Genomic DNA, 54,310 nt, shown 5'->3' with positions numbered 1-54,310 from the left:
TCCTCCGGGGACGCGCCCAGCCCCTCGTACCCCGCGCAACAGCACTCGCAGAAGCACAGCGACATCAGATACTGCGCCTCCTCCCCCAGCCCCACCCCACCGATCTTGTCGTGGGCGTGCAGATGGGCGAGCCCGTACCAACCGCACGACTCAAGCTCGACCCCGGCCACCCCCGGCCGCACGGCCGCCTCGACCGCCAGGTCGACCAGGTACTCCCGTACCTCGGGCCGCCCGATGCACGGCGCCCACGGGTACCGATCCCCGTACACATTCCGCACGGACGTGCCCGGATGGTCGTCCCCCAGCCGGGAGTTATGGGCGAGCACGACCCACGCGTGCACCTCCAGCCCGGCCCCGGCCAACGCCTCCGCCGCCTCCCCGAAGGGATCGGCCCCGGCGACCCACGCCTGCTCGTAGGGCCGGAGCGCACGCCCGGCCCACCGCTCCTCATCCACCGGATACAGCACCGCCGAATGCCGCGCCGTCACGATCCGGTGCTGCGGATGCCGGGGGGTCAGGGCCCGCGTCGAGTGGTACGCGGAGGCCAGGGTGACCTGCTGTACGCCCAGGTCGGCGATGCGCGCCGCCGCGTCCGGGTCGCCCACCACGTCCCACGGGTACACAAAGGCGGAGGACTTCACCTCACACCACCCTCCCCCACCAGCTCCAGGCCCCACTCGATCAGCTCGGTCAGCGCCTTCACATGCTCCGCGCTCGGCTCGCTCAGCGGCGCCCGCACCTCGCCCACGTCCAGCCCGCGCAACCGAACCCCGGCCTTCACCAGGGATACGGCGTATCCCCGCCCCTGGTTGCGCAGTTCGACGAGCGGCCGGAAGAAGCCGTCCAGCAGCCGGTTGACGACATCGTCCTCACCGGCCGTCAACGCCCGGTGGAACGCCAGCGCGACCTCCGGTACGAAGCAGAAGACGGCGGACGAGTAGAGGGTCACCCCGATCGCCCGGTACGCCAGCCCGGTCAGCTCGGCCGTCGGCAGCCCGTTGAAGTACCGGAACCCCTCCTCCGCTCCGGCCTCCCGCACCGCGCTCACGATGCGCTGCATCAGGTCCAGGTCGCCGAGCCCGTCCTTCAGCCCGATGATCCCGGGCACCTGCGCGAGCCGCGCCACGGTCTCGGGCACGAAGACGGCGTTGTCGCGCTGATAGACGATGATGTCCAGCCCCGTCGCCCCCGCCAGCGCGGTGTAGTGCCGGACCAGTCCCTCCTGGTCCGCCACCACCAGATACGGCGGCATGGCGAGCAGCCCGTCGGCCCCCGCCCGCTCCGCGAGCTCGGCGTACTGGATGGCGAGCGCCGTCCCGTAGCCGGCGCCCGCGACGACCGGCACCCGCACCCCGCCCGCGGCCTCGACCGCCGCGGCCTCTTCCACCGCCACGGTGACGCAGTCGTGGAATTCCCCGGGGGTCAGCGCATGGAACTCCCCCGTCCCACAGCACGCGAAAACGGCCCCCGCGCCCGCCTCGATGCCCCGGCGCACATGGGTGCGATACACGTCAAGGTCCAGGGCGCCATCGGGCCCATAGGCGGTCACGGGGAAGAACAGCAGTCCGTCTAGGCGCTCGGCAAGCGATGCCGAGGCTGAGGGGGCTGTGGTCACGGGCTCTCCCTGTCGCGTGCACGTTTCTGACCGACATCTATATTTATGAACGCGCTCACCGTAGGGCAGCCGTCGCGTACCGGTCAAGGGTCGGCGCGCGCATCGATCACCCTTGACGCCCCCACTCGCAATCCCTACGTTGTCCATGCATCTGAACCACATGCACATATACGCCCGGCGTCCGTGTACGTACCGTACGGAGGAGATCCGCCCATGTCCGCGCCCGCTCCCCGCACCATCCTCCTCACCGGCGCCGCCGGCGGCATGGGCACCCTGATGCGCGAGCTGCTGCCGCCGTACGGCTACGAGCTGCGCCTGTTCGACGTCGCCCCCATTCCCGACGCCCCGGACGCGATCATCGCCGACCTCGCCGACAAGGACGCGCTGCGGCGGGCCGTGGAGGGCGTCGACGCGATCATCCACCTGGCGGGCATCTCCCTGGAAGCCCCGTTCGACAAGATCCTCGCCGCCAACATCCAGGGCACGTACAACCTCTACGAGGCGGCCCGCGAGGCGGGCGTCCGCCGGATCGTCTTCGCGTCCAGCAACCACGCGGTGGGCTTCACGCCCCGCCCCGTCGGCGACGACGCCCCGCTGATCCCGATCGACACCCCGCGTCGCCCGGACACCTACTACGGCATCTCCAAGTCCTTCGGCGAGGACCTGGGCTCGTACTACTGGGACAAGTACGGCATCGAGTCCGTCGCCATCCGCATCGGCTCCTGCTTCCCCGAGCCGACGAACGTCCGGATGCTGTCGATCTGGATGAGCCCCGCCGACGGCGCCCGCCTCCTGCACGCCGCCCTCACCGCCGAGGACGTCGGCTACACCGTCGTGTACGGCAGCTCGAACAACACCCGCCTGTGGTGGGACCTCTCCTCCGCCCGGGCACTGGGCTACGACCCCCAGGACGACTCGGAGCCGTACGCCGCGAAGCTCATCGCCGAACACGGCGACCTGGACCCGGCCAACCCCGATCACGCCAACCTCGGCGGCGCGTTCTGCACCAACCCCCCGATCTGGCCCCACTGACCAACGGGTTCAGGTCAGGGCGAGGAGGCTGACGGCTACGGCGGCGGTACCCAGGCCGACGAGTTGGCCGCGGTGGATGCGTTCGGCGAGGACGCCGCGGGCGAGGAGGACCGTACCGGCCGGGTAGAGGGCGGTGATCACGGCGACGACGGCGAGGTCGCCGCTGCGGGAGGCGAGCAGGAAGAGGAGGTTCGCCAGGGAGTCGAGCATGCCCGCGGCGGCCGACATCGCGTACGCGGGCCGCTCGGGGCCCAGTGTGCGGCGCAGCAGTCCGGCCGCGGTCAGGGTGATGACCGAGGAGACCGCCCGGCCGACGAGCAGGGGGGCCACGCCGCTGTCGGACGGCGCCTGGTGCAGGAAGACGAGTTGGAGGGCGATGGCGGCGCCCGCGCCGAAGGCCAGCAGCAGGGCCGTACGGGAGGGGCGCGCCGCGCCCGCGCCGTGGCCGGCGCTGACCAGGACCACCGCCAGCAGGGCGAGCGGCAGGCCCACGAGCCCGGCGGCGCCCAGGCGTTCGCCCTGGAGCAGGCCGACGGCGACGGGCAGCGCGGCGGAGACGAGGGCGGTCAGGGGCGAGAGCACATTCATGGGCCCGATGGCCAGGGTGCGGTAGAGCAGGGCGAACACGGCGGCCGAGGCGACGCCCGACGCGGCGCCCCAGCCGAGGGCGCCGGGACTGAACGAGGCACCGAGCAGCGGCCACAGCAGCAGCTCGATCGCGAGGCTCGCCGGGGCCGCGATCATCACGGTGCGCAGTACGTGGGCCTTACGGGCGCCGAGGCCGCCGAGGAAGTCGGCGCAGCCGTAGGCGAGTGAGCTGCCCAGAGCCAGCAGCAGAGCGATCACAGCACATCCCCCCTGGTGATTGGAACGCCCAGACCGTAAGCCGAACCACCCGGCCAGTGTCAAATAATCAACCACGCGGTGCATTTCATTGGCCTCAGGGAATGCCGGGCCGACCCCGCCGGTTGATCGCGGCATGACTCAGACTCCGGCACCACGCCCGCTGTCCGACGCCGCCGCTTCCGCGCTGCTCGCCGCCCAGCAGTTCGGCACGCTCGCCACCGTCAAGCGCAGCGGCCACCCCCACCTCACCACCATGGTGTACGGCTGGGACCCCGAGGCCCGCATCGTGCGGTTCTCCACCACGGCGGACCGCGTCAAGGTCACGCACCTGCGGCGCAATCCGCGGACGGCGCTGCACGTGCAGGGCGGCGACCCGTGGTCGTTCGCCGTGGCCGAGGGGGACGCCTCGGTCTCCGAGGTGACGACGGTGCCGGGGGACGCGATCGGGCGGGAGCTGCTCGCGATGCTGCCGGAGGCCGCGAAGCCGCAGGACCCGGAGGCCGAGGACGCGTTCCTGGAGCAGCTGGTCGCCGAGCGGCGGGTGGTCATCCGGCTGAAGGTGGATCGGTTGTACGGGACGGCGTTGGACTTCGGAAACGACTAGGGCGTCGTGATCGTGGCGGGCATCGGGCCCTCCGGACGGACCGTGATGCCGAAGACGGTCGACGTCGGGGTGGCCCGGAACGCGGGCACGAAGGCGGGCAGCAGGTGCTTCAGCAGCTCGACCATCTCGCGCATCGCGAACTGCGCCCCCAGGCAGGCCCGGGCGCCGAGGCCGAAGGGGAAGTACGCGCCGTGCCGGGAGGAGCGGTCCGGCACGGCGAACCGCGAGGGGTCGAACCGCTCCGGGTCGGGCCACAGGGCCGGGTCGCGGTGGGTGAGGTAGGGGCAGACGAAGATGTCGGTGCCCGCCTCGACGCGGTACCCGGCGAGGGTATCGTCCTCGGCGGCGTGGCGCGGCAGCAGCCACGCCGACGGGTAGAGCCGCAGGGTTTCGGAGGCGAGGGCCCGGAGGGCGTTTTCGCGCTCGGGTGAGTCCGCCGGGCCCGCGTCGAGGGCCCGGCGACGGGCTTCGGGGTGGCGGTCGAGCAGCAGGTACAGCCAGGCCAGGGTGGTGGCGGTGGTCTCGTGTCCGGCGGTCAGCAGCGTGACCAGCTCGTCGCGGATCAATCGATCGGTGTATTCGGGACGGGTCTCTCCCGCGTCCACCAGGACGCGCAGCAGGCCGGGGCCCTCGGGCCCCGCCTCTCCCCGGCGGGCGGCCGCGATCGCGTGTTCGGCGACGGCGTCGATGCGCGCGAGGTCGGCGGCCACGGTGGCGCGCAGCGCGTCCAGGTCGGTCGACGCGGAGGGCGTCGTGGGGAGGGCGGCGCCCACCGCCTCGACGGCGGCGAGTTCGCGGTTGGTGGTCTCGTCGAGGGGGTGGCCGGTGAGGGAGCGCCAGATGGTGTCGAGGGCGAAGAAGCGCATGTCCTCGCGGACGTCGGTCGGGGCGCCGGTGCGGGCGGCGGCCGCCCAGCGGTCGGCGGTCCGGCGCGCGGCGGCGGCGATGCGCTGCTCGTAGCGGCGGATGCCCCCACCGGTGAACTGGGCCTGGAGCAGGCGGCGTTGCCGCTTCCACGGCTCCCCGGTGGCCGAGAGCACCCCGTCCCCGACGAGCACGCGCGCCCGGTGGGAGCGCTTGACGTAGCGGTCGGGGTGGAGGGCGAGGACGTGCCGTACCGCTCCCGGGTCGGTGACCAGCACCGTGGGGCGCGGGCCGAGCCGTACGGCGCTGACCCCGCCGAGTTCGCGCGCCTGGGTCAGCAGGTCGACCACCGCACCGGAGGAGGTACGCCACCGCTCGACGGCGGCCGGGTCGAGGAGCGGGACGGGGACGCCCTGCGGGGCTGCGGTGGCCAATGCGCTCTCCTGCTCACTCGTCGGACGCCCGGAACAACGACGCTCGGGACAACAACGCTCGTAACAACCCGCCCCGTACGATACGCCGTGTCAGGCGCCGCGCGCCGCCGCGAGGTCCACCACCAACCGCTCCTCGACCGGGACACTGGGGTCGGAGTCTCGGCCCCCGCATCCCTGGGTAGCCGTACCTGACGGCTGAAGTCGGCTATCGCCGGGGCGTGACGGCTCGCCGTACGGGCCACAGGTGCACGACGACCGCCCCCGCCGCGCTGGCGGCGATGGCCAGGGCCATCGGCAGGGCCGCCCCGTTGCCGCCGAGGCCCGTCAGGGGGGCGGCGAGGCCGCCCAGGGCGTACTGGAGCAGGCCCAGCAGCGCGGACGCGGTACCGGCCATCTCGGGGTGGCCGGACATCGACAGCGCCGTGGAGTTCGGCATGATCAGCCCGATGCTGGAGACCAGCGCGAAGAGCGAGACGAGCACGGCGGCCACGCCGAGGTCGGCGAGTACGGACAGCAGCAGCGCGCCACCACCGGCCGCGCACAGCGCGAGTCCGGCGCGGAGCAGCGCGGACGGCGAACGGCCGCGCAGCAGGCGGGCGTTGCCCTGGCCGAGCAGCACGATGCCCAGCGCGTTGACCGCGAAGGCGATGCTGAACTGCTGCGGGTCCAGGCCGTACGTCTTCTGGAGCACGAAGGACGACGCCGAGATGTACGCGAACATCGCGGCGAACGCGAAACCGCCCGCGAGGGCGGGCCGCAGGAAGCCCGGGTCGCGCAGCAGCACACCGAAGCTGCGGACCGTCTGCCCGAGTCCGCCGCGGCGCCGCCGCGCGGACGGCAGGGTCTCCCCCACGACGAGCACGGTGGCCGCGAGCAATACCGCGCCGATGACGGCGAGGACGAGGAAGACCCCGCGCCAGGACGTGAAGCGCAGCAGCTGACCGCCGACGACCGGGGCGAGGATCGGTGCCAGGCCGTTGACCAGCATGAGGAGGGAGAAGAAGCGGGCGGCGGCGGTGCCCTCGTAGAGGTCGCGGACGATGGCCCGGCTGATCACGATCCCCGCCGCGCCCGCTATGCCCTGGACGGCGCGCAGCCCGGTCAGGGCACCCACGTTCGGCGCGACGGCGCACAGCACGGACGCCACGAGGTACCCGGCGAGGCCGACCAGGAGCGGCACCCTCCGCCCCCACCGGTCGCTGAGCGGCCCGGCGATCAGCTGCCCGACGGCGAGGCCGATGAGGCAGCTGGTCAGGCTCAGCTGGACGGCCGCGTCCGGGACGGCGAAGTCCCGCGCGAGGGCGGGCAGCGCGGGCAGGTACATGTCCAGCGACAGCGGACCGAACGCCGACAGCGCCCCCAGGACGATGAGCAGCCGCAGCGCACGCGGGGGTGCGGGCGAGGTGGAAACGGGGGGTGCGGTAGCGACGTCCATGAGCAGTAGGGTAACCATATTGCTGACTGCTCAGCAATTGACGAGTCAGTGACTTATGCGGCACTAGACTGCCCGCAAGATCCATAGGGGAAGGCAGACACGCCATGGGGGCACGGAAGCGCACCGCCGCGGAGGCTGCCCGCGGGCCGCTCGTCCACGAATTCGGCCTGCTGCTGAAGACGGCGACCCACCTGGAACAGCGCATCAACGCCGCCATGCGGGCGGAGTCCGGGATCAGCCATGTGATGTTCGAGGTGCTGATCCGGCTGTGCAAGGACCCCGAGGAACAGGTCTCCCAGCGCGCCCTGGCCCAGGACCTCATCCTGACCAGCGGCGGGGTCACGCGGCTGATCGACCGCATGGAGGAAGCGGGCCTGGTCCGCCGCGTTCCGTCACCCGACGACCGCCGGGTCACGCTGGTGGAGACGACCGCGGAGGGCGAGCGGACGTTCGTGCACGCGGTGGACGTCCACGCCCGTATCATGGAGCGCTATTACGTCGCCCCCGTGACGGCCGACGACCGCAGCCGCCTCGCCGCCTCCCTGGAACGGATCACCACGGCACTCCTGGACGACGCCGCCGGAGAGCACCCCTAGAGCCTGCTGAGGGCCCGCATCGCCTCGCGTTCGACGCGCGAGAGCTCGTGGAGGAGCGAACCCGCCTGCGTGAGGTTCTGCGCGTCGCCGGTTGCGCCCGCTGTCGCGATGAGCGCGGCCACCTGTGTCCAGAAGGTGGCGGCCTCGGCGTACAGGCGGTGGCCGGTGCGCAGGTGGCCGCTGTCGATCAGCTCGGCACACTCGGCGAGGAAGTCCCGGTAGAGATTGCGGAACAGGGCACCGCCGGTCCCGGCCCTCTCCATGAGGTCGGCGGCCCGTGGCAGGTCCTCCCCCGGATTGTCCCTGCGCTGGAGCCACTTCGGCACCTGCTGGGCGGTCTTCTCGATGCCCCGGTGGCCCAGGTTCGCGATGGGCGGGTTCAGGAAGGCGTCGGCGCAGGTCTTGATCGCGGGGATGATCCGGTCCCGCGGTGACATCAGCGGTGACGTCGGGCCGCTGGGCGCCGTGAGGGTGAACGAGCGGTGCTTGGCGGTCATGGGGCCGCGCTCGGCCCTGGCCCTGGCCAGGCCGGAGAGGCTGGTCGAGACGGCTCCGCCCTGCGGGGCGGTGTCCACCAGGTAGGCGTCCCGTTCGTCGTAGCCGTACATCGCCACGACGTGCCCGCCGAAGTGCACCTTGGTGCTGAAGTAGTCCAGGTGGTAGCTGTCGAGCTGAAGGCCGACCGGTCGACCGGCGTCGATGGGTGCCGCCACGTTCTGCCACGCCTTGCGCGGGGACGTGGTCTCCCCGACCAGCAGCTCGAGCCCGAGCGCGGCGGCCAGGTTCCTGGTGAGCTCGAACGGCTTGACCCGGCCTCCCAGGAAGGGAAAGCCCATGGCTTTGCTGTCCCAGTAGATGAAGGACAGCCCGGAGCCGAGCCCGAACAGCATGGGTTCGGACAGGTCGAGTCCCTCATGCCGCAACAGCACGCCCAGCGCGGTCGTCTCGCAGTGCTGCATACCGCGGACGTCGATGTCCTTCACCATGGTCATGCTGGCCATTCTCCTGCCTCGTGGCCGGTGAACAGGTTGATCAGGCTGTGCGGTGCGCCCGCTCCGTAGAACATCTCGTGGACCTGGGTGCCTTCGGTGGCGGCCGCGGCGCTGCGGGGGAACATGGCCTGCTCGTACGCGGTGAGCGCGGCCTCGATGTCGTCCGGGTGCGCGGCGAGGGCCTGGCCCAGTTCGGCGCCGTCGTACATGGCCAGGTTGGCGCCCTCGCCGTTCGGGAGCGAGAGGTGGGCGGCGTCGCCGAGCAGGGTGACGCCCGGCGCCCGGGTCCATCGGTGCTCGACGGGCAGGGCGTGGAGGGGCCGCAGGACCGGTGCGGTGTCACCGTCGGCGATCAGCGCGGTGAGTTCCGGGGCCCAGCCGTCGAACTCCCGCGTGATCCGCGCGGTGGCCGCGGCGGGATCGGTGAAGTCGAGGTTCGCGAACCAGTCCCGCGGCCGGGCGAGCATCACGTAGGTGTGCAGGGTGCCGCCGCGCTCCCGGTGCGCCAGGATCCCCTTGCCCGGCGCGAGGGCGAACAGCGACCCGCCGCCGACCGCTTTCGCACTGGCCGGGTGCCGGGTGTCGGCGTCGAACAGGCAGGTCTCGACGGCCGACATGCCGATGTACTCGGGTGCCGCGGGAGAGAGCAGTGGCCGGACCCGGGACCACGCGCCGTCCGCGCCGACCAGAAGGCCCGTGGTGACGGTGGTGCCGTCGGCGAACGTCACCTCGTGGCGGCCCTCACCGAGGGCACGGGTACCGCTGACCTTGTGGCCCCACCGGACGGTGTCGGCCGGGAGCGAGTCGAGGAGCATCTGCCGCAGCTCGCCGCGCAGCACCTCGGGGTTGCCACCCGTACCGTCGTCGGCATGCTCGAACAGGACGGTCCCGTCCCGGTCGAGAACCCGTATCGCCTGGCGGCTCTCCAGGATGAGGCCGCGTAACGCGTCCATGAGGCCCGCCGCGCGCAGAGCAGGCTGTCCGCTGTCCTCATGGATGTCGAGCATTCCGCCCTGCGCACGCGCCGCCGGAGAGACCTCCGCCTCGTAGACCGTGGCCGGGATGCCGTGGACGTGCAGGACGCGGGCGAAGGTCAGTCCGCCGAGTCCGGCACCGATGATCGTGACGTCTGTGGTCATGGTGGGGAAAGGTTCCAGGCCCCACCGACACGCCACCTACAACGCACCGACAGCCGGGCACCCGCCCAGGTCGGCCCGTCGCCGGTCGAAGGCGTCACTTCTCGGCCGGGCCGGGTTCCCCGCTCATGGATTTCTGGTAGACGTCCGCATACGTGGGAGAGTCCTTGATCAGGTCGTCGCAGAACGCGGCGACGTCGGTGCCAATGAGTTCCAGAACTCCCTTGCCCGCGGCGACGCCCTCCTCGAAGAAGTCGACGATTCCGGGGAGGAGGGTTCCGTCGGACAGGCTGACCGGTCCGACCTTGAACAGGTACTTCTGCATCTCCTTGTAGACGATCTGGTAGTCCGGCGGGAGTGCCTTGACCCGGGCCATGTGCGCCCGCCACTGTTTCTTGCCTTCGATGATGTCTTGGATGCTCACGTCAGCCTCCCAGCCGGCTCAATTTCCGTGCGACGTTCCTGTTCAACTGCTCGCGCCACCGGTCGCGATAAGTCCGGGCCCCTGATCCGCCAGCCAGCGCCGTGCAGAAGCCCTGGACGTCGTCACCGAGCACCTCGTGGATGCTCTGCCCGTCCGCTGCCGACACTTCGAGCAGCCCCAGGGCGGAGTCGAGGATCGGCGTGAGGTTGCGGCCGGTGAAGTCCCCGTAGGGGAAGAGATGGGCGACGATCTGTCCCCACGCCTCCCGGTAGTCGTCGGGCAGGGCCTCGACCCGGGCTTCGAACGCCTTCCAATCCCTGGTGAGATCGCTGCCTGTGACCTTCTCCCAGAAGTTCATCTCCCGCCCTCCTTGAGCCTGTTGATGCGCGATGAGAGGTACTGCCATTTCGCCCAGAACTTCGCGAGTTCCTCGCGTCCGGCATCGTTGAGCGTGTAGAACTTGCGCGGCGGACCGACCCCGGATGGCCGTTTCGTCACCTGGACGAGCCCGTTCCTCTCCAGCCGCAGCAGGATGGTGTACACCGTCCCCTCGATGACGTCGGCGAAGCCGAGCTCGTTCAGCTGACGGGTGATGGCGTACCCGTAGGTTTCCTCGCTGCCGATGATTTCGAGCACGCACCCTTCGAGCGTGCCCTTCAGCATCTCCGTCAGGTCCTCCATCGCGGGTCCTCCTCAGCCCCATCGGTACTGAGTGCTACCGAGTACCGCTATACGGTACCACCGAGTAGCGGAGGTGCGACACGCTCAGGAACTTCCCGTATCCACCGCAAATGGACGGAACTCATCCGACTGCGAGCCGCATCCTCCCCCGTGGAACGTCCGCAACGACCAAGGGGGAACGGATGAACCGCAAGAGCAGGATGATCGGGCGCACGCTCACCGCCGTCGTCGCCGTCGGCGCGTTAGGGGCCATCAGCGCCTCACCGGCGAGCGCCGCCGCGCACTGGGCGAACGGGGCGTACACGGGGCAGCACAACTGGAAGAGTGACCTGTATCTGAGGGGCGGCCTGGAGGCCGGGTCGGGCGAGATCCGCGTCGACTGGACCGGCGGCAAGGTGGGCATCCGCGGATACGCCTTCGACGCCTCGGGGGACAACCGAGGCGTACTGGTGCGGGTCAGCTACGACTACTACAGCGGCGGTGCGTGGCACCACGCATCGAAGAAGACCGCGGCCAAGGCGGCTGGCGCGTACAAGATGACGAACTTCGCCAAGCACTCCACGCTGTCGGTCAAGAACCTGCACGCGCAGTTGTGCCTGTACAACAGCCGGGGCCAGACCTCCTGGTGCGGACCGGTGAGCTAGGCGGCCGCACCGACCCAGCGGCGGTAGGCGTCCACGTCGACGTTGCTGCCGCACACGATGGTCACGACGTGTCGGCCCGCGAAGCGGTCGCGGTCTTCGAGGATCGCCGCGATGCCGAGCGCGGCCGACGGTTCGACGACGAGACCGGCCTGGTCCAGGAGCATCCGCATACCGGCGATGATCGACGCCTCCTGCACCAGAACGGCGTCGTCGGCGACCACGAGCAGGTCGTCCAGGACGGCCGGGATGGGACGCCGACCGGCCACGCCGTCGGCGATGGTGTCGGTCGAGTCGGTGGTGACGACGCGCCGCCCGCGCCATGAGCGCGTCATCGCCGGTGCGCCCAGCGGCTGGACGCAGATCACCTCGACATCGGGGGCCAGCGCCTTCACCACATGGCCCACGCCGGTGGCCAGCGCCCCGCCGCCGAGGGCGATCAGGACGGTGTCGAACGACGGCGCGGTGGCCACCAGCTCCAGGCCGATGGTCGCCGCGCCCTCGCAGGTCTCGATGTCCAGGCTGTCTTCGACCAGCCGGATGGACTCGTACCGCGCGATGGCCGCCGACCGCTCGCGCGCCATCTCGTGGTCGCCGTCCACCAGCTCCAACCGGGCACCCAACGCACGGATGCGATCCAGCTTGGCCACCGTCGCGAAGCGGGATGCCACAACGGTCACGTCGAGCGCCCGGTCGCGACCGGACCACGCCAGGGCTTGACCGAGATTGCCCGCGCTGGCGCATACCACGGCGGCGCGCGAGGCACCGTCGGCGAGCGCGCTCGCGACGACCTCCGTGCCACGGGCCTTGAAGCTGCGGACCGGGTTCGCCGTTTCGAGCTTGATGCTCACCGCGCACCCGAGGCCAGGCTCCAACGCCTCGCAGCGGTACAGCGGAGTGTCGAGAAAAACCGGGTCGATGACCCGGCGGGCCGCCCGGATCCGATCCGTGTCAAGGCGCGTCTCCTGCACGACACAGCAGCCTAGCTAGCGCCACCCGGTCAGCCGACCGCCTTCGTCCACTCCTCGACGCTCGTCACCTCGGCCTGCCGCGGGAACACCTTCTCGGTGAGCACCCGGTGCACCTCCTCGTCCGCGTCGGCGCAGCCGTCGGCCAGCACGGTGAGCCGGTAGTCGAGGTCGGCGGCCTGGCGGCAGGTGGACAGGACGACGCCGCTGGTCGCGACGCCCGCCAGGACGAGATGCGTGAAGCCGCCGGAACGCAGCACCATCTCCAGGTCGCTCCCGGCGAAGGCGCTCACCCGCCGCTTGGTGATCACGACCTCATCGGGCCGGGGCGCGAGGTCCGGGTGGATGGCGGCGCCCGGGTCCTCGGGCGTGAAGGCGCCCTCCGGCAGGGCACCGAACATCTTGTTGCGGCCGGACGCCTCCGGGTGGCCGGACCGGAAGCCGACGACCACGTGCAGCACGGGGATTCCGGCGGTACGGGCCGCCTCCACCGCCCGAGTCAGCCGCGGCAGGTAATCGGGGGTGGCGATGTGGTCCACGATGCTCTTCTGGATGTCCATCACGAGCAGTGCGGTGTTCGACATGGCAGTCAGGTCTTTCGTCAGGAAGCGGAGGAGGACGAGCCGACGCGGCGCAGCGAGCGGTCCGCGACTGTGATCGCCAGAAACAGACCGGCGACGGCGAGCATGAACCAGGCCAGCCCGTGCAGCCCGCCGGTGTCCGCGCGGGCGCCGAAGAAGACGCCGTTGGCGCCCGAGGCAACCATCGCGCCGAGGTAGAGGAAGGTACGCAGCAGACCGGCCGACGACCCCATCCGCTCGGGGTCGGCCTGGTGGTACACCGCGTTCTGCAAGGCCAGGTTGTTCAGTCCCTGCGGTACACCGGCGACGACCGCGATGACGATCAGCAGCCACACCGGGCTGTGCGGGCTGAGCGTCAGCAGCAGGAGGCATACGGCGATCTGCCCGACCGCGCCGACCAGCAGCTTGCCGCGCACCTGGGCCCGCTTACCGGTGGCGGTGGACACCGCGATCCCCGCCAGGAACAACGGCAGTTGCACGAGCCCCGCCTGCGACGCCGACAGCCCCCGCCCCTCCTGGAGCCACTGGGTGTACCCGTACAGCAGGACGTACGACACGACGGCGACGAGGAGCATACGGGCGTACGTGAGCAGCAGCGGTACGTTGCCGCCGAGCACCCGCAGATCGATGAACGGCTCCGCCATCCGCAGCTCCCGCACCGCGAACCCGGCCGCCGCCACCACCATCAGCACCGGCAGATACCAGCGGTCGGCCCCCGGCTCCATCAGGAACAGCAGCAGCGATATGAGCATCCCGGCGAACAGCGCCATGCCGGGAAGGTCCAGCCCGGCCGCCGCTTCGCGCTCCCGGCGCGGGTCGGTCTTCGGCAGGCGGAGGAAGCCGAGGATCAGACCGGCGGCGGCCAGCGGAAGGTTGACGGCGAAGGTCGTACGCCAGCCACCCAGCCCGATCAGCAACCCGCCCAGCGACGGGCCGATGACGGCCACGGTCTGGTTGGCGATGGAGAGCGCGGTCAGCACCCCGGCGGGGCTCTCGTGGCCCGTACGCCGGGCCTCGCTGCGGATGAGGTACATCGACGCCGGATAACCCGCGCAGGTCCCGAACCCCAGCACCACCCGCGCGACGATCAGCGTCGCCAGGTTCGGGGCCAGCACGCCGATCAGCCCCGACAGCCCCGTCAGCGCGGACCCGAGGAGGAAGAGGCGGCGCGGCCCGTACAGGTCGATCAGTCGCCCCACGACCGGCTGACCTATCGCGGTCGCCAGATAGAGCGCCGACACCAGCCAGGCCGTCTGCGACGGCGGAGCGCCGAAGGCCGCGCCGATCGGCACCAACGACACGGAGACGATGGACGAGTTGACCGGGTTGAGGATCGACCCCAGCATCATCGGCGCGAGCAGCCTGCGGTCGAAACCGCCGCGCGCCTGGGGCTTGGTGGTACGTCGTATGAGCCGTGTGATCATGCGTCGCTGAGCCGGTCGAGCAGGGCCAGCGAACGGATAATGACCTGCCGCTCGTCTTCGGTGAAGCCGGATTCGAGGGCCTGGGACAGCCACTCCTCGCCCGCGCGCTGCTTGTCCTCCAGGAACACCTGGCCCGCCTCGCTCACCGAGATCAACTGCCGCCGTCGGTCATCGGGGTCGGGCCGCCGCTCGATGAAACCGCGCTCATCGAGCGCGCCGAGGGTCATCGCCATGGACTGCGGCCGTACACGCTCGGCGGCTGCGAGGGCACTGGCCGAGGAGGGCCCGTCCCTCCTGAGCCTGCTGAGCACGGACGTCTGGGTCGGGGTGAGCCCCTCCGTGTCGTACGACTCCCGGAACCGCCGCCGCAGGCGTCCCACGACGACGCGGATCTCGTGCGCGGCCTGCACGGACGACGCGGACATGCCGCGAGGGGTCTCTGCCATACCCTCACGGTAATTTCTTCAGTCCAGCCTGTCCAGTTTGGACTGAACAGGCTGGACTGTTCAATCAGGCGTTCCTGGCGAACCCTACGAAGGCGTCCCACGCGGCGGCCGGGAACGTCAGCATCGGGCCCTCGGTGACCTTGCTGTCACGGACGTGGATGGTGTTCGGGCACGCGGCGACCTCGACGCACTGGCCGCCCTCGCTGTCGCTGTAGCTGCTCTTATGCCAGTCCATGGCGACCTCGACGCAGTTGCCACCCTCGCTGCCGCTATAGCTGCTCTTGAACCAGTTCAACTCGCTTATGCCCCTGTTCATAGCTCTCCCAGCACCTTCTCGATAAGGCCCAGCGACTCCCGTGGATTGAGAGCCTGGGCCCGGATAATCCCATACCGTGCGGCGATGATGCGGACCTCTTCCCGGTCCGTGAGCAGGACGCTGTGTCCCTGAGTTTCCATGTACGCGATCTGCGCACCCCCCTTGGGGACCATCAGGCTGAAGTTGCCAGCGGCTCCAGCGTGGTCCTCACGGTCCGTCGGCATGACCTGGAGTTCCACATTGCGCTTCTCCCCGAGGAGGAGCAGATGTTCCAACTGTCCGCGCAGAACATGCTTCCCGCCATAGGGGCGCCGCAGAATGGCCTCCTCCATAACGAAGCCCATGATGGGTGCGGGCTTGACGGTGAAGATCGCTTGGCGGTCCAGCCGCGCGGCGACCCGTTGCTCGATCAGCTCCTCGTCCAGCAGAGGGCGACGCATCCCCAGGACGGCTCGCGCGTAGTCCTTCGTCTGCAACAGCCCCATGAACACCTGGTTTTCGTACGAATACAGCTCAGCGGCTTCCTGTTCGATCTCCGCCGCGTCGCGGAAGAACGCCGGATACCGCGCCAGCGCGCACTGCTCCTTCATCGCCTTGAGGAGGCCCCCGGCGGCCAGAACCTCATCGAGCTTGTCGATCAGGTCCGGCTTGGGGATCCGGCGCCCGCATTCCACCGAGGCGATCTGATCCGCGCTGTACCCGACGCGTGCCCCCAGCTCCGCCTGGGTGAGCCCGGCCGCCTCCCTCAACAGCTTCAGCTGCCTGCCGAACCCCCTCAGGAACGCCGACGAGTTGTCCGTACCTGCCATGGGTCACCACCCCTACCTCCGCGCCCGCGCGTGTCCGACAGACACTGTCCGTACAGGCGCGCTTACTGGTGAGACTAGGCACACGACCGCCACCCTCGTTGCCATGACGACCGAAAATACCCCCTCATGGGGTACGCCCCCGGGGCAAATCCCCGCCGTACCCGGAGAGTTCGCCATGCGCTTCACCTCGACACCGCGCGGTGCGCGGCTCGCGCGGCGGCTCGTATCGCACCGGCTGGCCGCCTGGGGGTATCCGTACGATTCCAGCCCCAACGAGATCACCACGCTGATCGCCAGCGAGCTGTGCGCGAATGCGGTGCGTCACGGACGCGTCCCCGGGCGGGACTTCCACGTACGCCTCACCGCACCGCTGGACGCCTCCGGCCCGATCCGTATCGAGGTGTCGGACACCCGTGGCGAGCGGCAGCCCGCGCTCACGACGGCGACGCCGGACGCCGAGACGGGGCGCGGGCTGTTCCTCGTGTCGCAGTTCGCCGAGCGGTGGGCGGTTGGGCCGCGGCCCAACGGTGGGCCGGGGAAGACCGTTTGGGCTGAGATCGCAACAAAATACGGGGCGCCCAGCCCTATGGTGAGCAACCATGGAACAGCGGATGCAAGCCGCCCTGCGAGTGGAGATCAGCGCCGAGGCGGATGATGGGGATCTCGCGATCCACGACCTGTACCGGTGGCTGCGGCAGGACACGGACGTTCGTGCGCATGCCGATCTGAACATGATCCCGAGCCCCTCGCGCGGGAAGCTGGAGATCATCGATCTGGTGGTCAGTCAGGGGCTCGGCGCGCTGAACCTCGGGCTGTCGTACGCCGCGTGGCGTGCCGCACGTCCGGGCGCGCCCGCGGTCATCATCAGCGCCAACGGCCGGTCGATAACGGTGCGCGGGGAGTGTGACGCGGAGACGGTGCGCCACTTCGTGGAGGCGATGGAGACCGCGTCCGCCCCCAGCCCGGCCCCGGCGGCGGACGCGGACAGCGCCTGACGGCTCGGTGCGCACCCGAGCGGCTAGGATCCCACCACGAGTGATCGCATAGTCGTCGAAGCGTGCTGCCCCACGGCGAGCCCGCGTCGGTACGGGGGGACGTTGTGAGTGCGGAGCCCGATTCCACGAGGCCGCGCCGACGCAGGTGGCTGGTGTGGGTCCTGGCCCTGTGCGGGGTGTGGACGCTCGGCGTGATCGCCTGGGCGGCCGTCGCACTGCTCACGCCGGCCGGTGAGGATCCGGAGGAGGCGGTGGAGCGCGAGGCGGGGATGCACCACGAGCAGCATCCCTCCGCGGGGCGCTACTACGTGCCGACGTACGCCAAGGTGGAGAAGGACGGCACAGCGGTGCTCCGGTACCAGGTGGGCAACGGCCAGGACTCCAGCGTCGAGGACTTCCTTCGTACGTACGACATCAGCGCCAAGCCGAAGCGCACCAGCCCGTCCCGGGTGACGTACTCCGACCGCTTCGGCGACGTACGGCGAACGTTCACGGTCACCTACAACCCGTCGCCCGAGACTGGTGGGTACGACTACGCGCGGATCACCGTCAGCGCCGGGGACACCGACGCGAGCTGAAGGCTCGCGTGGGCGGACGTCAAGGAGCGGCTGCCCGCCGTCACCAGGCGCGGACGCGGGAGACCCCGGCGTGACGTGGTGAACGGCGGGCCGCGCCCTATCCGGCCGTCTTGCAGGCGGGGTGGCCCCAGCCGTCGGGGTTCTTCGTGATGGACTCCCCCTTCGCGTACGGCTGGCCGCAGCGGCAGCGCCCGGGGAACTTCGCCTTGATCGATCCGCCACCGCCGCTTGAGCGGGCGGTCTTCGTCCGCCCCTTGGCGCTCGCCTGGCCACGGCCCGCCGAGCGGGAAGCCGTCTGGGGCTCCGGCGGCGGCAGGGCGGAGCCGAGCGAGGTCCCGGCGGCCTGCTGCGTGCGGGCCGTATGGCTGGCGGCCCGGTCCGCGGCCGCGTTGTACGGGTCGCCGTCGACCTGGTGGGCGGGCACATAGACGAAATCGACGGTGCGGCCCGCCAGCAGCTCGTCGATACGCATTACGAGACCCTGGTTGGCCACCGGTGAGCCCGAAGCCGTCTTCCATCCCTTCCGCCGCCACCCCGGCAGCCAGGTGGTGACCGCCTTCATGGCGTACTGCGAGTCCATCCGCACCTGGAGCGGCACGGCCGGGTCGGTGGCCTCCAACAGCTTCTGTAGCGCGGTCAGTTCCGCCACGTTGTTCGTCGCGGCACCGAGCGGCCCGGCCTCCCAGCGCCCCACCTCGCCACTCGCGTCCGCGATGGCCCACGCCCAGGCCGCGGGCCCGGGATTCCCTTTGGACGCGCCGTCACACGCGGCGATGATCTGTTCATCCATGCCTCGATCCTGCCAGGGGTCTGCGGGTGCTCGGGCCGCGGCCGCCCCCCGGCGGCTGCGGCCTCAGCGGTCCCGCACCCCGGCCTGCCGCAGGGCGCGCCGCGCTTGGCGGCGGGCCGCGTCGACGGGGTCGGGGATGACCGACAGGCCGTACAGCACGGTGGCGCCCTCGTGGAGCAGGAGCAGTTCGTCGGCGAGGGCACCGGGGTCCGTGGCGCCCGCGTCCTCGGACAACTCCCGCAGATAGCCCCGCAGCCAGCGCTTCTGGTCGCCGATCACCTGACGGGCCGGATGGCCGGTGTCCGGCAGCTCGGCGGCGGCGTTGACGAAGCCGCAGCCGCGCGGGTTCTCGCGGCGCATCCAGACGCCGAGGGCGTCGAACGTGGCGAGGATGCGGTCCGGCGGGGTCTGCCGGGGCGCTTTGTCGACTTCGGCGGTCAGCCAGGCCCGCCACCGCTCGTCGCGCTCGCGCAGATACGCGGCGACCAGCGCTTCCTTGCTACCGAAGCGCTCGTACAGCGTCTTCTTGGTGACTCCGGCGTGCTTGGCGATCAGATCCACGCCGACCGCGTTGATCCCCTGCCCGTAGAACAGCTCGGCGGCGGCGTCCAGGACGCGGCGGGCGGCGGGGGTGAGTGTCTCCATGGGCCGTGATCCCTCCCGACGTGACTTGACGGGTATACCGATCTGTTTAGTCTAGTGCCTGAGCGACTAAACAGACCGGTATACCCAGTAACCCGGGGAGGCTCTTCATGCCCATCACCGCGATCACGTCCGTCGGTCTCGTCGTGATGTGGAGTTCCGGCTTCATCGGCGCCGAACTCGGCACCCGCGAGGCCCCCGCCGACACGCTGCTGATGTGGCGCTTCCTCGCGGCGGCCGCTCTGCTGGGCGGCGGCTGGGCGCTCTTCCGGCGGCGCCGAATCCCGCCGCGCGCCGTGGCCGAGCAGGCCGTCATCGGCGCGCTGTCGCAGGGCGGATACCTGGGCGGGATCGTGTGGGCGGTCGGGCTCGGCGTACCGTCCGGGACCGCCGCACTGATCGCCGCCCTGCAACCACTGGCCGCCGGCGCCCTGGCCGGGCGGCTGCTCGGCGAGACGGTGTCCGCGCGGACGTGGACGGGGCTCGCGATCGGGCTGGGCGGTGTCGCCCTCGTCGTACAGGGCGACCTGTACGGGACGTCGGCCGTGACGCCCTGGGCGTACGCACTCCCCTTCGCGGCCATGGCGGCTCTGCTGGCGGCGAGCTTCCTGGAGCGGCGGGCGCGGACGCCGCTGTCGCCGATGGACGCGATACCGCTGCACTGCCTGACCAGTGCGGCGCTGTTCGCCGGGGTCGCCCTGGTCGGCGGGCACGCGGCGCCGCCGCCCGGGGGCGGCTTCTGGTTCGCCGTGGCCTGGACCGTCGCGCTCTCCACGGTGGGCGGTTACGGCTTCTACTGGCTGAGCGTGCGGCACAGCGGGGTCACCCGTACCTCCGCGCTGATCTACCTGACGCCGCCGACGACCTCGGTGTGGGCGTACGCGATGTTCGGCGAGGCGCCGGGGGTGCTGGCGCTGGTCGGGATGGCGGTGTGCGTGCTCGGGGTGGCGGCGGCGAACCGGCGCCCCGGGCGGTCGGCGCGACCGGATGCCGCTGCTGCCGCCGCCGAGCGTCCCGTACGCGTCAGCCGGTGAAGCATGTCGGGGGCCTCAGCCCCGCGCCGTCAGGGCGGGTTCGGGGAAGGCGACGCCGCGGGGAAGCCCGGCAGGTCAAGGAACCGTAAAAGGGGGACGTTCGTTACCCCGGACATGACCGCTATGACTCCCGGCTCGAACCTCCCCCTCACCGTCGCGCGCGTGGCGGTGGACGTCACCGCGCCCGTGCGGCTCGACGTGTCGGGCCTGCTGCTCACCACCGACGGCAAGGTGCGCTCCGACGACGACTTCGTGTTCTACAACCAGCCCACCGGCCCCGGCGTGACCCACCGCGCCGGGGCCGGGGGCGGTGGCGACGCGATCACCGTCGACACCGCCGCCGTTCCCCCCGACATCGACAAGATCGTGGTGACCGCGAGCCTGGACGCCCCCGGCGCCACCTTCGCGGGCACCGAGCCGACCGCGACCGTGCGCGGGGCGGACGACGGCGCCGTGATCGCCACGTTCACCCCGCCCCGGCTGGGGACGGAGACCGCGCTCGTGGTCGTGGAGGTGTACCGGCGGGGCGGCGGCTGGAAGGTACGGGCCGTGGGGCAGGGCTATGCGAACGGCTTGGCGGGCATCGCGACGGACTTCGGCGTATCGGTGGAAGAACCCGCCGCCCCGGCCGCGCCTGCCGCGCCTGCCGCTCCCCCGGTCACCCAAGCGCCCCCGCCCACCGGCCCGGCGGCCCAGGTGGCCCCGCCCCCCATGCCCACCACTCCCCCCGCTCCCCCCGCCTCGGGGAAGATCAACCTGGACAAGGGCCGGGTGAGCCTCCAGAAGAACCAGACCGTCTCCCTGGTCAAGGGCGGTCAGCCGGTGCTGTCGTCGGTGAAGATGGGCCTCGGCTGGGAGCCCGCCTTCCGTGGCGCGGACATCGACCTCGACGCCTCCGTGATCGCCTTCGGCGTCGACCGCAAGAAGATCGACGCGTGCTTCTTCGGCAAGCTGATGATCCTCGGCGGCGCCATCCAGCACTCCGGCGACAACCTCACCGGCGAGGGCGGCGGCGACGACGAAACCATCACCGTCCACCTGGGCGGCCTCCCTCCGGAGGTCACGGGCCTCGTCTTCACCGTCAACTCCTTCTCCGGCCAGAAGTTCACGGACGTGGCCAAGGCGTACTGCCGCCTGGTCGACGCCCAGACGAACGAGGAGCTCGTCCGCTTCGACATCACCCACGCCGAGCCGCGGACGGGCGTGATGATGGCGAAGCTGATCAAGCAGTTTTCGGGTGAGTGGGAGATGACGGCGATGGGCGAGTACGTCGACTCGCGCACGGTGCGCGGCATGGCGAAGCCCGCGGGCAAGGCCCTCTGAGGCGCGGGGCGGGTTCTCCCCCCGCCCGCCCCTCCCCTAACCGGGGACAACCCCGGCCCCCGGGCGGCTCCGCGCTGAGCGGGCCGGGGGCGCGCCCCAGGGCGTCGGGCGCACCCGCGCACACGGGGGGGGCCGGGAGCGCCCCGGTATGGCACGCCACATTATTAAGAGAATTGCTAAACTAGCCACGTGGCAGAAGAAGAGGCAGAGCCGGGCCTCGGCGAGGGACCGGCGAAGGCGATCAGCGTGTCCCTCCCGGAGGGCACCGTACGGGCCCTGCGCGACTACGCGGGCAACCGCGGGGTCTCGGCGCTCGTCGCCGTGGCCATCGAGGAGCATCTGCGCAATCAGGCCACGCGCGCATACCTCGCCGAGTTCGAGGATGAGCACGGCCCGTTCACCGGCGCGGAGCGCGAGGCGGCCGCCGACATCTGGGCCGCGGCCGAGCGCCGGGAGTCCCGGTGGCACGAGGCCGTCTGAGCGGTGCCGGCTGCCTGGTCCTGGACAGCCAGGGGCTGTCGCTGTATCTGGAGCAGGACCGGGCCGTGATGAACATGGTGCGATCCGCGCTGGACCGCGGTGCCGACCGAGTGGTCAGCGGCGCCACCCTCATCGAGGCCCAGCACAACGGCATCGAACGCGCCCGCTGGAACTACGTGCTCTCCCAATTGCGCGTGGAGCCCCTCAGCGTGGGCTGGTCCAAAGAGGCCGCGCTCCTGCTCCAGGAGACCGGGTTGCACGGCCACAAATACGCCATCGACGCGATGGTGGCAGTCACCGCGCTGCACCAGCCCGGCCCTGTGGTCATGCTGACCTCGGACACGGACGACATGGAAAAGCTGTGCGGAGGCCGGGTCACCCTCGTCGCCGTCTGACCCCGAAAATGAGGCGCGCCGGGCAATATCTGCGGAGTACGGTCCCGGGCATGAGCGATGACGGGCACTTCGGAGGGCGCGTCGCGGCGACGTACGACGAGTCGGCGGCGGAGATGTTCGAGCCGGGCGTCGTGGACCCGGTGGTGGATGTGCTGGCGGGGCTCGCCGGGGACGGGCGGGCGTTGGAGCTGGGGGTCGGGACGGGGCGTATCGCGCTGCCGCTGGCGGCCCGCGGCGTACCGGTCCACGGGATCGAGCTGTCCCGGGCGATGGTGGCCCGGCTGCGCGACAAGCCGGGCGGGGACGCGATCGGGGTGACGATCGGCGACTTCGCCACGGCGCAGGCCGACGGCACGTTCTCCGTCGCGTACCTCGTCTTCAACACGATCATGAATCTGACGACGCAGGACGCCCAGGTGGCGTGCTTCCGCAACGTCGCGCGGCACCTCGCCCCCGGCGGCTGCTTCGTCATCGAGGTCACGATCCCCGAGCTGCGGAAGCTGCCCCCGGGGCAGCACATCGTGCCGTTCCGCGTCGACGCCGCGCGCTGGGGGTTCGACACGTACGACGTCGCCACCCAGGAGATGAGTTCGCACCACCTGGTACTCGAGGAGGACGGCCGGGCCACGTACACGCCGGTCCCCTTCCGGTACGTATGGCCCGCGGAGCTGGACCTGATGGCCCAACTCGCCGGGATGCGGCTGCGCGACCGGTGGGAGGGGTGGGCGCGGGAGCCGTTCACCAACGACAGCCCCCGGCATGTGTCGGTGTGGGAGAAGGTGTCGGCCGACTGAGCTCAACCGTTCACTTGGGGGCTTTCCACAGCCGTACCGTGCGGGACTTGCCGTCGTGGCCCGCGACGAGGCGGCCGTCCGGGCTGAAGGCCACGCTTTCGCCGCCGTCGTAGAGGAACCGGAGCTGCCGGTGCTCGGCCACGTCCCACAGGGTCACCCAGCCGCTTCGGCCACCCTGGCGACCAGCCCCAGCACCGCGTCGACCGACAACGGCCGTGGCGGCCGACCGTCTGCCCGGCGTCGCGGTGGCACAGAACGGTCAGGCAGGCCTTGACGGCTTGCTCCTACGGATCGCCGGGCGCCGTGTCGGCGAGGAGGCAGGGCAGTGGCCTATGACGCTCACATCTCAAGGACGGCACGGTAGCGCGCTCGACCACGGCGGACGTGGTCGAGCGCCTCGTTGATGCGGGAGACCGGGTATGTCTCCGTGGCGGGGCGGATCCCGTGGCGCGCGGCGAAGTCGAGCATCTGCCGGGTCTCGGCGGGCGTCCCCGTGAGGCCTCCCGCGAGTTTTCTTTCGCCTGTCAGGATGCTGAGCGGGTGCACGGTGAAGCTGCTGTCGGGGACGCCGGCCACGCACAGGGTTCCCTGAGGGCGCAACGCGTTGAGGTACGTGTCCCACGGCAGATCACCCGAGACAGTGGACAGTACGAAGTGGAAGGAGCCGGCCAGGTCCTCGAACCCGTCGTGGGGGGTGACGACCGCGTGGGCGCCGAAACGGCGGGCGTCGTCCGCCTTCTCGGCACTCCTGGAGACGGCGGTGACGTGGCAGCCCCACTTGGCCAGGAACTGGATAGCCAGGTGGCCCAGACCGCCCACACCCACGACGGCGACCCGGTCTGTGGGCCGGACGTCGTGACGCACGATGGCCGAGAAAACGGTCGCACCGGCGCACAGCAGCGGCCCTGCCTCCTCGGAGGTGATGACGTCCGGGAGCGGGTGCACATGCCGCCAGTCGCTGGCGCGGAGTTGAGTGGCGAACCCGCCGCGGTCGCCGCGGAAGACGGTTGCGTCGCCGGCCGGGCACAGGTGCTGGCGGCCGGTCATGCACCACTCGCAGGCGAAGCACGAGCCCGCGTACGCGCCGATTCCCACACGCTGTCCCAGAGCGAGGCGGGAGTGGTCCACGGCGTCACCCAACGCCGTGATCACCCCGACAGCCTCATGCCCCGCTACCACCGGGAACCGTGAGATCCCGTGACTGTTGTCGATCATGCCTATATCGGTGTGGCAGACGCCGCAGTGGGTCACGGAGATGTCCACCTCAAGAGGTCCCAGTGGCTCCGGTTCGTACTGACGCACCTGCACAGGGCCACCCGCCCGCTCCACCGCATACGCGTGCACAGACATGCAAACGATCCCATCCGATCGAAGAAACTAACCAGTTCGTTTTCATTCATACACCACCAGAGGGCGCGATGAAAACTAACTGGTTTGTATGATGAGGCCGTGCCGTACCCCAAGAGTGAAGACACCCGCCGCCGCCTGCTGGACGCCGCAACCACCGACTTCGCGGCCCACGGCATCGCGGGTGCCCGCGTCGACCGCATCGCGGCCGCCGCGGGTATCAACAAAGCTCGGTTGTACGCCTACTTCGGTGACAAGCTCGGCCTCTTCGACGCCGTCTTCCGCGCCCACTCCCAAACCGTCGTCGACTCGGTCCCTTTCACTGCCGACGACCTCGCCCAGTACGCCACGGGGCTCTACGAAGCCGCTCTCTCGCAACCGGAACTGATCAGGCTTGCCGCCTGGGCCCGGCTGGAGGGAGTCACGCCCACGAACACCGCGACCGCAGCACCGGAGACGGGCGCCAAGCTACAGGCCATCACGCAGGCCCAGCGCGACGGGCGAGTCGTGCCATCGCTGCAGGCAGAGGATCTTCTCGCGCTGGTGACGTCCATGGCGCTGACTTGGTCGGATGTGGGCCCTTCCGGCACCGCGCAGGACACCCCCCCACCGGACCACGAGCGCCGAAAGCACGCCCTGGCCGAGACCGTCCGCCGCGCCTTCCACACCCGTGAAGTTTCTCCGTGATCGCGAACACTCTGCTTCTGCACTGCGGCCATGGGTGTGCTGGGCTGGTCGCCGTGAGCGAGCGCGAGCCCAGCAAGACCGACCTGCCCGACGAGTAGCGGGCGCTGGGCGAGCCGGTGCGTCGTGTCGTTACGCCGGGGGGTCTGGCCTGGTGACGCCGCCAGGCAACAGCCCGACGCAGCCACCACCGACGCCGGACGGCAAGCGAACCCACTGCATGGATTACGAAACCAGACTGGAGCACTAGGCGGACACCGGGTCCCCCGCCAGGCCCGCCACCCGGGCCAGGCGCCGGTAGGAATCGAGGAGGGCGTCGCGGTCGTACGTACTCGTCGTCACCAGCACCTCGTCCGCACCGCTGCGCCCGATCAGCTCGTCGAGCGCGGCGGCCACCTCGTCCTCCGTGCCGTACATCTGGCCGCTCAGCCCCTCCTCGTAGAAGCCGCGCTCCTTCTCGGTCATGTCCAGCGCGGCGATCTCCTCCGGCGGGATGAGCGCGGGGAAGCTGCCGCGGGTGCGGGAGTGGGCCATCGCCCAGGCTTCGGGGGTGAGGAGGCGGCGCGCTTCGGCCGTCGTGTCGGCGACGGCCACGTTGCCGGATACGACGACGTACGGCGCGGACGACCACGCGGAGGGCCGGAAGCCCGCCCGGTAGCGGTCGATCGCGCGGAGCATGCGGTCCCGGCCGCGGAGATCGCCGATGACCAGCCCCAATCCGGCCTCGGCCGCCACGTCCGCGCCCGCGCCCGTCGCCAGGACGAAGGCGGGCAGGGTCAGGCCCTCCGCCGGGTGGGCGTGGACCTGGGGGTACGTACGCTGCTCGCCGGTGAACCAGCCCAACAGCTCGACCAGTTGCGCGCCGAAGTCCTGCGCGGCGTCCTTCTCGGCGCCCAGCGCCCGGCGGATGCCGTCGGTGAAGCCGACCGAGCGGCCGAGCCCCATGTCGATGCGGCCCGGGAAGAGGGAGGCCAGCACCCCGAACTGCTCCGCCACCACCAGCGGCCGGTGGTTCGGCAGCATCACGCCGCCGGTGCCCACCCGGATGCGGTCCGTCGCCGACGCGACGGCGGCCGCCAGCACGGTGGGCGCCGATCCGGCGACGCCGGGGACGCTGTGGTGCTCGGAGACCCAGAAGCGGTGGAAACCCAGAGCCTCGGCCTGCCGCGCGAACCGTACGGTGCCGCGCAGCGCCTCGGACCGCTCCCGCCCCTGCCGGGTGCGGGAGCGGTCCAGGATGGAGAAGGGGACGTTACGAAGCCACGAGGTCACCTACGCGTCAACGCACACGCCCGCCCGCCGGATTCCCCGGCTCAGCCCTGGCGGCGCCAGGGGCCGGTGATCGCGAGCATGATGCCCGGGTCCTGGATGTTGGCGTACAGGGTCCCCCCGTCGGGCGAGAAGACCACGCCGGTGAACTCGCTGAACTCCGGCTCCTCCGCCGAGCCGATGTTCAGGTCGTTGCGCGCGATCGGGTACGTACGGCCGTCGTCCGTCGCCCCGAACAGGTGCTGGATGCCCTCGCCGTCCTCGGCGATCACCAGACCGCCGTACGGCGAGACGGTGATGTTGTCCGGGCCGTCGAACGCGCCGTCCTTCGACGGGTCCGGGTTGACGCCCAGCAGCACCTTGAGGGTGAGGGTGCGGCGCTTGGGGTCGTAGAACCAGACCTGGCCGTCGTGCTGGACCGGGCTCTCCTCACGGGCGTACGAGGAGACGATGTACGCGCCCCCGTCGGCCCACCACATGCCCTCCAGCTTGCGCGCCCGGGTGATCTCGCCGTCCTTGAACTGCTTCCGGACGGGGACGGACTTGGCGTCGCGGTCGAGCACCGGCTCCCAGTCCACGCCGTAGACCGTGCCGGTCTTGGTGGCGCGGGAGAGGTCGTCCACGAAGTGGCCGCCGGAGTCGTAGCACTTGGGTGCCTGGAGCACGCCCGCGTCGTCCTTGAGGGTGCGCAGCTGACCGCGGCCGTGCTCGAAGCCGTGCGGCGGGACCCAGCGGTAGAGGAGGCCGTTCGGGCCGGAGGCGTCCTCGGTGAGGTAGAGGTGGCCGCGCTTGGGGTCGACGACGACGGCCTCGTGCGCGTACCGGCCCAGCGCCTTGATCGGCTTGGGGTTGCGGTTCGCCTTGCGGTCGAGCGGGTCGACCTCGAAGACGTAGCCGTGGTCCTTGGTCATGCCGTTCTGACCGGCCTTGTCCTCGGTCTCCTCGCAGGTCAGCCAGGTGCCCCACGGGGTGCGCCCGCCCGCGCAGTTGGTCGAGGTGCCCGCGATGCCCACCCACTCGGAGACGTGGTCGCCGTGCTTGGCGACCTCGACCACGGTGCAGCCGCCGGACGCCGCCGGGTCGTAGACCAGGCCGTCGATCAGCGGAACCGGGTGCGGCCAGTCCGCGCGGGGGCCCTTCAGCTCGTGGTTGTTGACGAGCAGCGTCGCGCCACGCGGGCCCTCGAAGGTGGCGGTGCCGTCGTGGTTGGACGGGGTGGACTCGCCGGACTCCAGCGTCGTCTCACCGGTGCGGGTGATGATCCGGTAGGTGAAGCCCTTGGGCAGGGCGAGGATGCCCTTGGGGTCGGCGACGAGCGGGCCGTAGCCGAGCGCTGCGGCGTCGCCTCCCTGCTCCGCCGCGGTACCGGTGGTCTCCGTCGCCAGGGCACCGGGCGCGGTGCCGAGCACACCGGCGGTGCCGACGAGGGCGAACCCGGCCCCGGTGTACGCGGAGCGCTTCGCGAAGTCTCTTCGAGTGACGGCCATCTTCATCTCCTGAGCGGCAAGGGCCTGGCTGCGGACGCCATGCTGCGCGCTGCTGCGCACTGCGCGCATAGATTTTCGCCCTAGACCGAACAGCAGTTGAACGGAATGAGACATCGACGGACCAAACGGGCCCGTCGACGTCACGCTCTCCGCTATCCGCCCGCCATCCGCCGGTCGTTACGCCCGGGAGCGGGCCTTGAAGGCGGCCTTCCGGGCCTCCTTCGCGGCCTTCTTGTCCGGGTGCAGCCGTCCCATCGCCTCCAGCACGTCGGCCGTCGCCGGGTGGTCCACCTTCCAGGCGGACTCGAAGAACCCGCCGGACTGGTCGACCAGCCCGCGCACCAGGTCCCGCAGCTCCTCGGAGTCGTCCTCCGTGGCGAGCTGCGCGGCCAGGGTGTCCACCGTCAGCCAGAAGACCATGCTCTCCGACGGCTCCGGGACGTCCCTCGCGCCGTGCTCGGCCAGCCACACCCGGGCCAGCCCGCCCAGGTGGCGGTCCTCCAGCACCTCCCGCAGCGCGGGCTCGGCCGCGCCGCCGACCAGCGACAGCGTCTGCTGGCAGGTGAGGCGGCGCAGCGGGGCGCCCTCGTCGTCGCCGCGGGCGGCGGCCAGGAGCTCCCGGGCGGCCCCGTCCGGCGTACGGCGGCCCAGCCACAGTTCGGCCTCGGCGTGGGCGGCGGACTCGGGGTGGCCGGGGAGGGTGTCCAGCAGGACGTCCGCGCCCTTGTCGGCCAGGTCGCCGACGACCGGGGCGTCGACGCCCGCGTCGAGCATGCGGGAGCGGACGGCGTAGACGCCGAGGGGGGTGAGGCGGACCATGCCGTAACGGGAGACGTCTTCCTCCTCGTCCTGCGCCGCCTGCTCCCGCGCCGCCTCGGACTCGTGGAGCCGGACCTCGCCGTCGACCTCCTCGATCAGCGCCTCGTCCACCGGCTGGTAGTCGATCAGGCCGGTCGGGGCGAGCAGCCGGAACTGGTCGTCCAGCCGCACCATCGCCTCCGACACCTCTTCGAGGATGTCGTCGGTGGGCTCGTCCATGTCGTCGGGGACGACCATGGAGGCGACGAGCGCCGGCAGCGGCACCGAGCCGACGGCCGCCTCCTCGTCCATGGCGGTGAGCAGGTAGAGGTTGCCCAGGATCCCGTCCAGGAACTCGGCCTCCTCCTCCGGGTTCCAGTCGATCGAGTCGAGGTCGATCTCGCCGCCCTCGCTGATCTGGTCCACCAGGTCGCCGAGGTCGGGCGCGGCGGCGTCGGCGAGGACGGTCTCGAAGCCGTCGAGCCAGATGTCGAGGACGTCCTGCGGGCTGCCGCCCGTGATCAGCTGGAGCTCCTCGCCGCTGGTGGCGGTGGCGGCGGGCTCGCGCTCGCCGTCGGCCGCGGTGTCGTCGTCCGCCGAGTCCTGTGAGGAATCGTCCGCCGCGGACTCCTGGGCCTCCTGGATCGCGACCAGCCCGGTGTCGACGGCCAGCTGCCACGCCTGGGCGGCGTGCTCGGCCCCGTCCTCGTCCGCAGCGAGGTCCAGCAGCTCCACCGCCGCCCGCAGATCATCCGCCGACAGCACGCCCCCCGACGCCACCGGCTTTCCGGGCTCGGCCCAGCGGGCGAGCCGTACCGCGCGGGCGAGAAGCGGCGCGGCGAGCGCGTCCCGGGCGAGCTCCGCTTCGCTGCGGAGCCGCACGGGCGGCATGGTGGGGCGGTCTTCTGGCATATGCGGAAGTCTCCTCAGCGGATGGCGGTACGGAGGGCACGGGACGCACGGCCCGACCCCCAGCGTAGACGGAACTCGGGGGCAGTTTCGTCCCGATGTGGCCGCCCGCCGCGTTCCCCCAGCCGTTCGTGTGTCTGTTCATCCGCTGGTCCGGGGCCGTACATCTGACCACTCTTGACAACTGTCGTACGGAGACAAGAGATTGACGCGCGTAGAGGCCACCCTGTCCCTCTGTTCACTCCGCACCGGAGGCCACCATCATGTCCCCACGCGCCCGGCGTACGTCCGTCGCCGTCACCGTCACCGCCGTCGCGGCGGGCCTGCTCGTCGGCCCGTCGTCCGCGTTCGCCGCCCCGGCCGCCGACGCGGCCCGCATCCACGACATCCAGGGCAGCACCCGGATATCCCCGCTGGCCGGGAAGCAGGTGACCGACGTCCCCGGCACGGTCACGGCGGTGCGCTCCTTCGGCTCGTCGCGCGGCTTCTGGATCCAGGACCCCAGGCCGGACGACGACCAGGCGACCAGCGAGGCGATCTTCGTCTTCACCGGCTCCACCACCCCGTCCGTCGCCGTCGGGGACGCGGTGCTGGTCAGCGGGACGGTGAGCGAGTACTACCCGGGCGGGGCGTCGGCCGGTCTCCAGTCGCTGACCGAGATCTCCAAGGCGAGCTGGACGGTCCGGTCGCAGTCGGGTGAGCTGCCCGCCGCCTTCCGCCTCAACCCGTCCACCGTTCCCGACCGGTACGCCCCCGACGGCTCCCTGGAGGGCCGGACGCTGCGGCCGCGTTCGTACGCCCTGGACCGGTACGAGTCGCTGGAGGGCATGCGGGTCTCGGTCGCCGACGCGCCCGTGGTCGGCGCGACGAATACGCACAAGGAGCTGTGGGTCACCGCCGAGCCGCGCCACAAGCGCACCGTGCGCGGCGGCGCCCTCTACGACACGTACCGCGACCCGAACGCGGGCCGCCTCAAGGTCGCCTCCCTCCTCCCCTACGCCGAACACCCCTTCCCCGTGGCCGACGTCGGCGACCAGCTCACCGGGACGACGGCCGGGCCGCTGGACTACGACAACTTCGGCGGCTACACGATCGCCGCCAGTGCGCTGGGCACGCTGGACGACCGGGGGCTCACGCGGGAGCGCACCCGCAAGCAGAAGTCCGGCGAGCTGTCGGTCGCCACCTACAACGTCGAGAACCTGTCGCCGAAGACCGCGCAGTCGAAGTTCGACCGCCTCGCGTCCGGTCTGGTCGACAACCTCGCCTCGCCCGACATCGTCGCTCTGGAGGAGGTCCAGGACGACAACGGCGCCACCAACGACGGGGTCGTGAGCGCCGACGCCACCCTGAAGAAGCTGACCGACGCCATAGCGGCCGCGGGTGGCCCCTCTTACGAGTGGCGGCAGATCAACCCGGCCGACGACCAGGACGGCGGCGAGCCGGGCGGCAACATCCGGGTCGCCTTCCTCTACAACCCGAAGCGGGTCTCCTTCACCGACATCCCGGGCGGCGACGCGACGACGCCGGTGAAGGTCGTTCAGGACGGCGGCGGGGCGGCCCTGTCGGCCTCTCCCGGGCGCATCGAACCGGGGGACGAGGTGTGGAAGGCCAGCCGCAAGCCGCTGGTCGGGCAGTTCGCCTTCCGGGGCCGCCCGGTGTTCGTGGTCGCGAACCACTTCAACTCCAAGGGCGGCGACCGGGGCCTCGACGCCCGCGTCCAGCCGCCCGCGCGGTCCTCGGAGACCCAGCGCACGGGCCAGGCCACGACGGTCAACACCTTCGTGAAGTCCCTGCTGGCCGCCGACCCGAAGGCGGCGGTGGTCGTCGCGGGCGACCTCAACGACTACCAGTTCTCCCCGGCGCTGTCCGCCCTCACCAAGGGCGGCGTCCTGACGGACCTGGTGACGAGCCTGCCGCGGGGTGAGCGGTACGGGTACGTCTACAACGGCAACTCGCAGGTGCTGGACCACATCCTGACCAGCCGGGTACTTCGCGGCCCGGACTACGACATCGTCCACATCAACGCGGAGTTCGCCGACCAGTCCAGCGACCACGACCCCCAGGTCGCCCGCCTCCGCCCCTGACCGGTCCCGCAGGGGCTCCGCGGTCATTCCCCACCCCGCCCCTTCCCGAAACCGGGGGACACCCCCGGCCCCCAAACCACCTGCCCCGCGGGCTGGGCCAGCACGCGGAGCGGGGGTGCACTCCGCCCGGGCCCGCCCGGGGACAGGCTCGGGATGTCGGCCGGACCGGGGACCGCCGCCGGGGCGACCCGGGATGTCGGCCAGACCGGCCGAGCGCGCCCCGGCCAGCCGGAGCCGAAGCCCCCCGGGGCGCCCAGCCCGCAGACCGCCAGCCCCGAAGACGCACCCCGGCACGGCCGGGACTGGGGCCGGAGCGGGGCCGCCCCGGGCAGGCTCGGGATGTCTGCCGGGGCGGGAGACCATGCCTCGGGCCGCCTGTGCCGAGGACGGCGAGGGGCGGGTCTTGGTGCGGCCGGGGTCGGGGGTGTCCCCCGTTTCGGGAAGGGGCGGGGCTGGGGACAGGAGCGCCCCTCACGCCGTAGCAGCTCTACATCTACCCAGCAAGAAGAATTAAGTGGACCTACGGCGTACCCGGCACGACACTTCCGTCATGCCCAGATCCCACCTCGCCTGCGCCATGGTCACCCCCTTCACCCGGGACGGTGACCTCGACCTCCCCGGCGCCCAGCACCTCGCGGCCGCCCTCGTCGACGAGGGCGGCTGCGACGGGCTCGTGCTGGGCGGCACCACCGGGGAGTCGCCGACCACGACCGACGCCGAGAAGACGGCGGTCGTCCAGGCCGTGACCGAGGCCGTCGGGGACCGGGCGCGAATCGTGGCGGGGGTGGGCAGCAACGACACGGCGCACGCCGTCGCGCTCGCGCGGGCCGCCGAGAAGGCGGGCGCGCACGGGCTGCTGGTGGTCACCCCGTACTACAGCCGCCCACCGCAGGAAGCCGTCGAGGCGCACTTCCGCATGGTCGCCGACGCGGTCGGCATCCCGGTCACGCTGTACGACATCCCCTTCCGCACCGGCGTCGCGCTCTCGTACGACACCCTGTGCCGCCTCGCGGAACACCCCCGGGTGACCGGAGTGAAGGACTGCGCGTACGACCTGATGAAGTCGGCGCGGACGATGGCCGCCACCGGGCTCGCCTACTACTCCGGCTGCGACGAGCTGAACCTGCCGCTCAGGGCGATCGGCGCGGTCGGCTGCATCAGCACCGTCGCGAACGTGGCACCGCGCGAGGTGCGGGGCGTTCTGGAGGCGTACGACGCGGGCGACCCCGAAGAGGCCGCCCGCCGCCATCTCGCGCTGACCCCGCTCATCGACGCGATGATGTCCCACCTCCCCGGCGCGGTAACCGCCAAGGCGCTCCTGGGCACCCTGGGCCGCCCCGGCGGCACGGTGCGCCCGCCCCTCTTCGGCGCGGACGCAACCGTAACGGCCGACCTGGCCGCCACCTACGCAACGGCGACCTGACCGGCGACGCCGATCAGTCGGGCAACGCCCGAAGGGGGTCCGGGGGCGGAGCCCCCGGTCCGCCGTGATCAGTTGTGGCTGTGCAGCGCCTCGTTGAGGCCGCCCCACGAGCCCGTGCGCGGCAGGACCTCGACCGCGCCGGTCGTGGAGTTGCGGCGGAAGAGGAGGTTCGTGGCGCCGGACAGCTCGAGGGCCTTGGCGATCTTGCCGTCCGGGAGGGTCACCCGGGTGCCCGCCGTCACGTACAGGCCCGCCTCGACGACGCAGTCGTCGCCGAGGGAGATGCCGAGGCCCGCCTCGGCGCCCAGCAGGCAGCGCTCGCCGATGGTGATCGTCTGCTTGCCGCCACCGGACAGCGTGCCCATGATCGACGCGCCGCCGCCGATGTCGGAGCCGTCGCCGACGACGACGCCCGCGCTGATGCGGCCCTCGACCATGGAGGTGCCCAGCGTGCCCGCGTTGAAGTTGACGAAGCCCTCGTGCATGACGGTGGTCCCGGCGGCGAGGTGCGCGCCGAGCCGTACGCGGTCGGCGTCACCGATGCGGACACCGGCCGGAACGACGTAGTCCGTCATCCGCGGGAACTTGTCGACGCTGGTCACCGACAGGTGCAGCCCCTCGGCGCGGGCGGCGAGCCGGGCGCGCTCGACCTGGTCGGCGGCGACGGGGCCGAGCGAGGTCCAGGCGACGTTGGCGAGCAGGCCGAACTGGCCGTCCAGGCTCAGCCCGTGCGGCTTGACCAGCCGGTGGCTGAGCAGGTGCAGCCGCAGGTACACGTCATGCGCATCGAGCGGCTTGTCGTCGATCGAGGCGATGACCGTGCGGACGGCGACGACCTCGACGCCGCGGCGCGGGTCCGGGCCGAGCGCCTTGAGGGCGGTCTCGCCCAGGAGCTGGGCGGTGCGCTCGGCGTCGAGCCGCTCGGTCCCGGCCGGGCCGGGCGCGTCGGCCAGCTCGGGGGCCGGGAACCAGGTGTCCAGAACGGTGCCGTCCTCGGTGAGGGTGGCGAGCCCGGCGGCGACGGCGCCGGTGGTGCGGGTGGTGGTGGCTGCATCGGTCATGGTCAGCACGCTAACCGGAGGCGGGCCCCGGAGGCTAACCGGTCCCAGGGAGCAGACAGGGACATGGCACCTTCAGCGCCTTCAGCCGGTCACGCGGGCGAACGCCGCCCGCGCCTCCTCCCGGTCGAATTCCCGCCCGGTCAGCAGGATCTGCAACAGCATCCCGTCGAACAGGGCGTTCACGGCGCGCGCGACGTCCACATCGCCGGTGCGCCGTTCCAGCAGTTCGGTCATCCGGTCGAGGAACGCGGCGGCGATCGGCCGCACCGAGGCGCGGCGCAGGGCGGCGAGGTACAGCTCGTACTCCAGCTCCACTCGCTTGCGGTCGCCCGTCAGCTGCTCCTCCATCAGGCCCGCCAGCTGGTCCGCGAGCGGCGTCCCGGGCGGCGCGTCGCGCTCCCAGCGCTCCATATCGGCCAGACATGCGGCATTGACCTGGTCGAGCGCGGCGACGAGCAGATCATCCAGGGTGGCGAAATGGTACGTGGTCGAGCCGAGGGGAACGTCCGCTTCGGCGGCCACGGCCCGGTGGCTGAGCGCGGCGATACCCCGCTCCCCCACCACCGCGATCGCGGCGTCGATGATGCGCTGGCGCCGCTCGGGGTCGTAGCGGCGCCCCATCAGTGGGCCCCGCCGAGGTTCAGCACGACGACTCCGGCGATCACCAGCAGCACCCCGGCTACCCGCGCGGCGGTCACCGCCTCGCCGAGGAACACCATCCCGATCGCGGCGATGACGGCGGTCCCTGCCCCGGCCCATATGGCGTACGCGGTGCCGACGGAGACCGTCTTGAGCGTCTGGGCGAGCAGCACGAAGGCGATCCCGTAGCCCAGGGCGGTCCCCAGCGAGGGCCAGAGCTTGCTGAAGCCGTCGCTGTACTTCATCGAGGTGGTGGCCAGGACCTCGGCGAGGATCGCACCGGAGAGGGTCAGGTATCCCATGCGTACGAGTGTACACAACGATGCGTACGGTCGTACACATAAGCGGGCCCGGAACGCACGAAGCGGCCCCCGCGCGTCGTGCGCGGGGGCCGCTTCGCAAGAGACCTCGGTCAGACGTTGAAGCCGAGCGCCCTCAGCTGCTCACGGCCGTCGTCGGTGATCTTGTCGGGACCCCACGGCGGCATCCAGACCCAGTTGATCCGCAGCTCGTTGACGATGCCGTCGGCCGCGGACTTCGCCTGGTCCTCGATGACGTCGGTCAGCGGACAGGCCGCGGAGGTGAGCGTCATGTCGATGGTGGCGATGTTGCTCTCGTCGACGTGAATGCCGTAGACGAGGCCGAGGTTGACCACGTCGATGCCCAACTCGGGGTCGACCACGTCGTAGAGGGCCTCGCGGACCTCTTCCTCGCTCGCGGGCTTGGTGGTCGTTTCCACGTTCTCAGTCATGCGGTCTTCCCTTCAGCGCCGTCGCCCAGGGCCTGAGCGGTGGCGTCCTTCCATGCCATCCAGCTCAGCAGCGCGCACTTGACCCGGGCCGGGTACTTGGAGACACCGGCGAACGCGACCGCGTCCTCCAGCACCTCTTCCATCGCGTCGTCCGGCTCCAGCTGACCCTTGGACTGCATCAGCTCCAGAAACGTCGTCTGGATCCTGCGAGCCTCGCTCAGCTCCTTGCCCACCAGCAGGTCGTTGAGCACGGACGCGCTGGCCTGGCTGATGGAACAGCCCTGGCCCTCGTAGCTCACGTCCTCGATCGTCTCGCCGTCAAGCCGTACCCGGAGGGTGATCTCGTCACCGCAGGTCGGATTGACGTGGTGTACCTCGGCGTCGCCGTCCCTGAGCCCCCGCCCGTGGGGGTGCTTGTAGTGGTCCAGGATGACGTCCTGGTACATCGAATCCAGCTTCACGTGGCATCCCCTAGCCGAAGAAGTTCCGTACGTGCTCCAACCCGTCGACCAAGGCATCCACCTCGGCCGGCGTGGAGTACAGATAGAACGACGCTCGCGTGGTCGCAGGAATTCCGTACCGCAGGCACACCGGACGGGCACAGTGGTGGCCGACCCGGACGGCGATGCCCTGCTCGTCGAGGACCTGGCCCACGTCGTGCGGGTGGATGTCGCCGAGCGTGAAGGAGATCGTCGCGCCGCGCTCCTCGGCCGTGGTGGGGCCGATGATGCGCAGGTCGGGCACCTCCAGGAGCCTGCCGACCGCATAGTGGGTCAGGGCGTGCTCATGGCGGTTGATGTTGTCCATGCCGATCGAGGTCAGGTACTCCACGGCCGCGCCGAGGCCGACGGCCTGGGCGATCGGGGGCGTACCGGCCTCGAACTTGTGCGGCGCGGGGGCGTAGGTGGAGGAGTTCATCGAGACGGTCTCGATCATCTCGCCGCCGCCGAGGAACGGAGGCAGATCCTCCAGCAGCTCCTGGCGGCCCCACAGCACACCGATGCCGGTCGGGCCGCACATCTTGTGGCCGGTGAAGGCCACGAAGTCGGCCTGGAGCGCCTGGACGTCCAGCAGCATGTGCGGCGCGGCCTGGGAGGCGTCGATGACGACGAGGGCGCCGACGTCCTGCGCGCGGCGGACGATCGCCTCGACCGGGTTGACCGTGCCCAGGATGTTGGAGACCAGCACGAAGGAGACGACCTTGGTCTTCTCCGTGATGACCTGCTCGATCTCGGACAGGTCGAGACGGCCGTCCTCGGTGAGGCCGAACCACTTCAGCTTCGCGCCGGTGCGCTGCGAGAGCAGCTGCCACGGAACGATGTTGGAGTGGTGCTCCATCTCCGTGATGACGATCTCGGTGTCCTGGTCCACCCGGTAGGGCTCATCGGCCCAGCCGAGCATGTTGGCGACCAGGTTCAACGACTCCGACGCGTTCTTGGTGAAGATCACCTCGTCGCGGCTGGGAGCGTTGATGAAGGTGGCGACCTTGTCGCGGGCGCCCTCGTACAGCGCCGTGGCCTCCTCCGCGAGCACGTGGACGCCACGGTGCACATTGGCGTTCGAGCGCTCGTAATAGCTGTTCAGCGCGTCCAGGACCTGACGCGGCTTCTGCGAGGTCGCCGCGTTGTCCAGGTAGACGAGCTTCTGGCCGTCGTGGACCGCGCGGTCCAGGATCGGGAAGTCCTTGCGGATCGCCTCGGTGTCGAGGAGGCCCGGCAGCTGTGTCACTCGGAGACGCCTCCCTTCACGTACTCCTCGTAGCCCTCTTCCTCCAGCTTGTCGGCCAGCTCCGGGCCGCCGGACTCGGCGATCCGGCCCGCGGCGAACACGTGGACGTGGTCGGGCTTGATGTAGCGCAGGATGCGCGTGTAGTGGGTGATCAGCAGGGTGCCGACCTGGCCGGACTCGCGGACGCGGTTGACGCCCTCGGAGACGACGCGCAGGGCGTCGACGTCGAGACCGGAGTCGGTCTCGTCGAGGATCGCGATGGCCGGCTTCAGCAGCTCCAGCTGGAGGATCTCGTGGCGCTTCTTCTCGCCGCCGGAGAAGCCCTCGTTGACGTTCCGCTCGGCGAAGGACGGGTCGATGGAGAGCCGCTGCATGGCCTCCTTGACCTCCTTCACCCAGGTGCGCAGCTTCGGCGCCTCGCCGCGGATCGCGGTCGCGGAGGTGCGCAGGAAGTTGGAGACGGAGACGCCGGGCACCTCGACCGGGTACTGCATGGCGAGGAAGACACCGGCGCGGGCCCGCTCGTCGACGGACATCTCCAGTACGTCCTCGCCGTCGAGGGTGACGGTGCCGCCGGTGATCTTGTACTTCGGGTGACCGGCGAGCGAGTACGCCAGGGTGGACTTGCCGGAGCCGTTCGGGCCCATGATGGCGTGCGTCTCGCCCTGCTTCACGGTCAGGTCGACGCCGCGCAGAATCTCGCGGGGGCCGCCCTCGGCCTCGACGGAGACGTGCAGGTCGTGAATCTCAAGCGTTGCCATGGGTGCCTCAGGACTCCTGGGTGACGGAGACGAGCACGTCGTCCCCTTCGATCTTTACGGGGTATACGGGGACGGGGCGCGTCGCGGGAAGGCCGGACGGCTTGCCGGTGCGCAGGTCGAAGCTGGAGCCGTGCAGCCAGCACTCGATCTGGCAGTCCTCCACCTCGCCCTCGGACAGCGAGACGTTCGCGTGCGAGCAGATGTCGTTGACGGCGAACACCTCGCCCTCGGTGCGCACCAGCGCGACCGGCACGCCGTCGAGTTCGACGCGCTTGGGGGCGTCTTCTTCGAGCTCGGTCAGCGCACAGACGCGTACGAAGTTTTCGGTCATCCTACGGACGCCTCCAACTCGGCCTCGATCTTGGCGATCAGGCGCTCCTCCAGCTCGGGCAGCCCGATCTGCTGGACCAGCTCGGCGAAGAAGCCGCGGACGACCAGGCGACGGGCCTCCTCGGCCGGGATGCCGCGGGCCATCAGGTAGAACAGCTGCTCGTCCTCGAAGCGGCCGGTCGCGCTGGCGTGACCGGCACCGACGATCTCGCCGGTCTCGATCTCCAGGTTCGGCACCGAGTCGACGCGGGCGCCGTCGGTGAGGACCAGGTTCCGGTTCAGCTCGTAGGTGTCCGTGCCCTCGGCCGCGGCGCGGATCAGCACATCGCCGATCCAGACCGCGTGCGCGTCCTTGCCCTGGAGCGCGCCCTTGTAGGCCACGTTGCTGCGGCAGTGCGGGGTGTCGTGGTCGATGAAGAGCCGGTGCTCCTGGTGCTGGCCGTTGTCGGTGAAGTACAGGCCGTACAGCTCGGCCTCACCGCCCGGGGCGCCGTAGACGACGCGCGGGTGCAGCCGGACCAGGTCGCCGCCGAAGGTGACGACCACGGACTTGAAGGTGGCGTCCCGGCCGACCAGCGCGGTGTGCTGCCCGGCGTGGACGGCCGAGTCGTCCCAGTCCTGGACCGAGACGACGGTGAGCTTGGCGCCGTCGCCGATGAGGTACTCGACGTTGGCGGCGAGCGTGGCGTCACCGGTGTGGTCGATGACGACGACGGCCTCGGCGAAGGCGCCGACCTCGATCACCTGGTGGCCGAAGGCGGTGCCGCCCTCGCCGTGCACGGCGATCCGCACCGGCTCGTCGAGCACCTTCTCCTTGGGCACGGAGACGACCGAGGCCTTCTCGAAGGAGCTGTACGCCTGGGCCGCCACCCGGTCCACCGGCTTGCCGGCCTTGCCCAGGCGGGCGTCGTCACGGCCCACGGTCTCGACGGTGACGCCCTCGGGGGCGGACACCTCGACCTTGACGCCGCCGTCGGCGACGGCGGTGCCGTCGTGGAGGCCGCGCAGCCGCTCCAGCGGCGTGAACCGCCAGTCCTCCTCGCGCCCGTTGGGCACGGGGAAGTCGGCCACGTCGTACGACGCGGGGGCGGACACCCGCGCGTCGATGGGCTGCTGCCCCACCTGGATGACGCCGTCCGTGGTGGATCCGGCCGGAATGGTTTCAGCCATGGCTGTCGTACTGCTCGCTTTCTGCCTTCTGGGGCTTACACGGGGGTGCCCCGATGGCGGGGCGGGAGGGGCGGCGGCGTCAGCCGACCGCGCCCTCCATCTGCAGCTCGATCAGCCGGTTGAGCTCCAGCGCGTACTCCATGGGCAGCTCGCGCGCGATCGGCTCGACGAAGCCGCGCACGATCATCGCCATGGCCTCGTCCTCGGACAGACCGCGGCTCATGAGGTAGAAGAGCTGGTCATCGCTGACCTTCGAGACGGTCGCCTCGTGCCCCATGGACACGTCGTCCTCGCGGACGTCCACGTACGGGTAGGTGTCCGAGCGCGAGACGGTGTCGACCAGCAGGGCGTCGCACAGCACGTTGGACTTGGAGCCCTCCGCGCCCTCGCCGATCTCGATGAGACCGCGGTAGGAGGTGCGGCCACCGCCCCGGGCCACCGACTTGGAGACGATGTTCGAGGAGGTGCGGGGCGCCATGTGCACCATCTTGGCACCGGCGTCCTGGTGCTGGCCCTCGCCCGCGAAGGCGATGGACAGCGTCTCGCCCTTGGCATGCTCGCCCATCAGGTAGACGGCCGGGTACTTCATGGTCACCTTGGAGCCGAGGTTTCCGTCGACCCACTCCATGGTCGCGCCCTCGTACGCAACGGCGCGCTTGGTGACCAGGTTGTACACGTTGTTCGACCAGTTCTGAATGGTCGTGTAGCGGCAGCGGCCGCCCTTCTTGACGATGATCTCGACGACCGCGGAGTGCAGCGAGTCCGACTTGTAGATCGGCGCGGTGCAGCCCTCGACGTAGTGGACGTAGGCGTCCTCGTCGACGATGATCAGCGTCCGCTCGAACTGGCCCATGTTCTCGGTGTTGATCCGGAAGTACGCCTGGAGCGGGATGTCCACGTGGACGCCCTTGGGCACGTAGATGAACGAGCCGCCGGACCACACCGCCGTGTTCAGCGAGGCGAACTTGTTGTCGCCCGCCGGGATCACCGTGCCGAAGTACTCCTTGAAGAGCTCCGGGTGCTCCCTGAGCGCGGTGTCGGTGTCCAGGAACAGGACGCCCTGCTGCTCCAGGTCCTCACGGATCTGGTGGTAGACGACCTCGGACTCGTACTGGGCCGCGACACCCGCGACGAGGCGCTGCTTCTCGGCCTCCGGGATGCCCAGCTTGTCGTACGTGTTCTTGATGTCCTCGGGCAGGTCCTCCCAGGAGGCGGCCTGCTGCTCGGTGGAGCGGACGAAGTACTTGATGTTGTCGAAGTCGATGCCCGACAGGTCCGAGCCCCAGGTGGGCATGGGCTTCTTGTCGAAGAGCTTCAGGCCCTTGAGGCGGAGCTTGAGCATCCACTCCGGCTCGGACTTCTTCGCCGAGATGTCGCGGACGACCTCCTCGGAGAGGCCGCGCTTGGCAGAGGCGCCGGCCACGTCGGAGTCGGCCCAGCCGTACTCGTAGTTGCCCAGACCCTCAAGCTCGGGGTGAGCAGTCTCCGTGGGGAGAGTCATTCGGGGTTCCTCCCGGCCGTGCTGGCAGATGCTGTGGTGGTCTTGGTGATGCGGTGGTCGGTCTTCTCGACCGCGGTGTCGGTCCGTCCGGCCTGGTGTCCGGTCTCGTGTCCGGTCTTCGGAATGAACGTCGTGCACACCCCGTCGCCATGGGCGATGGTGGCCAGACGCTGGACATGGGTCCCGAGCAGCTGGGAGAAGACCTCGGTCTCCGCCTCACACAGCTGCGGATATCGCTCGGCTGCGTGGGCGACCGGGCAGTGGTGCTGGCAGAGCTGTTCGCCGACCGGCGCGCTGCGCGCCGTAGCAGCGTACCCGTCCGCGGACAGTGCGCCCGCCAGGGCTTCGGTACGCCGCCCGGGGGCGGCCGCCTCGACGGCGCCGCGGTATCCCTCGGCCTGGGCGGCGAGCCTGGCGCGGGCGAACGCCGCGACGGCGGCCCTGCCCTTCTCGCCGCCGCCCGCGCTCTGCTCGATCCAGCGCAGGGCGTCGACGGCGAGATCGTCATAGGCCTGGTCGAAGGCGTCACGGCCGCAGTCCGTCAGGGCGAACGCCTTGGCCGGGCGGCCGCGCCGCCGCGCCCCGTACACCCTCTTCTCGCGGGGCTCGACAACGCCGTCGGCGACGAGGGTGTCGAGGTGGCGCCGCACGGCCGCCTGGGTCAGCTCCAGCCGCAGGGCGAGCTCGGCGGCGGTGGACGGGCCGTGGTCGAGAATGGAGCGGGCGACCCGGTTCCGGGTGCCGTGCTGCTCCTCCGGAGCGGTCACGGCAGGCATGCCGGACCGCGCGGCCGACTCGGCCGCGCGTCCCTCGGGAGCCTCGCTCGCGTATTTCACAACGCCATTGTTGCGTAATTCCCCGGCAAGGTACAAGCGAGAGCGGAGGGACCTTCCGGTGGAGTGCGTCACTTAGGTGAACCTAAGTGTGACCTGCGACGATGCCGCTGCCCGGCTCGTCGGAAGGGGTTCGGGAGGGGTCTCGTACCGGCCCCGGCCAGCGGTTCGTTCCGGCCCTGCCGCCCACGGCCCCATCCGCCGTTCGTAGACTGCCGGGCATGCGAGAAGAGCCCGCGGTCGACGTCGTCGGCCTGGTCAAACGGTACGGCTCGAAAACCGCCGTCGACGGGCTCGACCTGTCCGTCGGCCGCGGCACCGTGAGCGCCGTCCTCGGTCCCAACGGCGCCGGCAAGACCACCACCGTCGAGACCTGCGAGGGATATCGCCGCCCCGACGCCGGGACGGTCCGCATATTCGGCCTCGACCCGGTCGCCGACGCGGCGGCGCTGCGGCCGCGGGTGGGCGTCATGCTCCAGTCCGGAGGGGTTTATTCCGGGGCGCGTGCAGAAGAGATGCTGCGCCACACCGCCTCCCTCCACGCCCATCCCCTGGACGTCCCCGACCTCATCGACCGGCTCGGCCTCGGCTCCTGCGGCCGGACGACCTACCGGCGGCTCTCCGGCGGCCAGCAGCAGCGGCTCGCGCTCGCCATGGCCGTCGTCGGCCGCCCCGAACTGGTCTTCCTCGACGAGCCCACCGCCGGACTCGACCCGCAGGCCCGCCGCGCCACCTGGGACCTCGTCCGCGATCTGCGCCGCGACGGCGTGACCGTCGTGCTGACCACGCACTACATGGACGAGGCCGAGCAGCTCGCCGACCACGTCGCCATCATCGACGGCGGCAAGGTGATCGCCCACGGCACTCCCGAGGAGCTGTGCCGCGGCGGCGCAGAGAACACCCTGCGCTTCAGCGGCCGCCCCGCGCTCGACCTGGCCTCGCTGCTCAAGGCGCTGCCCGTCGACAGCACGGCCGCCGAGCTGACCCCCGGCGGCTACCGGGTCACCGGCAAGGTCAACCCGCAGATGCTGGCCACCGTCACCTCCTGGTGCGCACAGAACGGCGTCATGCCCGACCGCATCTCGGTCGAGCGGCACACCCTGGAGGACGTCTTCCTCGAGCTCACCGGTAAGGAGCTGCGCGCGTGACCGCCACAGGCACCTATAGCCCCGAGCCGGGGGCGGCACCGCTGCTCCGGATGATCCGCGCGCAGGCCGCGCTGGAGACCCGGATGCTGCTGCGCAACGGCGAACAGCTGCTGCTGACCGTCGTCATCCCGTCCCTCGTCCTGGTGCTCTTCAGCAGTATCGACATCGTCGAAACCGGCGTCCCCGGGAACGCCGTCGACTTCCTCGCGCCCGGTGTGCTCGCCCTCGCCGTCCTGTCCACGGCCTTCACCGGACAGGCGATCGCGACCGGCTTCGAGCGGCGGTACGGCGTGCTCAAGCGGCTCGCCGTCTCCCCGCTGCCCCGCTGGGCGCTGATGGCCGCCAAGACGTGCGCGGTGCTGGTCACCGAGATCCTCCAGATCGTGCTGCTGACCGCGATCGCCTTCGCGCTGGACTGGTCGCCGCAGGGCGACCCGCTCGCCGTGGTGCTGCTGCTGATCCTCGGCACCGCCGCGTTCTCCGGGCTCGGGCTGCTGATGGCGGGCACCCTGAAGGCCGAGGCGACGCTTGCCGCCGCCAACCTGGTCTTCCTGCTGCTGCTCGTGGGCGGCGGGGTGATCGTCTCGCTGGACAAGTTCCCGGGCGCCGTACGGGGCGTCCTGGAGCTGCTGCCGATCTCGGCGCTCTCCGGCGGGCTGCGGGACGTCCTCCAGGACGGCGCCGGGATGCCCTGGCGGGACCTGGGGATCCTGGCCGTGTGGGCGGTGCTGGGGCTCGGGGCGGCGGCACGGTTCTTCCGCTGGGAGTGAGGGGCTTCCGGGGTACGTGAACCTCGTGTCCCCCGGTAACCGGGACCCTCGTGAAAAGCTGCACAAGCTCCGTCCTACGATGGCTCCGTGCCGAATTCGCTGAATCCGTTCGAGCTGATCGCCCGGCGCTGGCAGCCCTCCGCGCGCTTCGTGGAGCGCGCCGCGCTCGCCACCGTGGTGATGGCCGTGGTCATCGTCGTCACCGGGGGCGCGGTGCGGCTGACCGAGTCCGGGCTGGGCTGTGACACCTGGCCGAGGTGCACCTCCGGGAGCCTGACGCCCACCGCCGACATGGGCATCCACGGCGCCATCGAGTTCGGCAACCGCATGCTGACGTACGTGCTGTGCGCGTTCGTCGGCCTGCTGATCATCGCCGCCCGGGCCCACCAGCCGGTGCGCCGCTCCCTGACCCGGCTGGGCTGGGTCCAGTTCTGGCTGATCATGAGCAACGCCGTCATCGGCGGCATCATCGTCCTCACCGGCCTGAACCCGTACATCGTCAGCTCGCACTTCCTGCTGGCCACCGCGCTCCTCACGATCGCGATGCTGGTCTGGCAGCGCTCCCGCGAGGGCGACGGCGCGCCGCACGACCTGGTGGCCCGGCCGGTGCGCCAGCTGACCTGGCTGCTGGTCGGCGCGACCCTGACGCTGATCCTGCTCGGCACCGTGGTCACCGGCTCCGGCCCGCACGCCGGTGACGCCCGCGAGGTGCACCGGATCCCGCTGGACTGGCAGGAAATCACCCAGCTGCACGTGGACTTCGTCTACATCGTGCTGGGCCTCACCGTCGCCCTGTGGTTCGTGCTGCGCGCCGTGCAGGCCCCGGCGGCCGTGCGCCGTACGGTGCTCGAATTGCTGGGCGTGCTGCTCCTCCAGGGCGTGATCGGGTACGTGCAGTACTTCACGGGCCTGCCCGAGGTGGTCGTCGGCGTCCACATGTTCGGGTCCTGCCTGGTGTGGATCGCGGTCCTGCGGGTGTTCTTCGCGCAGCGCGAGCGCCCCGCGCTCGCCGCCGTTCCGGAGCCCGGCCCCACGGGCGACCGCGAACCGCTTCAGCCGGAGACCCCGGCGGACCCCGCCCCGGCGCCCGAGCCCGCCGCGTCCAGCCGGTAGACCCGGCGCGCCGTCCCGGCCCCGACCAGCCCGGCGATCCGCCGGGCCTCCGCCCTCGTACAGATGCCGTCGGCGACCCACTCGGCCGCCAGCCGGTCCATGGCCTGGCCGAACAGCCGGGCGGCGGTCACATACAGCTCGGGCAGCGCTCGGGCACCGGTGGAGAACAGCAGCTTGCCGAACGGCGCCTCGCCCAGCGTCTCCGCGGGCCGCGGCCCGGCGTCCGCGTAGACGTGCGGGAAGACGGCGGCGAGCTGGGCCGCGCGGCGGTGGTGCGGCCGGTCGGGCAGCAGCACCAGGTCGGTGCCGAATCCGGCGGTGGCGCGCAGGAAGCCGAGGAGCGGCCGCGGATCGGCGCAGTGCAGCTGCACCGGCAGCCCGGTCGCCACGGCGCTCCACAGCAGGTGCTGGGCGAGTACGGGGTGGGGCGCGCGGTTGCGGACCGGGCGCGCGGAGAGCCGCCGGGCCGCCGCGCGCCGTACCTCGCGCGGGTCGGGCGGGGCCTCGTCGCAGAAGGTGATGCCCAGCGCGAAGGCGGTGGCGTGCTGGGCGGCGGCGTACAGGGCCTCGGCGGTGTTGCCCATGAACGCGTCGACCGTCCCCGAGGTGTCCGCGACCTGTTCGGCCAGCGGTTCGAGCCGTACGACCTCGTGGACCCGGCCCTCGGCGGCCACCGCCAGTTCGGCGGGCGAGGTGAGGTCGCTCGGGGCGCCCGACTCCAGCAGAAAGGTGCCGATGCCCGCGCCGCGCAGCAGCAGCCGGGCGGCGCGGTAGGCGCCCAGCTCGCGGCGGCGGGCGAGATAGCGCACGGGCGTGCAGTGCGGCTCCATGCCCAGCAGCGGCGGGCACCAGCGGCGTACGGCGAGCCCGGTCCAGCTGTCGAAGTACGTGGTCCCCGCCGGGGCCGGGCCCGATCCCGCGGCGGTGGCCAGATGCGTCTCGAACGAGCCGAGGCCCAGTTCGCCGTGGACGATGCCGTGGCCGTGCTGATCGACCAGCGGCGGCAGCTCCACGCCCGGTCCGTCCCGGGGCACCGGGCCGGCGACGGGCCCCGGGGCGTGTTCGCAAGGCCCCAGGGTGTCCGGGGAACCCGTCGCCTCGTCCATCGCCGCCGCCTCCTCGCCCTCCGGCATCGCAGGGCTTAACGCCCGGATGCCGCACGAGGTGTCGCCGGTCGAGGTCCGGCGGATACCCCCTGTGCGGGCGCGGCCCCATTGTGCCGGTCCGGCGGGAGAGTCTCCGGCGGTTCAGGGGTTGCGGGGGCCGCCCAGTTGGATACCGGCCATCCGCTTCCATTCGTACGGGCCCGTACGGACCTTCGCGGCGAGCTCGCCGTCGAAGTCGTCGCTCAGCGCGAGCCCGGCGATCTCCACGGCGCGGCGGGCCGTCTCCTGGGAGGGGGCGACGAGGGTGCCCCACTCCCCGTTGGCGCCCACCAGGGCGATCCGGACGGTGCCGCGCCCGATGTGGGCGAGCTGCCCCTCGGCGCTGCCGCCGTGGCTCTTGGCGAAGGCCGTGATCTGGTGGGCGAGTCGCTGGGCCCGCTTCTCGTCCTTGGGGGACGCCTGCGTGGTATCTGCCATACCACCGATGCTACCCGCCAGTAATCACGGCTGGAAGGGGAGCACCGCAGGAAGGGTCAGCGCAGGAAGGGGTCCACCGCGACGGCGACGAACAGCAGCGAGACATAGGTGATGGACCAGTGGAACAGCCGCATCTCCTTGAGCTTCGCGCCGGTGATCTCGGCCCGGGCGCGCGCCTGGAGCCCGTGCGCCTCCTTGAGCCAGAACGCGCCCAGCACGGTCGCCACGACCGGGTAGAACCAGCCGGTGTAGCCGAGCGGCCACAGCAGCAGCGAGACGCCGACCATGGCCCAGCTGTAGAGGACGATCTGCCGGGCGACCGCCTTGTTGCCCGCGATGACGGGCAGCATCGGCACGCTCGCCCGCTCGTAGTCCTCCTTGACCTTCATCGACAGCGGCCAGTAGTGCGGCGGCGTCCAGAAGAAGATGACCAGGAAGAGGATCACCGCGGCCCAGGAGACCTCATTGGTGACCGACGACCATCCGATGAGCACCGGCATACAGCCCGCGATGCCGCCCCAGACGATGTTCTGCGAGGTACGCCGCTTGAGCCACATCGTGTAGACGACGACGTAGAAGACCAGCGCACCGAGTGCCAGCATCGAGGACAGCGGGTTGACCAGAACCCAGAACCAGGCCGTGGACACGACGGCGAGCGAGAACGCGAAGACCAGGCACTCGCGCGGCGAGACCATGCCGGTGACCACGGGACGCTGCGACGTGCGGTCCATCATCGCGTCGATGTCGCGGTCGTAGTACATATTGAACGCGGCGGCGCCACCGGCGGACAGATAGCCGCCGACGCAGGTCGCGAGGACCAGCCACAGGTCCGGGACGCCCTGGGCGGCCAGGAACATGACCGGCACCGTGGTCATCAGCAGCAGTTCGATGACGCGCGGCTTGGTCAGCGTCACGAACGCCTTGACCCGGGCCCCGAGCGGCCGGCGGCCCGGAAGCCGCTGCCCGAGGCTCGATTCGCTCGTTTCGAGCACCCCCGCAGGACGGGATTCGACGGCCGTCACGCACACCCCTGGTGGAAGCAAGAACCAGCAAGCACCGGAGATGAAACCCCGGTAAAGACTTGCGCGTACCACGCCACTCTAGACGTAGCGGATACGCCGCCTGCCGCCGGGGTCGGGTCGTGTTGATGCCCCTCGAAGACCTGCGCGGACGCCCCGTACACGTTCCGGAACGCCGTATTCCATGGCCCTCGGAGAGAACTCGGAGGGAATGCCGCGACCTTGAGATTCGTTTCGTAGGACGTTGAGTGGAACTCGAAAAGATGACCGTTCTTACAGGGGTAGGCTCGACCTCGCCGGTGTGCACACGGTCACCGGACAGCGACATTGTGGAGAGGAGCCCTGACTCAGGGTGAGCAGCAAGCCGACTACCACAGACCTTGAATGGACCGATCTGGACCAGCGGGCCGTGGACACCGCCCGGGTCCTGGCCATGGACTCCGTACAGAAGGTCGGTAACGGCCACCCTGGCACGGCCATGAGTCTCGCGCCCGCCGCGTACCTTCTCTTCCAGAAGCTCATGCGGCACGACCCCTCCGACGCGGACTGGGCGGGCCGTGATCGTTTCGTCCTGTCCCCGGGGCACACCAGCCTGACTCTCTACGTGCAGCTCTACCTGGCGGGCTTCGGCCTGGAGCTGGAGGACCTGAAGTCCTTCCGCACCTGGGGCAGCCTCACCCCGGGCCACCCGGAGTACGGCCACACCACCGGTGTGGAGACCACGACCGGGCCGCTCGGCCAGGGCATCGCGAACGCGGTGGGCATGGCGATGGCCGCCCGCTACGAGCGCGGTCTCTTCGACCCGGAGGCGCCCGAGGGCGCCTCCCCGTTCGACCACACCATCTGGGCGATCGTCTCCGACGGCGACCTGGAGGAGGGCATCTCCGCCGAGGCGTCCTCGCTGGCCGGACACCAGAAGCTGGGCAACATCGTCGCGCTGTACGACGACAACCACATCTCCATCGAGGGTGACACCGCCACCGCGCTGTCCGAGGACGTACTGAAGCGGTACGAGGCGTACGGCTGGCACGTCCAGCGCATCGAGCAGGCGGCCAGCGGCGACTTCGACATCGAGCAGCTGTACGCGGCGCTCAAGGCGGCGCGGGACGAGACCGGGCGCCCCTCGATCATCGCCGCCCGCACGATCATCGCCTGGCCCGCGCCGAACGCGCAGAACACCGAGGCGTCCCACGGCTCCGCGCTCGGCGCCGACGAGGTCGCCGCCACCAAGCGGGTCCTGGGCTTCGACCCCGAGCAGCACTTCCAGGTCGACACCGAGGTCATCAACCACGCCCGCGGGCTGGTCGACCGCGGCCGCGAGGCGCACGCCGCCTGGGACAAGAAGCTCCAGGAGTGGCGCAACAACAACCCCGAGCGCGCCGCCGAGTTCGACCGCATCACCGCCGGTGAGCTGCCGGAGGGCTGGGAGAGCGCGCTGCCGGTCTTCGAGGCGGGCAAGGACGTCGCCACCCGCAAGGCGTCCGGCCAGGTGCTGAAGGCACTCGGCGGGGTGCTCCCGGAGCTGTGGGGCGGCTCGGCCGACCTCGCGGGCTCCAACAACACCACCATCGACGCGTCCTCGTCCTTCCTCCCCAAGGGCAACCCGCTGCCGGAGGCCGACCCCTACGGGCGGACGATCCACTTCGGCATCCGCGAGCACGCCATGGGCTCGACCATGAACGGCATCGCGCTGCACGGCAACACCCGTGTCTACGGCGGTACGTTCCTCGTCTTCTCCGACTACATGCGCCCGGCCGTGCGGCTGGCCGCGCTGATGAAGCTGCCGGTCACCTACGTGTGGACGCACGACTCCATCGGCCTCGGCGAGGACGGCCCCACCCACCAGCCGGTCGAGCACCTGTCCGCGCTGCGCGCCATCCCGGGCCTGAACATCGTCCGCCCGGCCGACGCCAACGAGACCGCCATCGCCTGGCGCGAGATCACCCGCCGCCACGGCGACAACCCGGCCCCGCACGGCCTCGCGCTCACCCGGCAGAACGTGCCGACGTACGAGGCCGACGAGAACGCCGCCAAGGGGGGTTACGTCCTGTTCGAGGCCGAGGGCGGCCAGCCGCAGGTGATCCTGATCGGCACCGGCTCCGAGGTCCAGCTCGCCGTCGAGGCGCGTGAGCAGCTCCAGGCCGCCGGTGTGCCGACCCGCGTCGTCTCGATGCCCTCGATCGAGTGGTTCGAAGAGCAGGACAAGGGGTACCGCGACAGCGTGCTGCCGCCGTCCGTGAAGGCGCGCGTGGCCGTCGAGGCCGGTATCGGTCTGACCTGGTACCGCTACGTCGGCGAGGCGGGCCGCATCGTCTCGCTGGAGCACTTCGGCGCCTCCGCCGATTACAAGGTGCTCTACCGGGAATTCGGCCTGACGGCCGACGCCGTGGTCACCGCCGCCCGCGAGTCCCTGGACGCCGCCGGGCGGTGACGCCCGCATCCGACTTGAACAGCGACGAGCAACAGGAGACACACCCCATGACAGACGCACTCAAGCGGCTGGCCGACGAAGGCGTCGCGATCTGGCTCGACGACCTCTCCCGGAAGCGGATCACCTCCGGCAATCTCGCCGAACTGATCGACCAGCAGCACGTCGTCGGCGTCACCACCAACCCGTCGATCTTCCAGAAGGCGATCTCCGGCGGCGACGGTTACGAGCAGCAGCTCACCGATCTCGCGGCCCGCAAGGTCACCGTCGAGGAAGCCGTCCGGATGATCACCACAGCGGACGTCCGGGACGCCGCCGACATCCTGCGCCCGGTCCACGACGCGACCGGCGGCCAGGACGGCCGGGTCTCCATCGAGGTCGACCCGCGGCTGGCCCACAACACGGCCGCCACCATCGCCGAGGCCAAGCAGCTGGCCTGGCTGGTGGACCGCCCCAACACCTTCATCAAGATCCCGGCCACCCAGGCGGGACTCCCGGCGATCACCGAGGTGATCGGCCTGGGCATCAGCGTCAACGTCACGCTGATCTTCTCCCTGGAGCGCTACCGCGCGGTCATGGACGCCTACCTGGCCGGTCTGGAGAAGGCGAAGGCGGCCGGCCTCGACATCTCCAAGATCCACTCGGTGGCGTCCTTCTTCGTGTCCCGCGTGGACACCGAGATCGACAAGCGCATCGACAAGCTCGGCACCGACGAGGCCAAGGCGCTGCGCGGCAAGGCCGCCATCGCCAACGCCCGGCTCGCCTTCCAGGCGTACGAGGAGGTCTTCGGCTCCGACCGCTGGGCCGTCCTGGACCGGGCCAACGCCAACAAGCAGCGTCCGCTGTGGGCCTCGACCGGCGTCAAGGACCCGGCCTACAAGGACACCCAGTACGTGGACGAGCTGGTCGCCCCGGGCACCGTCAACACGATGCCGGAAGCCACCCTCGACGCGGTCGCCGACCACGGCGAGATCAAGGGCAACACGGTGGCCGGCGGCTACGAGCAGGCCCAGGCCGACATCGACGCGCTGGCCTCGATCGGCGTCTCGTACGACGAGGTCGTCAAGCTTCTGGAGGACGAGGGCGTCGAGAAGTTCGCGACGTCCTGGAACGACCTGCTGAAGTCCACCGAGGCGGAGCTGAACCGCCTCGCACCGTCGGAGGCGTGAACACCTTGACCATCAGCAGCAATCCGCTGCGTGACCCGAAGGACCGGCGGCTCCCGCGGATCGCGGGGCCGTCCGGCCTGGTCATCTTCGGGGTCACCGGTGACTTGTCCCGCAAGAAGCTGATGCCCGCCGTCTACGACCTGGCCAACCGCGGCCTGCTGCCGCCGGGCTTCTCGCTCGTCGGCTTCGCCCGGCGCGACTGGGAGAACGAGGACTTCGCCCAGGTCGTCCACGATGCCGTGAAGGAACACGCGCGGACCCCGTTCCGCGAAGAGGTCTGGCAGCAACTCGCCGAGGGATTCCGCTTCGTCCCCGGGGAGTTCTCCGACGACGAGGCGTTCGAGAAGCTGAAGGCGACCATAGAGGAGCTGGACAAGGCCCGCGGCACCGGCGGCAACTTCGCCTTCTACCTCTCCGTGCCGCCCAAGTTCTTCCCCAACGTGGTGCAGCAGCTCAAGAAGCACGGGCTGTCCGACGGGCAGAACCACTCCTGGCGGCGTGCCGTCATCGAGAAGCCCTTCGGCCACGACCTGGCGAGCGCCCAGGAGCTGAACCAGGTCGTCCACGAGGTCTTCCGCCCCAGCGATGTCTTCCGGATCGACCACTACCTGGGCAAGGAGACGGTCCAGAACATCCTGGCGCTGCGCTTCGCCAACACCATGTTCGAGCCGCTGTGGAACCGTAGTTACGTCGACCACGTGCAGATCACCATGGCCGAGGACATCGGCATCGGCGGCCGCGCGGGCTACTACGACGGCATCGGCGCCGCCCGGGACGTCATCCAGAACCACCTGCTCCAGCTGCTCGCCCTGACCGCCATGGAGGAGCCCGCCTCCTTCGACGCCAAGGCGCTGGTCACCGAGAAGCTGAAGGTGCTCACCGCGGTCAAGCTGCCGCGCGAACTGGGCAAGCACACCGTGCGCGGCCAGTACGCCCACGGCTGGCAGGGCGGCGAGGAGGTGCGCGGCTACCTCGAAGAGGACGGCATCGACCCGCAGTCGAAGACCGACACCTACGCCGCGGTCAGGCTGGAGATCGACAACCGCCGCTGGGCGGGCGTCCCCTTCTACCTGCGCACCGGCAAGCGGCTGGGGCGCCGGGTCACCGAGATCGCCGTGGTCTTCCAGCGCGCCCCGCACTCCCCCTTCGATGCCACCGACACCCAGGAGCTGGGGCAGAACGCCCTGGTCATCCGGGTGCAGCCGGACGAGGGCGTCACCATCCGGTTCGGCTCCAAGGTGCCCGGCACCTCCATGGAGATCCGCGATGTGACGATGGACTTCCAGTACGGCGAGTCCTTCACCGAGTCCAGCCCCGAGGCGTACGAGCGGCTGCTGCTCGACGTCCTGCTGGGCGACGCGAACCTCTTCCCGCGCCACCAGGAGGTGGAGGAGTCCTGGCGGATCCTCGATCCCGTAGAGGAGTACTGGGACAAGCACGGGAAGCCCGAGCAGTACACGGCCGGTACCTGGGGGCCGAAGGCCGCGGACGAGATGCTCGCACGAGACGGACGGAGCTGGCGGCGGCCATGAACATCGATCTCACGGACACCACGTCCAGCCGGATCAACTCCGCTCTGGTCCAGGCGCGCCGGGCCACCGGTACCCCGGCCGTGGGCATGGTGCTCACCCTCGTCATCGTCACCGACGAGGGCAACCACTACGACGCGCTGAAGGCCGCGAGTGAGGCCTCCAAGGAACACCCCTCGCGCATCTTGGTCGTCATCAAGCGGCCGGGCCGCTCGCCGCGCGACCGCAAGATGGCCCGGATGGACGCCGAGGTCCGGGTCGGCGGCGAGACCGGCACCGGTGAGACGGTCCTGCTGCGGCTCCACGGCGAACTCGCCAACCACGCCTACTCGGTGGTCCTGCCGCTGCTGCTGCCGGACGCCCCGGTCGTGGTGTGGTGGCCCGAGGACGCCCCGGAGCACCCCGCCAAGGACCTGCTGGGGCAGCTGGCCCAGCGCCGCATCACCGACGCCCAGGCCACCGAGGACCCGGTCGCCACGCTGGGCCTGCGGGCCGAGACGTACACGCCGGGCGACACCGACCTGGCGTGGACCCGGATCACCCCGTGGCGCAGTGTGCTGGCGGCCGCGCTGGACCAGAAGCACTCGAAGATCACCTCCGCGGTCGTGGAGGGCGAGGCGTACAACCCGAGCAGCGAGCTGCTCGCGCTGTGGCTCGCCGAGCGGCTGCGGGTCCCGGTCGACCGGCAGATCTCCGAGGGCCCGGGGCTGACCGCGGTGCGGCTGGAGACGGCCGACGGCGTGATCTGCCTGGACCGGGCCGACGGTGCGCTGGCCGAGCTGGCGATGCCGGGCCAGCCGGACCGGCACGTCGCGCTCCAGCGGCGGGAGATGTCGGAGCTGATCGCCGAGGAGCTGCGGCGCCTCGACCCGGACGAGATGTACGCGATCTCGGTGAAGTTCGGCGTGAACAAGCTGAACGGCGGCGGCACCGCGGCGGCAAGCGGTGGCGGCACCGCCACCGCGACCGCCGAGGCGCCCGTGCCCCCGGCCCCGCCCCGGCCGCCGCTGCCGACGCGCGACCCGGGCTCGGCTCCGTCCCCGACGAACACTCCCGCCCCGCCGCAGGCCCCGGCCCAGCCACCGGCGGCCCCTTCGGCTCCTTCAGCCCCTTCAGCCCCTGCGGCCCCTCAGGCTCCGAAGCCCTCGGACCTGAAGCCGGGAGGAAAGGCCGAGGGAAAGGGCAACGGAAAGGCGGAGAAGTGAGCGCTCCGCAGGTCGTCGTCCACCGCGACAAGGAGCTGATGGCCCAGGCGGCCGCGGCCCGGCTGATCACGAAGATCGTGGACGCCCAGGCCGCCCGGGGCTCCGCCTCCGTCGTCCTGACCGGCGGCCGCAACGGCAACGGTCTGCTGGCCGCCCTCGCCACGTCCCCCGCGCGCGACGCGGTGGACTGGTCGCGGCTGGACCTGTGGTGGGGCGACGAGCGGTTCCTGCCGGACGGCCACCCCGACCGCAACGTCACCCAGGCCCGGGAGGCGCTGCTGGACGCGGTCGACCTGGACCCGGCGCGGGTGCACCCGATGCCCGCGTCCGACGGTCCGCACGGCGGCGATGTGGAGGCCGCCGCGGAGGCGTACGGCATCGAGCTGGGCCGCGCCGCGCGGCCGGAGAACCACGGCGCGGCGCCGACCTTCGACGTGCTGCTGCTGGGCGTCGGCCCGGACACCCATGTGGCCTCGCTCTTCCCCGAGCTGCCGGGCGTCCGGGAGACCGAGCGGACGGTGGTCGCGGTGCGCGGCGCGCCCAAGCCGCCCCCGACCCGGGTCTCGCTGACGCTGCCCGCGATCCGCGCGGCGCGGGAGGTGTGGCTGCTGGCCGCCGGTGAGGACAAGGCGAAGGCGGTGACCATCGCCCTGTCGGGCGCCGGGGAGATCCAGGCCCCGGCGGCGGGCGCGTACG

Annotated in this window: 60 protein-coding genes (2 of these 60 only partly in view); 23 read left to right on the top strand and 37 right to left on the bottom strand. The window is 70.9% G+C overall.

Annotated elements, in window-relative coordinates:
- Together LCH29_RS11605 and LCH29_RS11600 are read right to left on the bottom strand one after the other, a co-directional pair.
- Nucleotides 1–641: the 5' portion of a hypothetical protein gene (locus LCH29_RS11605; protein ID WP_446461605.1), read on the bottom strand. The gene continues 520 nt to the left of window position 1, outside the view; 641 of the gene's 1,161 nt are visible here — the first part of the coding sequence; the start codon lies at nt 639–641; the stop codon falls past the left edge of the window.
- The gene (locus LCH29_RS11600; RefSeq protein WP_446461604.1) at nt 638–1,615 is read right to left on the bottom strand and encodes a 5-dehydro-4-deoxyglucarate dehydratase; all 978 of its coding nucleotides are present in this window, start codon (nt 1,613–1,615) and stop codon (nt 638–640) included. Before LCH29_RS11600 ends, LCH29_RS11605 begins: the two co-directional genes overlap by 4 nt.
- Before the next feature lie 213 nt (nt 1,616–1,828).
- On the opposite strand from LCH29_RS11600, the gene LCH29_RS11595 reads away from it, so the two are divergent.
- Entirely contained in the window at nt 1,829–2,647 is an 819-nt protein-coding gene (locus LCH29_RS11595) for an NAD-dependent epimerase/dehydratase family protein (RefSeq protein WP_446461603.1), read from the top strand.
- A 9-nt stretch (nt 2,648–2,656) separates the two neighbouring features.
- Here LCH29_RS11595 and LCH29_RS11590 read toward each other — a convergent pair whose 3' ends face one another.
- Entirely contained in the window at nt 2,657–3,493 is an 837-nt protein-coding gene (locus LCH29_RS11590; protein WP_446461602.1) for an EamA family transporter, read from the bottom strand.
- 133 nt (nt 3,494–3,626) lie between these two features.
- On the opposite strand from LCH29_RS11590, the gene LCH29_RS11585 reads away from it, so the two are divergent.
- A complete protein-coding gene (locus tag LCH29_RS11585; protein ID WP_446461601.1) occupies nt 3,627–4,097 on the top strand; it encodes a pyridoxamine 5'-phosphate oxidase family protein in 471 nt (156 codons plus the stop codon).
- Here LCH29_RS11585 and LCH29_RS11580 read toward each other — a convergent pair.
- Nucleotides 4,094–5,395 carry a cytochrome P450 gene (locus LCH29_RS11580; protein WP_446461600.1) on the bottom strand — a complete coding sequence of 434 codons (1,302 nt, stop codon included), beginning with the start codon at nt 5,393–5,395 and terminating at the stop codon, nt 4,094–4,096. The two genes, LCH29_RS11585 and LCH29_RS11580, sit on opposite strands and share 4 nt — an antisense overlap.
- A gap of 205 nt (nt 5,396–5,600) precedes the next feature.
- Nucleotides 5,601–6,830 (bottom strand): multidrug effflux MFS transporter, encoded by a 1,230-nt coding sequence (locus LCH29_RS11575; protein WP_446461599.1) that lies wholly within the window; start codon nt 6,828–6,830, stop codon nt 5,601–5,603.
- Nucleotides 6,831–6,934: 104 nt separating this feature from the next.
- On the opposite strand from LCH29_RS11575, the gene LCH29_RS11570 reads away from it, so the two are divergent.
- Entirely contained in the window at nt 6,935–7,426 is a 492-nt protein-coding gene (locus tag LCH29_RS11570) for a MarR family winged helix-turn-helix transcriptional regulator (RefSeq protein ID WP_446461598.1), read from the top strand.
- Here the strand turns inward: LCH29_RS11570 and LCH29_RS11565 are convergent.
- The 5 genes from LCH29_RS11565 to LCH29_RS11545 all read right to left on the bottom strand — a co-directional run bounded on the left by LCH29_RS11565 (nt 7,423) and on the right by LCH29_RS11545 (nt 10,659).
- Nucleotides 7,423–8,418, bottom strand: coding sequence for a BtrH N-terminal domain-containing protein (locus LCH29_RS11565; protein ID WP_446461597.1), 996 nt, complete (start codon nt 8,416–8,418; stop codon nt 7,423–7,425). The genes LCH29_RS11570 and LCH29_RS11565 overlap by 4 nt on opposite strands.
- Entirely contained in the window at nt 8,415–9,557 is a 1,143-nt protein-coding gene (locus LCH29_RS11560; RefSeq protein WP_446461596.1) for an FAD-dependent oxidoreductase, read from the bottom strand. The genes LCH29_RS11565 and LCH29_RS11560 overlap by 4 nt, the downstream gene beginning before the upstream one ends.
- Nucleotides 9,558–9,651: 94 nt before the next feature.
- Nucleotides 9,652–9,978, bottom strand: coding sequence for a DUF1048 domain-containing protein (locus LCH29_RS11555; protein WP_446461595.1), 327 nt, complete (start codon nt 9,976–9,978; stop codon nt 9,652–9,654).
- Between the two features lies 1 nt (nt 9,979).
- Entirely contained in the window at nt 9,980–10,336 is a 357-nt protein-coding gene (locus LCH29_RS11550) for a DUF1048 domain-containing protein (protein WP_446461594.1), read from the bottom strand.
- Complete coding sequence (locus LCH29_RS11545) at nt 10,333–10,659, bottom strand: PadR family transcriptional regulator (RefSeq protein ID WP_446461593.1); 327 nt, start codon at nt 10,657–10,659, stop codon at nt 10,333–10,335. Before LCH29_RS11545 ends, LCH29_RS11550 begins: the two co-directional genes overlap by 4 nt.
- Before the next feature lie 182 nt (nt 10,660–10,841).
- Between LCH29_RS11545 and LCH29_RS11540 the strand changes: the two genes are divergently transcribed.
- Nucleotides 10,842–11,303: a hypothetical protein gene (locus LCH29_RS11540; RefSeq protein ID WP_446461592.1), complete on the top strand. Its 462-nt coding sequence runs from the start codon at nt 10,842–10,844 to the stop codon at nt 11,301–11,303.
- Here the strand turns inward: LCH29_RS11540 and LCH29_RS11535 are convergent.
- The 6 genes from LCH29_RS11535 to LCH29_RS11510 all read right to left on the bottom strand — a co-directional run bounded on the left by LCH29_RS11535 (nt 11,300) and on the right by LCH29_RS11510 (nt 15,844).
- The gene (locus LCH29_RS11535; protein ID WP_446461591.1) at nt 11,300–12,271 is read right to left on the bottom strand and encodes a threonine ammonia-lyase; all 972 of its coding nucleotides are present in this window, start codon (nt 12,269–12,271) and stop codon (nt 11,300–11,302) included. The two genes, LCH29_RS11540 and LCH29_RS11535, sit on opposite strands and share 4 nt — an antisense overlap.
- 29 nt (nt 12,272–12,300) lie before the next feature.
- Nucleotides 12,301–12,852, bottom strand: coding sequence for a cysteine hydrolase family protein (locus tag LCH29_RS11530; RefSeq protein ID WP_446461590.1), 552 nt, complete (start codon nt 12,850–12,852; stop codon nt 12,301–12,303).
- Nucleotides 12,853–12,869: 17 nt separating this feature from the next.
- On the bottom strand, nt 12,870–14,273 hold the full coding sequence (locus LCH29_RS11525) for an MFS transporter (protein ID WP_446461589.1): 1,404 nt from the start codon (nt 14,271–14,273) through the stop codon (nt 12,870–12,872).
- Complete coding sequence (locus LCH29_RS11520; protein WP_446461588.1) at nt 14,270–14,719, bottom strand: MarR family transcriptional regulator; 450 nt, start codon at nt 14,717–14,719, stop codon at nt 14,270–14,272. Before LCH29_RS11520 ends, LCH29_RS11525 begins: the two co-directional genes overlap by 4 nt.
- A 64-nt stretch (nt 14,720–14,783) precedes the next feature.
- The gene (locus tag LCH29_RS11515) at nt 14,784–15,035 is read right to left on the bottom strand and encodes a DUF397 domain-containing protein (protein WP_446461587.1); all 252 of its coding nucleotides are present in this window, start codon (nt 15,033–15,035) and stop codon (nt 14,784–14,786) included.
- Nucleotides 15,032–15,844, bottom strand: coding sequence for a helix-turn-helix domain-containing protein (locus LCH29_RS11510; protein ID WP_446461586.1), 813 nt, complete (start codon nt 15,842–15,844; stop codon nt 15,032–15,034). The genes LCH29_RS11515 and LCH29_RS11510 overlap by 4 nt, the downstream gene beginning before the upstream one ends.
- 175 nt (nt 15,845–16,019) lie before the next feature.
- On the opposite strand from LCH29_RS11510, the gene LCH29_RS11505 reads away from it, so the two are divergent.
- The 3 genes from LCH29_RS11505 (at nt 16,020) to LCH29_RS11495 (ending at nt 17,417) form a co-directional block, all read left to right on the top strand.
- Nucleotides 16,020–16,499, top strand: coding sequence for an ATP-binding protein (locus LCH29_RS11505; RefSeq protein WP_446461585.1), 480 nt, complete (start codon nt 16,020–16,022; stop codon nt 16,497–16,499).
- Nucleotides 16,444–16,839 carry an effector-associated constant component EACC1 gene (locus tag LCH29_RS11500; protein WP_446461584.1) on the top strand — a complete coding sequence of 132 codons (396 nt, stop codon included), beginning with the start codon at nt 16,444–16,446 and terminating at the stop codon, nt 16,837–16,839. The genes LCH29_RS11505 and LCH29_RS11500 overlap by 56 nt, the downstream gene beginning before the upstream one ends.
- Nucleotides 16,840–16,991: 152 nt before the next feature.
- Complete coding sequence (locus tag LCH29_RS11495; RefSeq protein WP_446461583.1) at nt 16,992–17,417, top strand: hypothetical protein; 426 nt, start codon at nt 16,992–16,994, stop codon at nt 17,415–17,417.
- A 97-nt stretch (nt 17,418–17,514) separates the two neighbouring features.
- On the opposite strand, the gene LCH29_RS11490 is transcribed toward LCH29_RS11495, so the two are convergent.
- Nucleotides 17,515–18,207, bottom strand: coding sequence for a ribonuclease H family protein (locus LCH29_RS11490; RefSeq protein ID WP_446461582.1), 693 nt, complete (start codon nt 18,205–18,207; stop codon nt 17,515–17,517).
- 63 nt (nt 18,208–18,270) lie between these two features.
- Nucleotides 18,271–18,852 (bottom strand): TetR/AcrR family transcriptional regulator, encoded by a 582-nt coding sequence (locus LCH29_RS11485; RefSeq protein WP_446461581.1) that lies wholly within the window; start codon nt 18,850–18,852, stop codon nt 18,271–18,273.
- Nucleotides 18,853–18,959: 107 nt separating this feature from the next.
- Between LCH29_RS11485 and LCH29_RS11480 the strand changes: the two genes are divergently transcribed.
- The 5 genes from LCH29_RS11480 to LCH29_RS11460 all read left to right on the top strand — a co-directional run bounded on the left by LCH29_RS11480 (nt 18,960) and on the right by LCH29_RS11460 (nt 22,875).
- Entirely contained in the window at nt 18,960–19,883 is a 924-nt protein-coding gene (locus tag LCH29_RS11480; RefSeq protein WP_446461580.1) for a DMT family transporter, read from the top strand.
- Nucleotides 19,884–20,006: 123 nt separating this feature from the next.
- Complete coding sequence (locus tag LCH29_RS11475; protein WP_446461712.1) at nt 20,007–21,206, top strand: TerD family protein; 1,200 nt, start codon at nt 20,007–20,009, stop codon at nt 21,204–21,206.
- Nucleotides 21,207–21,395: 189 nt separating this feature from the next.
- A complete protein-coding gene (locus LCH29_RS11470; RefSeq protein WP_063732134.1) occupies nt 21,396–21,686 on the top strand; it encodes a hypothetical protein in 291 nt (96 codons plus the stop codon).
- Entirely contained in the window at nt 21,668–22,081 is a 414-nt protein-coding gene (locus LCH29_RS11465; protein WP_446461579.1) for a PIN domain-containing protein, read from the top strand. The genes LCH29_RS11470 and LCH29_RS11465 overlap by 19 nt, the downstream gene beginning before the upstream one ends.
- Before the next feature lie 50 nt (nt 22,082–22,131).
- On the top strand, nt 22,132–22,875 hold the full coding sequence (locus tag LCH29_RS11460) for a class I SAM-dependent DNA methyltransferase (RefSeq protein ID WP_446461578.1): 744 nt from the start codon (nt 22,132–22,134) through the stop codon (nt 22,873–22,875).
- Nucleotides 22,876–22,885: 10 nt separating this feature from the next.
- On the opposite strand, the gene LCH29_RS11455 is transcribed toward LCH29_RS11460, so the two are convergent.
- Both LCH29_RS11455 and LCH29_RS11450 read right to left on the bottom strand, forming a co-directional pair.
- Nucleotides 22,886–23,017, bottom strand: a complete 132-nt coding sequence (locus LCH29_RS11455; RefSeq protein WP_446461577.1) for a hypothetical protein — start codon at nt 23,015–23,017, stop codon at nt 22,886–22,888.
- Nucleotides 23,018–23,214: 197 nt separating this feature from the next.
- Nucleotides 23,215–24,225 carry an NAD(P)-dependent alcohol dehydrogenase gene (locus LCH29_RS11450; RefSeq protein WP_446461576.1) on the bottom strand — a complete coding sequence of 337 codons (1,011 nt, stop codon included), beginning with the start codon at nt 24,223–24,225 and terminating at the stop codon, nt 23,215–23,217.
- A gap of 99 nt (nt 24,226–24,324) precedes the next feature.
- On the opposite strand from LCH29_RS11450, the gene LCH29_RS11445 reads away from it, so the two are divergent.
- Complete coding sequence (locus LCH29_RS11445; protein WP_446461575.1) at nt 24,325–24,909, top strand: TetR family transcriptional regulator; 585 nt, start codon at nt 24,325–24,327, stop codon at nt 24,907–24,909.
- Nucleotides 24,910–25,152: 243 nt separating this feature from the next.
- Here LCH29_RS11445 and LCH29_RS11440 read toward each other — a convergent pair whose 3' ends face one another.
- The 3 genes from LCH29_RS11440 to LCH29_RS11430 all read right to left on the bottom strand — a co-directional run bounded on the left by LCH29_RS11440 (nt 25,153) and on the right by LCH29_RS11430 (nt 29,372).
- Complete coding sequence (locus LCH29_RS11440) at nt 25,153–26,178, bottom strand: LLM class flavin-dependent oxidoreductase (RefSeq protein WP_446461574.1); 1,026 nt, start codon at nt 26,176–26,178, stop codon at nt 25,153–25,155.
- 41 nt (nt 26,179–26,219) lie between these two features.
- Nucleotides 26,220–27,662: an alkaline phosphatase PhoX gene (locus LCH29_RS11435; RefSeq protein ID WP_446461573.1), complete on the bottom strand. Its 1,443-nt coding sequence runs from the start codon at nt 27,660–27,662 to the stop codon at nt 26,220–26,222.
- A 177-nt stretch (nt 27,663–27,839) separates the two neighbouring features.
- The gene (locus LCH29_RS11430; protein ID WP_446461572.1) at nt 27,840–29,372 is read right to left on the bottom strand and encodes a hypothetical protein; all 1,533 of its coding nucleotides are present in this window, start codon (nt 29,370–29,372) and stop codon (nt 27,840–27,842) included.
- Nucleotides 29,373–29,632: 260 nt separating this feature from the next.
- On the opposite strand from LCH29_RS11430, the gene LCH29_RS11425 reads away from it, so the two are divergent.
- Both LCH29_RS11425 and dapA read left to right on the top strand, forming a co-directional pair.
- Entirely contained in the window at nt 29,633–31,453 is a 1,821-nt protein-coding gene (locus LCH29_RS11425; RefSeq protein WP_446461571.1) for an endonuclease/exonuclease/phosphatase family protein, read from the top strand.
- A 550-nt stretch (nt 31,454–32,003) separates the two neighbouring features.
- A complete protein-coding gene (dapA, locus tag LCH29_RS11420) occupies nt 32,004–32,876 on the top strand; it encodes a 4-hydroxy-tetrahydrodipicolinate synthase (protein ID WP_446461570.1) in 873 nt (290 codons plus the stop codon).
- 68 nt (nt 32,877–32,944) lie between these two features.
- Here dapA and dapD read toward each other — a convergent pair whose 3' ends face one another.
- From dapD to LCH29_RS11365, 11 genes are all read right to left on the bottom strand, one after another.
- Nucleotides 32,945–33,937, bottom strand: coding sequence for a 2,3,4,5-tetrahydropyridine-2,6-dicarboxylate N-succinyltransferase (gene dapD / locus LCH29_RS11415; protein ID WP_446461569.1), 993 nt, complete (start codon nt 33,935–33,937; stop codon nt 32,945–32,947).
- An 81-nt stretch (nt 33,938–34,018) separates the two neighbouring features.
- A complete protein-coding gene (locus LCH29_RS11410; protein ID WP_446461568.1) occupies nt 34,019–34,558 on the bottom strand; it encodes a TetR/AcrR family transcriptional regulator in 540 nt (179 codons plus the stop codon).
- Nucleotides 34,558–34,878, bottom strand: a complete 321-nt coding sequence (locus LCH29_RS11405; protein ID WP_446461567.1) for a DMT family transporter — start codon at nt 34,876–34,878, stop codon at nt 34,558–34,560. The genes LCH29_RS11410 and LCH29_RS11405 overlap by 1 nt, the downstream gene beginning before the upstream one ends.
- A 110-nt stretch (nt 34,879–34,988) precedes the next feature.
- Complete coding sequence (locus LCH29_RS11400) at nt 34,989–35,327, bottom strand: metal-sulfur cluster assembly factor (protein WP_009718823.1); 339 nt, start codon at nt 35,325–35,327, stop codon at nt 34,989–34,991.
- Nucleotides 35,324–35,788 (bottom strand): Fe-S cluster assembly sulfur transfer protein SufU, encoded by a 465-nt coding sequence (gene sufU / locus LCH29_RS11395; protein ID WP_009718822.1) that lies wholly within the window; start codon nt 35,786–35,788, stop codon nt 35,324–35,326. The genes LCH29_RS11400 and sufU overlap by 4 nt, the downstream gene beginning before the upstream one ends.
- Before the next feature lie 10 nt (nt 35,789–35,798).
- Complete coding sequence (locus tag LCH29_RS11390) at nt 35,799–37,055, bottom strand: cysteine desulfurase (RefSeq protein WP_446461566.1); 1,257 nt, start codon at nt 37,053–37,055, stop codon at nt 35,799–35,801.
- Nucleotides 37,052–37,816: a Fe-S cluster assembly ATPase SufC gene (sufC, locus tag LCH29_RS11385; protein WP_009718820.1), complete on the bottom strand. Its 765-nt coding sequence runs from the start codon at nt 37,814–37,816 to the stop codon at nt 37,052–37,054. Before sufC ends, LCH29_RS11390 begins: the two co-directional genes overlap by 4 nt.
- Nucleotides 37,817–37,823: 7 nt before the next feature.
- Nucleotides 37,824–38,147, bottom strand: a complete 324-nt coding sequence (locus tag LCH29_RS11380) for a bifunctional 3-phenylpropionate/cinnamic acid dioxygenase ferredoxin subunit (protein ID WP_446461565.1) — start codon at nt 38,145–38,147, stop codon at nt 37,824–37,826.
- Nucleotides 38,144–39,316 carry a Fe-S cluster assembly protein SufD gene (gene sufD / locus LCH29_RS11375; protein WP_446461564.1) on the bottom strand — a complete coding sequence of 391 codons (1,173 nt, stop codon included), beginning with the start codon at nt 39,314–39,316 and terminating at the stop codon, nt 38,144–38,146. Before sufD ends, LCH29_RS11380 begins: the two co-directional genes overlap by 4 nt.
- A gap of 79 nt (nt 39,317–39,395) precedes the next feature.
- Nucleotides 39,396–40,817 carry a Fe-S cluster assembly protein SufB gene (gene sufB, locus LCH29_RS11370; protein WP_123099619.1) on the bottom strand — a complete coding sequence of 474 codons (1,422 nt, stop codon included), beginning with the start codon at nt 40,815–40,817 and terminating at the stop codon, nt 39,396–39,398.
- On the bottom strand, nt 40,814–41,593 hold the full coding sequence (locus LCH29_RS11365; protein WP_446461711.1) for a helix-turn-helix transcriptional regulator: 780 nt from the start codon (nt 41,591–41,593) through the stop codon (nt 40,814–40,816). Before LCH29_RS11365 ends, sufB begins: the two co-directional genes overlap by 4 nt.
- A 278-nt stretch (nt 41,594–41,871) precedes the next feature.
- On the opposite strand from LCH29_RS11365, the gene LCH29_RS11360 reads away from it, so the two are divergent.
- The 3 genes from LCH29_RS11360 (at nt 41,872) to LCH29_RS11350 (ending at nt 44,681) form a co-directional block, all read left to right on the top strand.
- Nucleotides 41,872–42,798 carry an ABC transporter ATP-binding protein gene (locus LCH29_RS11360; RefSeq protein WP_123099618.1) on the top strand — a complete coding sequence of 309 codons (927 nt, stop codon included), beginning with the start codon at nt 41,872–41,874 and terminating at the stop codon, nt 42,796–42,798.
- Nucleotides 42,795–43,568 carry an ABC transporter permease gene (locus LCH29_RS11355; protein ID WP_446461563.1) on the top strand — a complete coding sequence of 258 codons (774 nt, stop codon included), beginning with the start codon at nt 42,795–42,797 and terminating at the stop codon, nt 43,566–43,568. The genes LCH29_RS11360 and LCH29_RS11355 overlap by 4 nt, the downstream gene beginning before the upstream one ends.
- 87 nt (nt 43,569–43,655) lie before the next feature.
- On the top strand, nt 43,656–44,681 hold the full coding sequence (locus LCH29_RS11350) for a COX15/CtaA family protein (RefSeq protein ID WP_446461562.1): 1,026 nt from the start codon (nt 43,656–43,658) through the stop codon (nt 44,679–44,681).
- Here the strand turns inward: LCH29_RS11350 and LCH29_RS11345 are convergent.
- The 3 genes from LCH29_RS11345 to LCH29_RS11335 all read right to left on the bottom strand — a co-directional run bounded on the left by LCH29_RS11345 (nt 44,621) and on the right by LCH29_RS11335 (nt 47,286).
- Nucleotides 44,621–45,787 (bottom strand): amidohydrolase, encoded by a 1,167-nt coding sequence (locus LCH29_RS11345; RefSeq protein ID WP_446461561.1) that lies wholly within the window; start codon nt 45,785–45,787, stop codon nt 44,621–44,623. The two genes, LCH29_RS11350 and LCH29_RS11345, sit on opposite strands and share 61 nt — an antisense overlap.
- A 141-nt stretch (nt 45,788–45,928) precedes the next feature.
- Nucleotides 45,929–46,264, bottom strand: a complete 336-nt coding sequence (locus LCH29_RS11340) for a hypothetical protein (RefSeq protein ID WP_446461560.1) — start codon at nt 46,262–46,264, stop codon at nt 45,929–45,931.
- A 56-nt stretch (nt 46,265–46,320) separates the two neighbouring features.
- Nucleotides 46,321–47,286: a heme o synthase gene (locus LCH29_RS11335; protein ID WP_446461559.1), complete on the bottom strand. Its 966-nt coding sequence runs from the start codon at nt 47,284–47,286 to the stop codon at nt 46,321–46,323.
- 349 nt (nt 47,287–47,635) lie between these two features.
- On the opposite strand from LCH29_RS11335, the gene tkt reads away from it, so the two are divergent.
- The 5 genes in view from tkt to pgl are tightly spaced (at most 47 nt apart) and all read left to right on the top strand, a layout consistent with a single transcriptional unit that may run on beyond the window.
- Nucleotides 47,636–49,714, top strand: coding sequence for a transketolase (gene tkt / locus LCH29_RS11330; protein ID WP_446461558.1), 2,079 nt, complete (start codon nt 47,636–47,638; stop codon nt 49,712–49,714).
- 47 nt (nt 49,715–49,761) lie between these two features.
- Nucleotides 49,762–50,880, top strand: coding sequence for a transaldolase (gene tal / locus LCH29_RS11325; RefSeq protein WP_446461557.1), 1,119 nt, complete (start codon nt 49,762–49,764; stop codon nt 50,878–50,880).
- Nucleotides 50,881–50,885: 5 nt separating this feature from the next.
- Nucleotides 50,886–52,412, top strand: a complete 1,527-nt coding sequence (gene zwf / locus LCH29_RS11320) for a glucose-6-phosphate dehydrogenase (protein ID WP_446461710.1) — start codon at nt 50,886–50,888, stop codon at nt 52,410–52,412.
- A complete protein-coding gene (opcA, locus tag LCH29_RS11315) occupies nt 52,409–53,614 on the top strand; it encodes a glucose-6-phosphate dehydrogenase assembly protein OpcA (protein WP_446461556.1) in 1,206 nt (401 codons plus the stop codon). The genes zwf and opcA overlap by 4 nt, the downstream gene beginning before the upstream one ends.
- A protein-coding gene (gene pgl, locus LCH29_RS11310) for a 6-phosphogluconolactonase (RefSeq protein WP_446461555.1) crosses the window boundary here: on the top strand, nt 53,611–54,310 show its 5' portion. It continues 83 nt past the right edge of the window; the window shows 700 of its 783 coding nt (coding positions 1–700); its start codon is at nt 53,611–53,613; its stop codon lies off the right edge, out of view. Before opcA ends, pgl begins: the two co-directional genes overlap by 4 nt.

Source organism: Streptomyces sp. BRA346, assembly GCF_052851135.1.
Note: the sequence above shows the minus strand (reverse complement) of the source record. Positions and strands in the feature narration are given on the sequence as shown.

Bases quoted from the DNA above. Each gene is read 5' to 3' on its own strand.
- LCH29_RS11595 (WP_446461603.1), top strand. From the start codon at position 1,829: ATGTCCGCGCCCGCTCCCCGCACCATCCTCCTCACCGGCGCCGCCGGC.
- LCH29_RS11585 (WP_446461601.1), top strand. From the start codon at position 3,627: ATGACTCAGACTCCGGCACCACGCCCGCTGTCCGACGCCGCCGCTTCC.
- LCH29_RS11575 (WP_446461599.1), bottom strand. From the start codon at position 6,830: ATGGACGTCGCTACCGCACCCCCCGTTTCCACCTCGCCCGCACCCCCG.
- LCH29_RS11570 (WP_446461598.1), top strand. From the start codon at position 6,935: ATGGGGGCACGGAAGCGCACCGCCGCGGAGGCTGCCCGCGGGCCGCTC.
- LCH29_RS11565 (WP_446461597.1), bottom strand. From the start codon at position 8,418: ATGACCATGGTGAAGGACATCGACGTCCGCGGTATGCAGCACTGCGAG.
- LCH29_RS11560 (WP_446461596.1), bottom strand. From the start codon at position 9,557: ATGACCACAGACGTCACGATCATCGGTGCCGGACTCGGCGGACTGACC.
- LCH29_RS11550 (WP_446461594.1), bottom strand. From the start codon at position 10,336: ATGAACTTCTGGGAGAAGGTCACAGGCAGCGATCTCACCAGGGATTGG.
- LCH29_RS11545 (WP_446461593.1), bottom strand. From the start codon at position 10,659: ATGGAGGACCTGACGGAGATGCTGAAGGGCACGCTCGAAGGGTGCGTG.
- LCH29_RS11540 (WP_446461592.1), top strand. From the start codon at position 10,842: ATGAACCGCAAGAGCAGGATGATCGGGCGCACGCTCACCGCCGTCGTC.
- LCH29_RS11530 (WP_446461590.1), bottom strand. From the start codon at position 12,852: ATGTCGAACACCGCACTGCTCGTGATGGACATCCAGAAGAGCATCGTG.
- LCH29_RS11525 (WP_446461589.1), bottom strand. From the start codon at position 14,273: ATGATCACACGGCTCATACGACGTACCACCAAGCCCCAGGCGCGCGGC.
- LCH29_RS11520 (WP_446461588.1), bottom strand. From the start codon at position 14,719: ATGGCAGAGACCCCTCGCGGCATGTCCGCGTCGTCCGTGCAGGCCGCG.
- LCH29_RS11515 (WP_446461587.1), bottom strand. From the start codon at position 15,035: ATGAACAGGGGCATAAGCGAGTTGAACTGGTTCAAGAGCAGCTATAGC.
- LCH29_RS11510 (WP_446461586.1), bottom strand. From the start codon at position 15,844: ATGGCAGGTACGGACAACTCGTCGGCGTTCCTGAGGGGGTTCGGCAGG.
- LCH29_RS11505 (WP_446461585.1), top strand. From the start codon at position 16,020: ATGCGCTTCACCTCGACACCGCGCGGTGCGCGGCTCGCGCGGCGGCTC.
- LCH29_RS11500 (WP_446461584.1), top strand. From the start codon at position 16,444: ATGGAACAGCGGATGCAAGCCGCCCTGCGAGTGGAGATCAGCGCCGAG.
- LCH29_RS11490 (WP_446461582.1), bottom strand. From the start codon at position 18,207: ATGGATGAACAGATCATCGCCGCGTGTGACGGCGCGTCCAAAGGGAAT.
- LCH29_RS11485 (WP_446461581.1), bottom strand. From the start codon at position 18,852: ATGGAGACACTCACCCCCGCCGCCCGCCGCGTCCTGGACGCCGCCGCC.
- LCH29_RS11480 (WP_446461580.1), top strand. From the start codon at position 18,960: ATGCCCATCACCGCGATCACGTCCGTCGGTCTCGTCGTGATGTGGAGT.
- LCH29_RS11475 (WP_446461712.1), top strand. From the start codon at position 20,007: ATGACTCCCGGCTCGAACCTCCCCCTCACCGTCGCGCGCGTGGCGGTG.
- LCH29_RS11460 (WP_446461578.1), top strand. From the start codon at position 22,132: ATGAGCGATGACGGGCACTTCGGAGGGCGCGTCGCGGCGACGTACGAC.
- LCH29_RS11450 (WP_446461576.1), bottom strand. From the start codon at position 24,225: ATGTCTGTGCACGCGTATGCGGTGGAGCGGGCGGGTGGCCCTGTGCAG.
- LCH29_RS11435 (WP_446461573.1), bottom strand. From the start codon at position 27,662: ATGGCCGTCACTCGAAGAGACTTCGCGAAGCGCTCCGCGTACACCGGG.
- LCH29_RS11430 (WP_446461572.1), bottom strand. From the start codon at position 29,372: ATGCCAGAAGACCGCCCCACCATGCCGCCCGTGCGGCTCCGCAGCGAA.
- LCH29_RS11425 (WP_446461571.1), top strand. From the start codon at position 29,633: ATGTCCCCACGCGCCCGGCGTACGTCCGTCGCCGTCACCGTCACCGCC.
- dapA (WP_446461570.1), top strand. From the start codon at position 32,004: ATGCCCAGATCCCACCTCGCCTGCGCCATGGTCACCCCCTTCACCCGG.
- dapD (WP_446461569.1), bottom strand. From the start codon at position 33,937: ATGACCGATGCAGCCACCACCACCCGCACCACCGGCGCCGTCGCCGCC.
- LCH29_RS11410 (WP_446461568.1), bottom strand. From the start codon at position 34,558: ATGGGGCGCCGCTACGACCCCGAGCGGCGCCAGCGCATCATCGACGCC.
- LCH29_RS11405 (WP_446461567.1), bottom strand. From the start codon at position 34,878: ATGGGATACCTGACCCTCTCCGGTGCGATCCTCGCCGAGGTCCTGGCC.
- LCH29_RS11400 (WP_009718823.1), bottom strand. From the start codon at position 35,327: ATGACTGAGAACGTGGAAACGACCACCAAGCCCGCGAGCGAGGAAGAG.
- sufC (WP_009718820.1), bottom strand. From the start codon at position 37,816: ATGGCAACGCTTGAGATTCACGACCTGCACGTCTCCGTCGAGGCCGAG.
- LCH29_RS11380 (WP_446461565.1), bottom strand. From the start codon at position 38,147: ATGACCGAAAACTTCGTACGCGTCTGTGCGCTGACCGAGCTCGAAGAA.
- sufD (WP_446461564.1), bottom strand. From the start codon at position 39,316: ATGGCTGAAACCATTCCGGCCGGATCCACCACGGACGGCGTCATCCAG.
- sufB (WP_123099619.1), bottom strand. From the start codon at position 40,817: ATGACTCTCCCCACGGAGACTGCTCACCCCGAGCTTGAGGGTCTGGGC.
- LCH29_RS11365 (WP_446461711.1), bottom strand. From the start codon at position 41,593: ATGCCTGCCGTGACCGCTCCGGAGGAGCAGCACGGCACCCGGAACCGG.
- LCH29_RS11360 (WP_123099618.1), top strand. From the start codon at position 41,872: ATGCGAGAAGAGCCCGCGGTCGACGTCGTCGGCCTGGTCAAACGGTAC.
- LCH29_RS11345 (WP_446461561.1), bottom strand. From the start codon at position 45,787: ATGGACGAGGCGACGGGTTCCCCGGACACCCTGGGGCCTTGCGAACAC.
- LCH29_RS11340 (WP_446461560.1), bottom strand. From the start codon at position 46,264: ATGGCAGATACCACGCAGGCGTCCCCCAAGGACGAGAAGCGGGCCCAG.
- tal (WP_446461557.1), top strand. From the start codon at position 49,762: ATGACAGACGCACTCAAGCGGCTGGCCGACGAAGGCGTCGCGATCTGG.
- opcA (WP_446461556.1), top strand. From the start codon at position 52,409: ATGAACATCGATCTCACGGACACCACGTCCAGCCGGATCAACTCCGCT.